The sequence below is a fragment of the Streptomyces sp. NPDC058000 genome (genome assembly GCF_042886435.1).
Classification (GTDB): Bacteria; Actinomycetota; Actinomycetes; order Streptomycetales; family Streptomycetaceae; genus Streptomyces.
This window is the reverse complement of record NZ_JBHVQS010000032.1, coordinates 57,672-102,698: the sequence shown is the minus strand read 5'-3', so window position 1 is coordinate 102,698 and position 45,027 is coordinate 57,672. Positions and strand designations below refer to the sequence as shown.

Below are 45,027 nucleotides of genomic sequence, written 5' to 3'. Positions count from 1 at the left end.
GACCAGATGATCCGCCGCGGCGCACACAAGAACGTGCAGGCCCTCGAAGCCGACATCCGCACATGGGTCAAGAACTGGAACGAGGACCCCAAGCCGTTCATCTGGACCAAGACGGCCGAGGAGATCCTCGACTCCCTCGCCCGTTTCTGCCGACGAATCTCCGGCGCAGGACACTAGCGTGAGATCCGCGGCTGCGATCGCAGCATCCGTACCGGTGCCCATCGCCAGTCCCAGGTCGGCCTGGGCCAGCGCGGCCGCGTCGTTGACGCCGTCGCCGACCATGGCCACGACCTTTCCCTGGCCCTGCAGCCGCTTGACCTCGGTGACCTTGTCCTCGGGACGGACCTCCCCTGAACTGCGTGGCCGGCACCATCGACAGCACCACCACCGGCACGGTCAGCGCCGCCGACGCCAGCAGCGTCCCGCAGCGCCCGCAGGTGGCGCTCCTCCTCGGCGGCCGGCTCCGCTCCCTCAGCCGCTGCGGCCTTCGTTTTCGCGACCTCTGGTCCCGCCGCGGCAGGTGGGGCGGGCACCGTGGCGCCGTACCCCATGTCCTTGACCACGGCGACCAGGTCCTGCGGCGTCACGTCATCGAGGTAGCCGCCACGGGCGGTGCCCGTGGCGAAGTTCACCGACGTACTCACCCCGGGCAGCTTGTTCAGCTTGCGCTCGATCCGTGCCGCGCACGAGGCACGTGTGCACGTCGACCAGTACTACCTGCGCGCCGACGCCATCGCCGCGGCGAACGCGCGGCTCATCGCCGCCCAGGCCCAGATCCCGATCGTGCAGTTCTGGGGCGACGGGCTGCTCGCCTCCGTGGACGGGCTGCGGTTCGTCGTCCCCGTGCGCACCGTGAGCGCGGCGCCGTCGCCGAAGTACCTCGGGTTCAAGCGCGGCATCACCTGGCTCAACGCCGTCAACGACCAGGTCGCCGGCATCGGGCAGATGGTCGTACCCGGCACCCCGCGCGACTCACTGCACATCCTGGACGCCCTGCTGAACCTGGACGGCGGCGTGAAGCCGGAGATGGTGGCGACCGACAACGCCTCGTACTCCGACATGGTGTTCGGCCTGTTCAAGATCCTCGGCTACAACTTCAGCCCCCGGTTCCGCGATCTGGACGACCAGCGGTTCTGGCGGGCCACGATGCCCGGCGTCGAGACCGGCAGCTACGGCGCGGTGGAGGACCTGGCCCGCAACCGCGTGAACCTGAACAAAGTGATCACGCACTGGCCGGACATGCTGAAGGTCGCCGGTTCCCTGGTCACCAACCAGGTCCGCGCCTACGACCTGCTGCGCATGTTCGGCCGCGACGGCCGCCCGACCCCGCTCGGGACGGCATTCGCGGAGTACGGGCGGATCGCCAAGACCGAGCACCTGCTGCGGGTCGTCGACCCGGTGGACGACACCTACCGCCGGCAGATGAACCGGCAGCTCACCGTGCAGGAATCCCGCCACAAGCTGGCGCGGGACGTGTGCCACGGCAAGCGCGGAACCATCCACCAGGCGTACCGCGACGGCATGGAGGACCAACTCGGCGCGCTCGGCCTGGTCCTCAACGCCATCGTGCTCTGGACAACCCGCTACATCGACGCCGCCGTCGCCCAGCTGAAAGCCGAGGGCCACGAGATCCGGGACGAGGACATCGCCCGGCTCTCCCCGCTCAAGCACCGCAACCTGAACCTGCTCGGCCGCTACGGCTTCACCGCCTCGACCCCGGCCGCCGGCGCCCTGCGCCCGCTGCGCGACCCGAATGCCCCAGAGCTGGACGAAGACGACGACGGCGGGCAGGAGCGAGTATCAGGAGCCGATCGGATCAATCCGTGACGGGCAGGCACTCGGCGAGCAGAGCGACGACGTCACGCCAGGCTCGCTGTGCGTGCCGTGGGTGGTAGCCGACGCCGGGACGCACGGTGTGGTCGACCGGTGGATGATGGAAGGCGTGCAGGGCGCCGCCGTAGACCACGAGGCGCCAGTCGACGCCCGCGGCCTGCATCTCGGCGGTGAACGCGTCCCGTTGTGCGGGCGCCATGATCGGGTCTTCCGACCCGACCCCGGCCCACACCGGGCAGCAGATGCGCGCCGCCTCGCCCGGTCGGCCCGTGATCAGCCCGTTGACTGTCGCGATCGCGCGCAGGTTGACGGCGTCGCGCCCGAGTTCCAGCGCGATGGCGCCCCCGGTGCCGTAGCCGACGGCGGCTATCCGGTCGGGGTCGGTTCGCGGTTCGGTGCGCAACACGTCGAGCGCCGCGTGGCCGATGCCTCGCATCCGGTCGGGGTCGGCGAGCAGGGGCATGCAGCGGGCCAGCATCTCCTCGGGGTTCCCCAAATAGCGCCCGCCGTGAAGGTCGAAGGCCAGCGCTACATATCCCAGCTCCGCGAGAGCATCGGCCCGGCGGCGCTCGACGTCGCTGAGCCCCGTGCCCTCTGGTCCGAGCAGCACCGCGGGCCGCCGGTCGACACCGGCCGGGAGTGCGAGGTGCCCGATCATCGTCAAACCGTCGGCCGGATACTCGACCGTGCGCGTCGTAATCGTTGTCATGAGTCTGGACGGTACTGACCGTTGCGCCCGCTCGGGGTGGTGTTCACCGATGGCAGACAGCAGTCTGTCCCGACTACAACACCCGGACGCGCCTGCTGCCTGTCGTCAAACGATTGTTTGACGACAGGCAGCCGACGCGTCCAATGAACCCGTGCAATCCGGGGGTTCACGGCGGCGCGAATCCAATCAGATCCGATGGTGATTGCTGACAGGGTTTGACGACAGATAGGGTCCGATCCTCCGTATGAAAGGGGGCCCTCGGTAGTGAACCTTGTCTACAAGCGGGTCTCGACCGACCAGCAGTCCACCGCCCGGCAGGACCTCGTCCTGGACGAGGCCGGGATCGAGGACCCGGTCGTCTTCGAGGAGGACGGCGGCACCTCCAGCCGCCTCCACCCCCTCCAGCGCCCCAAGTTCCGCGTGCTCCTCGACTACGCGCGGCCCGGGGACACCGTGCACATCTCCGAGATGTTCCGCCTCGTACGCGGCACCGGGCACATCCTCGACGTGCTCGACGTCCTCCACCGCGAACGCCTCGCCCTGCGCATCCACGACGGCGCGTTCTCCGCGATGGACCTCACCGCCCGCCACCCACGCACCGGAGAGCTGCTGTCCACGGTGAAGTTCATGGTGCAGACCCTCGCCGCCGCCGGCGAACTCCAACGCGACCTCCAGCGCGAACTGACCTACGACGGACTGCGCGCCGCCGAGTCCAAGGGCAGCAAGGGCGGACGCCGCCCCGCCGTGGCGGCCGCGAAGACCGATGACGTGCGCACCGCGTACCTGGAAGGCCGCTCGATCGCCGCCCTCGCCCGCGACCACGGCGTCAGCCGCGGGGCGATCCGCACCGCCGTCGCCGACCTCCTGCCCGACCACACCGCCAACGAGGACGACGCCCCCGCCCCGGAGGTGCCGGTCACCCTCGACATGCCAGGCAAGGTCGCCGACTTCCTCCGCACCACCGAGCTGGAGCCCGCCGAGCGCGCCGCGCTCGACCAGGGGGTGGCCGTACGGCGCGGCCAGGGCTACACCCTGCGCGTGACCGCCGTCCCCGCCGCACACCGGCGGCTCCTCGCCCGCTGCCAGCCGCTCGACGGCGGCCACGGCGTTCCGGCTGTTCCGGCCCAGCGCAAGGCCCGCCGCGAGTACGAGCACCGGGTCAGCACGCTCATGCCCTAACCATGATCGTTCTCACCGAAAACCGCTGTACCGATGTTCCCCGAGGCCGGACTACGGTTGCTCCGCATGACCCACACCGAGATCGAGATCACCGCGGAGTTGATCCGCGATCTGCTGCGCGAGCAGCACCCCGACCTGGCCGATCGCCCTTTGAAGCTCGGCGCGCGTGGCTGGGACAACCAACTGTGGCGGCTCGGCGACGACCTCGCCGTCCGGCTGCCCTGGGCGACGCAGTCCGCGGACGCGCTGCTGCGCAAGGAGCACGCCTGGCTGCCCCGCCTCGCCCCGCACCTTCCTCTGCAGATCCCCGTCCCGCAGCGCCTCGGTGAGCCCTCCGAACGGTTTCCGCGGCCCTGGCTCGTCACCACCTGGGTCCCGGGCGAGCCCGCCGACCGCGCCCCCGCGACGCGCCCTGCCGAGGCGGCCGTCGCCCTGGCTGCCTTCCTGACCGCTCTGCACCGCCCCGCCCCTGACGGGGCGCCCGCAGGCCGAGACCGCGGTGGCCCGCTGGCCGACACCGCCGAACACCTCACCCAAGGGCTCGCCTCGGCTACCGAGCTGGGGCTGATTCGCGACCCGGACGCCGTCCGCGCGGTCTGGGAAGACGCCGCCGCCGCGCCCGACTGGGCAGGCCCACGTCTCTGGCTCCACGGCGACCTGCATCCAGCCAACATCCTGACCACGAACGGCACCTTCTCCGGCGTGATCGACTTCGGCGACCTCTTCGCCGGCGACCCGGCCTTCGACCTCGCCGCCGCCTGGATCCTGCTGCCGGACGGCGCCGCCGACCTCTTCCACGAGACCTACGAGCCGGGCCCGGACACCGCGACCCTACGCCGCGCCCGCGGCTGGGCGGTGCTGCGCGCCCTCGCCGGCATCCACATCGGAGACGCCGGCGTCCAAGGCCGCCCCGGAGGCAAGCCCACCTGGGGCCCACCCGCCCACGCCGCACTGCGTCGCCTCACCGCATCAATCCACCAATGATCAAGGACCCCGGCCGGAGGCTAAATATCCAGCTGAATGTCTCAGCACCTCACCGGAGCATGGTCTGCGCGAACCCCCGCGGAGTCCGGCCTCGGGGAACATCGGTACCGCCGTTGGCGCCGAGATTGATCATGGTCGGCCAGCACACCGATCGACGCCCTCGTCGGGGTTTCGGCGAAAGGCAACCGGCGGGGTTCGACGCCCGGCTACGGTCCGGCCGTGCCGGTGGAGTTTCTGACTGATGAGCAGGCAGAACGGTCCGGGCGGCGTGGCGCCGGCCGGTGGCCGACGACTGACGGCTCACCTCTCGGGACCGAGCCAATCGAAAAGAGACCGGTACAGCTGCTGGACCGGCGCGGGGCGGTCGTCGCCATAGAGGTCGTCTGCGATCGGGTAGCCCCTGGCGTTGAGCAGATGGGTGAGCATCCGGTAGGAGGGTCGCGCCCGGGCCAGGGCGTCCGGGTCGATCTCCAGGTGCGTTCCCGGCACGCTGGGCAGCAGGTTGTCCCACTCGTAGACGGGGTCCAGGGAGACGATCACCCAGCGACCGGTACGCCGCTCGGCGCGGTACAGAAGCCGTGCGTGCGAGGTGAGGTCCGCCTGAACGCCGTTGAGCTCGCTACGCATGCGGATGGCGGCGGCCACCTCCACCAGGGCCCTCGCGCCGAGAACGTCCACGACGGGCGGGCCGAGGGTGTGGGTCGCGTTGTCGCCGCGGGCGGCCGTCTCGCGTGACGCGGCCACGAAGTCGGCGCCAGTGCCGCGAAACCAACTGAGGCGGATGGCCGCGTCGGCTGCCAGGCAATCCCGCATGTCCGACCACCAACCCCGATCACGGCTTCGGCGCTCGTGCAGGATCAGTTGTGACACCTCGGTGACGTCATCCATGAGTGGATCTTTCTACTGGACGGGTCCGCGGCGGCGCGCCCACTGCGGAGGATCGGCTCACTGGGTCCAGGGGGGCGGGAAGGTGGCGCCGCCGACAGTCGCCTTCATGCCGGCCGAAGTTACCGCCGTGACCCTCGCCGGGGCCTGCGCGGAGGCGTTGCGCAGCCGCAGGGCGGCATGGGCGGGGACGATGACGGCGTCTCCCGGCCCGGCGAGCACCTCCTCGCCCGCGATCCTGGCCGACACCTCACCGTCCAGGACGACGAAGACCTCTTCACGGTCCATCTGGTGTGGTTCGCTCTGTGCGCCCGGCGCCAACTCCAGTGACCATAGGGCTAGTTCGGTGCTACCTCGGGAGGGCACGGCAAGCGGACGGAAGGTGAAGCCGTCGCGGTCGAAGACCGGCGCACCGGCGAGGGTGGACAGGGGCATGGCGCTCCTTCAGGAGATATAGTCAACCCACTTGACCGCTTCACGGTATGTGGCACCCGGAAGCAAGTCAATCCAATTGACTAATTGAGGAGGAGCCGTGCCGACCAACCCCGATCTCACCGTTCGCCGCCCGGGGCAGGTGCCCCTGCTGCTGGCGATCGCCCACCGGGCAATGACCGACCACTTCCACAGCCGCCTGGCCGAACTCGGACGCGAACCGCTACGTCCCGCGCACGGCTACACCTTCCGCTACCTCGCCGGCCACCCGGGCGCCACCACCGTGGACCTCGCAGCCCACCTGGGCATCACCAAACAGGCCGCCTCCAAGGCCGTCGCGGAGCTCCAGAACTGGGGCTACGTGCAACGCCGGTCCCACCCCGTCGACAAGCGGGCCCAGTCACTCACCCTCACCGAGCGGGGCCACGAGTACGTGCGCCTCGCCGACCAGCTGTGGGTGGAGGCGGAACAGCGGTTCGCCGAGGTCATCGGCCCCGACCGCCTCGCCGCACTCGACCAGGACCTGCGCGCCTACATCGACCACGTCTACGGCGATCAGCCCGTCCCGTTGCGCCCGGTGTGGTGAGCTCACCGTCATGTCCCCGGCGTGGTCGGAAGCTGCGCCACAACGGTGGAGTGCTCCGGACGTAGATCGTGACCTTGCCCCCAGGGACACTGAGCCCGTCACATCTTGAACGTCACCTCTTGAACGTCGCAGGTCAACGTGGTTGGTATGACGGCGCGTTGAGGACCTCGGATCGGTCTGGGCCGTGAGCGCCGCACGGCGCCCCTCTGCCGTACCGGTTCAGCGGTGCTCTCGGCTCCCGTGCGGACGAGGAGGGCCCGCAGGAGCGCGGTTCCGCGATGTCGCCGGTGTCGTCCAGGCCGGCTCCGCAACGCTGACCCTCGCGGTCGTCACGATGCATACGGTCGAACGTCCCACGGCCGGACACGCCGGGCACGACACCGGCCGTCGGTCCGCACGGTTGAGCCCTCGCTCACGGCTGCGGCCCGGATGGCTCATCACGGCATGACGACACGCCAAGACGTGTCTGACCATGGCGGAATGACGGCACACCAGGAAGTCAGCCGGTCGGTGACGGACACCGACGGCCGCGTCATGGACTCCGCCTCTGCCTGGACGGCCGTGTGCTCCTTCTGGCGGCCGGCTTCCTTCTCCGGCGCCGGCCTGTACTCGGCCCGACGGGATTACGGCCCGGTGGCCGTCCGCCCCGCCTGCCGGCCGTGCGGACGGTGGCCCATACGGCCGCCGCCGCGCCAGAAACTCCTCCCCCGACTGTCGGTGCTGCGCGTGGAAGAACGCGCTCCGCCGTTGAGGTCCCAGGCAGTCCACGCAGCGCCCCCTCGCCGACCACGCATCACACCGACACGATCGCCACGAGGTGCTTTCCCTATGTCCACACACTCCAGACGCGCCCTGCTCGGCGCGGGTATCGCCGCCGCCGGCAGCGGACTGCTGGCCACCGGGGCCACCGCCCTGGACGCCAAAACCGGCAGGCATCGCTCCCGCGGCACTCCGCACCCCCCTGACGCGCACGACGGCCCCGGCTCGCCGGGACCCCACGGCCACAACGCCGCGTCGCACTATGTCTCTCCGCACGGTCCTGAGGTCATCAAAACGGAGAAGCACCGGGGGTCGGGCCCCGTACGCCGCTTCACGATGACCGCCAGCGCGGCCAAGTTCGACATCGGCGGCCGGATCGTCAACACCTGGGCGTATGGCGACCGGCTGCCCGGCAAGGAGATCCGGGTCGACGCGGGCGACAAGGTCGCCATGAGCTTCCACAACCGTCTCCCGCACTCCACCACCATCCACTGGCACGGGGTGCAGATCCGCAACGACATGGACGGTTCGCCCGACATCACCCAGCGCAGCGTGAAGGCCGGCCACTCCTTCGACTACACCTTCGCGGTCACCAGGCCCGGCACGCACTGGCTGCACCCGCACGTCGGCGTGCAGCTCGACCGCGGGCTGTACGCGCCCTTGATCGTCGAGGACCCCCGCGAGCCCCTCTCGTACGACCACGAATGGGTCGTCCTGATCGATGACTGGCTCGACGGGGTCGACGGAATGACTCCGGACGAGATGCTGGCCGAGCTGAACAAGAACAAGCCCGGTGGGGCCGGCGGCCACGGCGGCATGCAAAGACACGGCGGTCGGTCGGCGGCGGCCGCCGCGTCCCGGTGGCGGAGACGTGCCAGGCACCTGCTGTCCGACGACCCCTCAGACAGCGTGGATCATCCGTTCCACCTGATCAACGGCCGGGTGGCCAGGGACCGGGAGACCTTCCGCGCCAAACCCGGCGACCGCATCCGGATCCGCCTCATCAACGCGGCCGCCGCCACCGCCTACCGCGTCGCGCTCGGCGGTCACAACATGACCGTGACGCACACCGACGGCTACCCGGTGAAGCACAAGGAGACCGACAGCCTGCTCATCGCGATGGGCGAGCGCTTCGACGTCCTGGTCACCGCGAAGGACGGCGTCTTCCCGCTCACCGCGCTCTCCGCGGGCAGCAAAAACCAGACCGCGCAGGCCCTCCTGCGGACCGGTGACGGCGAGGCGCCCAACGAGAAGATCCGCCCGACGGAGCTCAGGAGCGGGGGGCTGAGCGCGGACAAGTTCAAGGCCGCGGCATCGGTACGGCTCTCGGACAGCAAGCCGGACCGCACCATCAAGATGGACCTCACCGGCTCCATGGAAGACTGGGACTGGGCGATCAACGGAAGGCCGTACACGGATACACAGCGGTACGCCGTGCACCAAGGGGAGCGGGTACGGATCACCTTCCACAACAAGACCACGATGTGGCACCCGATGCACCTGCACGGACACACCTTCGCGCTGCCCAACGGCGGCCCCCGCAAGGACACCACCATCGTCCTGCCGGACAAGAAGGTCTCCGTGGACTTCGACGCCGACAACCCTGGCCTGTGGATGCTGCACTGCCACAACGTCTACCACTCGGAGTCGGGGATGATGACCGTCATGGGCTACAAGTCGAGGCGATGACTCCGCCACTCCCGGCTGACCGGCTCCCGCGCGCCCAACCCCCGCTGCGAACGCGATCCCCGTAGCCACCCGGCCGTTCCCGGACTCGCCGCGGCCGTCTGCTGCTACCGGCGTTCCATCCACCTCACCACGAACTACAGCCGCTGGCCGGGCCTCCCCGAGGAGCCCGGCCAGCGGCCTTTCATTCCGACTGCGGGTCGAGCGGACTCCCGCGGCCTGGCCCCGATGAGGCCAACAGTGCCCCGGCCCGGACCGTGGTGCGGACGCCGGGCGACAGTGTCATTCCCCGTCGCCCCCGCCTACCGCGCGCACCGGGCCCTCCCCACCTTCCCGGCCTTCCCCGCCTGCCTTGCCTTCCTTGCCGCCGTTCCCTTCCCTGCCCTCCGAGCCTCTGCCCTTGTCCTCCGAGCCCCTGCCCTTGCCCTCGTCGTCTCCCCTGCCTTCTCTACCCTCCGAGCCCCTGCCCTTGTCCTCGTCGTCTCCCCTGCCTTCTCTACCCTCGGAGCCCCTTCCCCTGTCCTCGTCGTCTCCCTTGAGGACGACGCTGTTGTCGCAGCCCATGGACGAGCCCATCCGCGTGCTCTGAGCCCCGGGGGAACCCTCGCCGCCGAGCGCGTTACCCAGAACGCCGTTGAGGATCCCGACCTCGCCGAGGACGTCGACGTTCGTGTCGTGCGACCGGCACTGGGAGCCCTGCCTGACGTCGAACCCGATGTCGCCCCTCCCGCCATCCGCGTAGGCGGTGCCGGCGCAGAGGAAGCCAAAACCGCCGAGGGCGACGGACACGACGACGGTCTTCTGAAGCTTGCGCATTTCATCTCCGGTGGTCGAACGGATGCAATCCGTGATATGGCGACTTCGAACAGTTACGAGAGGCTAATATGAAAGACACCGCAAGCATTCGGCGACGCGCCGGATCCATCGCCGTCGCAATCGACCGGCCACCCCGGCCACGACCGGCGCGGACACTCCGCCCCAACGGCCCTACCTGGCGCCAACGAGAGCCTCAGCTGCGCATACGAGGCGGTGGACGAGCCAGTCTTGGGACACCTGGGCGACCAGCGCATATCTGGAGGCCGGACGCACTCCTGGTCCGCCACGACGCCCCGTGCCCGCCAGGGCGCTACTGACCGCCGCCGCCGACAACGGCACGACGCAGCTCGTCTCCTGCGTGCACGCCCGCGCTGGCAAGCGTCCGCCGATCTCCATCGGCGGCGTGAGCGAGGCCCAAGTCTCTGACATGCGGGCAGGGCCCGTGCCCTCAGCGACTGCCAACTGCAACCGTCGTGCGCGGCTGCGGAGAGGGGTCTTGTCGTACGTCCGCCGTATGGTGGGATGCGGCAGGATGTTTGATTACCGTCACAGGGGAAACGCGAGAGTCATGATGTCGTTCCTGAGCAAATTGAAGCGCCAGCGTGCCGAGTTGATAGAACAGCGCCGTATGGAGGCCACCATGGCAGCGGCCTCCCGGGGCGCCGGTCTTGAGGAGGCCAAGCGCGCGGGCGACCGGGCGGCGCGGGGCAACACCGACGTCGCCATCGCCTCGTCGGTCGCCTCCGCCGCGGCCTCGGGCGGCTGCTGACGCCCGGCCCCCTCACTCGCCCCGCAGTAGCGGCAGGCTCCGCCGCGTCCGCTCGTCGCCCGGCATACACACGAACAGCTTGACCCCGGGCGTGTCCAGGGCCGCCAGCTTCATGTAGTCGAAGGTCAGCCCCCGGCCTGGGGTGGTGGAAGGTGCGTCGGCTGCTGCCGAAGTCGCCAGGTGGTGGGCCTGCCACCACCTGGCGAACTCCTCGCTGCACGCGGAGAGTTCCTCGGTCAGCCGCTCCACGGCTACGACTACGCCGACACCCCGCTGTGGGCCGGCATCTACCTGCTTTTCCTCACCATCGGCAACCTCGCCACCGCTGACCTCACACAGATCACCCGTGCCGTGCCGTGCCGTGCCGTGAAGCGCAAGCTCAAGATGCTGCGGTACCGACCGGTGGTCATTGACGGCTGCCTCGCTGGCACCGACCTGGTCATGGACGCGTGAGCTGACCGGCCGAATGGCGATGGGCAGGTCGCGGTCGGAGCCCAAAGACGCTGGTCAGATACGAGGACGGGATGACGGAGAGCCTGCCTGCCGACGTAGCCGATGTGCTTGCGGCAGTCCTGAACGCGGACGATCCGGTTCATGTCGCGCTCCGAAGGCAGGTTCCACACCTCAGCGTGCGAGCGCGCTGCACATGCGGGTGCGATACCGCCTACTTCGAACTCGACACCAGCGAGGTCGAGCCCGCGCCCAGCGGCCCCAACACTGTCGTGGCGGCCGAAGCGCAGCAAATGATCTGGTCAGTGATGGAGTTGACGGGGTTCGGAGTGGCACGGGGGATTGCGTTGGGAGCTGCGCTGGCGGCGGCGCTCACGGCGTGCGGACGAGACCGACGCGTTCACCGGGCGGAACGCCGAGATCTTTATGCGCCTCGGCGGGACCCTGGTCCGCGTGGCGAGTAAGGGCCTTCCCGAAGGCGAGCCCTACGACGATTTCGCGAGGCCATTCGATCGGTAGTTGGGGCGAGGTAAGGAAAGTCATGCAGACGACTGGATCGATCTCCCTCGCTCTCTTCGTCGAGGTCATCGGCCGCCGCTAACCACCCGCACGACACACCGGTACATGCTCACCGCCCGCATCTCCGGGGACATCAACGCCGTCCTGGTCACCATCGTGTTCACACACGACGACATCTCCCTCGTCTCCAGCGTGCAGAGCCTGTGCCTGTTCACCATGGTGCTCGTCGCGCCACTGCTGATCCGCCTCGTGGGATGCTCCCGCCTCTGCTGAGAGGGGTGGATGGCTTCGCGATATTCAGCCCGGGGCTCATCGTCGCTGCCTCCGGTCATGCAGGGCACGCCAGTTCACGGCGGAGCACAAACCAGTGAGGTGCAATGCATCTCCACCAACTCGCCGACGAGATCGCCTGACGTGCCAGGGGCGCCGCCCCTAAGCTTGACGCTCGGACGAAGCGCACAGGGGGATGGTCTTGCTGTACTGCGAACGCCACGAGCTGCACAACTGCGCTGATTGTGCTCCGGAAGGCCGAACGGGACGTGTCGGCCACCGAATTGGCGGAGGCGACTCGATGTGGGCAGGTTGGCCAGAAGGCGCGATCATCATTCACGACCAGGGCAAGGCGCACCTACCTGGGTGTGCCCACCTGAGCGACAGTGTCATCCGGGCGCCGAAATTCGGTTGGGTGCCCGATCCCGCTCCGGGCGCTTGGCGACGACTGTCGGCGTCCAGCCCACTCCGGCCGACCGAAGGCAACGTACGCCTCGCCGGGGTCAGTCGTTGCGAAACGTGTGACGCTACGCAATAGGCCCTTCGCCTCGCTGGCTGAAGCGGTTCGGCGGCCCGTACCGTGGGAGTTACTTGGTCGGAGAAGTGGCGGCCTTCTTGATGTTCTGGACCGTGGTGCCGAAGGTGCGCATTCCGCTGACGATCTCGTTGAGGGATGTGGTGAAGAGGCGCTCGCGCTCCGCGTCGGTCCGGTGCGGGGCGTCCTTGGGCGGAGCGGTCGCCTCCTGGCAGTCCTGGGTCCCGTGGCGCACCTGGTTCAGGGCGTCGGACCAGTTCTTCTGGAGGCTCGGGTCCGGGACGGGGAAGTAGTCCCGGGCCTCCTCGACCCGCTGGCCCAGGGCGCCGCAGAGGCTGTGGAACGCTTTCTCGTCCAGCGCGACCGTCCCGTCCGCGTTGCGCTTACCCGAGGCGGACTTGAAGAGTTCGGAGTCCAGGGCGATCGAGGCGGCGTTGATCTGCTGTGCATGCCGGGTCCCGCCGTCGTTCAGCCAGGACGCCGCCTGCCAGGCTCGGGTCTCCGGTGCCTGCGCCGGCGGGGCGGGCCCGCGTTGTTTCCTGGCCGCATCGGCGGCGTCCTGCCACAGGCGGGAGTCGTCGGGGGCGGTTGCCTGGGTGAAGGTCACGGTGGCCAGCACCACCGCCGGTACGGCGAGCGCGAGGAGCGTGCCCGCTTTCAGGAGCATCGAGGGCGGGCGGACGGCCCCGCTCGATGCCGAGTCTGCCGCGTTGTCCGCGGTGGGCCGGCCGCGGATCCGGCGTACCGCCCACGCCAGACCCGCCCCCACCAACGCCGCGCAGGCCGATCCGAGGACGGCGTTGACGAGCGTGAGGGAGATGACCGGGCCGTCGATGATCAGGCCGTTGCGGGGGCGCCACCGGCACACGTCGGAGGCGGTGTTCAGCGGTCCCAGGCAGCCGTCGGCGGAGTAGAGCAGGAACACCTCGGCGTAGGCGAGCAGTTGGACGACCTGTGCGGCGAGCAGCGCCCGCAGCAGCCAGTGCCGGCGTGCCCGGGCGGCCACCACGGTGGCCGTCAGCAGGCAGGCCGCCAGGACCGTCACGATCACCCACCACATATGGATGAGGACGAAGGGGCCGGTCGGACCTTTCGGTGTCGCCGGCCGTGACTGGTTCATCACGAGTTGGGTCACGACCAGGCCGGCGCCGCACAGCAGGGCCCCGCCGAGGCCGGCGACGAGCGTCCGGCGCAGCCGCAGTCCGTTGCCTGTCACGCCCGTGCGCTGGAGCAGGGCGAGGGCCAGCGGTACCAGCCACATCAGCAGCGCGGCGGCCCCGACCAGGATCTCGCCGCTCAGCGGGGTGAGGACGATGAGGCCGGTGGTGAAGGCCGAGAGGTCCGGGCCGTAACTGTGCCAGTCGCCCGGGATCGTCCGGGCGTAGTACGCGGCCAGGCCCGCGCTTCGGTCGACGGCGCCGAAGGAGAGCGTCTCGCCCCCCATCTGCCACCACCGCAGCCCGGCCCACAGAACCGTCGCGGTCACCAGCGCGCAGCACCCCGTGGCCGTCCAGCGCTGTCCCCGCCGGGGCAGGGCGAGCGCCAGGCGCAGTGACTGGGACCACCACACCGCGGGCACGGCCGCGATGAGCAGGAACGCGAGCAGGTACTGGGGCCGCGGCAGCATCCAGTCGATCCGGTACTGGCCGCTGGAGACGAACTCGCCCAGCAGCAGGCCGAAGCCGAGCCAGAGGCCCGCCACGGTGGCGGACCGCCCGTCTCGGTCGGCCGTGCCCGAGGCCCGTACGAGTGGCAGGCCCAGGGCGAAGCAGAGCACCGGGGTCACCACGCCGACCGTGATCCAGAAGGTGCCCGGGCCGTCGGACAGGACCGGAAGCGTCATCAGGGACTGGTGCAGGAGTGCCGCCGAGATACCGGTGAGGAACATCGCCAGGGGGCTGACCCGGTCCAGGCGGTCGGCGTCGGCGAGTGCGCGTCGGCGCTCCTCCCACCGCGGGTGGGTCCCGAGCAGCGCGGTCAGCCGACGCAGCCACGGTGCCACGGACCCGGCGGGGTCGGGGCGCTGCCAGCCGGCGGCGTCCGCGCCCCAGGCGACTGCCCGGCGGTCGGCGAACAGTTCGCGCCGCCGCAGCAGATCGGCCCGGGCGAGGTGCACCAGCCCGGCCAGCAGCAGTCCGACCAGCACCGGGGCCACCAGCATGGCCGCGGCGCCGGGCCACCACGGGGACTTGGTGCCGGACAGTGCCAGGACGAGGATCCAGCCGGTCACGGCGAAGGTCGGGATCAGGGCGAGCAGGACGTAGGCCCGCCACAGGGCGGTACTGGCATAGGCGTAGTCCACGTCGCGGTGGTGCACATGGGCGAGTTCGTGCAGGACGACGGCGCGGAAGCCCTCGGGGTCGGTGCCGAGCCGGGGGAGCAGGCCGGAGTGCAGGGAGACGGTGTAGCTGCCGGAGCGGCCGTAGACGCTGGCGCCGGAGGTCGTCCGCGCCGGGTCGACGCGGAAGCGCAACCGCGCGCGGATGCCGGCGCGGTCGCACAGTGCGGTGAGCTCGGCCCGCAGTGTGCCGTCGGCGTCGACGGTTTCGAGCGGCACCATCCGGCGCCACCGCTCGCGGGCCGCCGGCAGCCACCAGTACAGTCCGGCCGCGAGGGCGAGCAGCACCAGGGTGGCGAGGGCGCCGCGGTACGGGACGAGGGTGTGGTCGCCGATGCACTTGTGCAGGGTGCCCGGCCGGCTCAAGGCTGTCAGGAGGTTCGCCAGATCGCTGCTGCCGGGGTCGAATCCGGCGGCGTACAGGCAGCCCGACGGGCCGTGCAGGGCCTCTCGGCCGTCGCGCAGGCCGAGGAGCGCCGGGGCGTCCTGGAGCAGCGTATCGAGCGTGGGGATGCTCGACGCCACGACGAGGACCATCAGCAGCGCGAAGCGGGGGCCGGTCCCGGTCGCGCTCCGGAGCGCGGCGAGGGCCTTCACGAGGTGGTGCCGGTGGTGCCGGTGGTGCCGGGGCGGTCCTCGTCGGCCGGCGCCGTCGCGATCCGCGCCACGACGCTGTCGGCCAGCGCCTCGGCGTCCCGGCGGTCGGCGCCCCGCTCGGTGGCCTGTTCCACGATGTGCGTTCTGACCAGCGCCAATTCGCCGGGATCCAGTGCGATCAGCGTGCGGTGCGCAGTGTCCGGTGCCCGGCGCAGCAGCTTGCGCGCGCCGGCCCGGCCGCGCGCCAACAGGCCCTCCGTGGCCCGGTCGACCGTGTGGCGGGCCGCCTGATCGAGGACGAGCCAGACCACCGGAGTGACCAGCGCGGACATTTCGGCATAGCCGAACCCGAGCGGTTCCCGCTGCTGCCCGCCCCCGGCGAGGGTGCGGACGACCCGGTCGTCGTCCAACGTCCGCAGGCTGTCGACGAGCGGTAACTCGTGGGCCGCGTGCTCTGCCACCACTTCGCGCACCAGATCGCGTACATACAGCACCGTTCAACCTCCTTACGTAGCAGTCCAGTTCCTTGCATTGCAGCACCAAAGGGGGAACGGAGGGTACCCCTGAGGGGACGCGATGACGGAACTGTGGCAACGGCGCGCGCCGGCGCGGACGAAGCCGTCACAGGACCAGCCCAGCGGCACACCGCGTACGACCGGCTGAGGCTCACTCCGGCGGAATCCCGACCGACACCGGTCCCCGGGCCTGTCACCGGCCCGGGGACCGGGGCACTCAGTAGCTACCGGAGTCGTAGCTGGAGCTGTTGTCGTAGCTCGACGTGTTGCTGCTCGAAGTGTCGTACGTGGGGGTGTGGCTGGTCGTGTCCTGGTGGTGAGTGACGTGGCGCTGTTGGCTCGTGTCGTGGTGGACGACGGCCGGTTCGGGGCTCGGGGGCTGCTCGGCGTACGTGCTCGGCGTCGTCCCGGAGTCCGTGAGCGGCGCCGCCTGGATGCTCTCGTCCGTGCGTCGCCTGGCGGCCTCGTCCTGCCGCCTCCTCTCGGCCTCGGGTCTAGTGCAACTCTTCCCGTGCCAACGGCGTCAAGTGCCGTGCGTCTCCCGCCAGTTCCCTCAAACAGCGATCAGCGAATCAGAAGCCCATCCGTTTCGTATCGATAGAAATCGATAGAAATCGACAGAAGAAGCCGAGCCTCTTCGGCGCGTACGACGCCAACAGGTTCTCGTCCACATCAACGCGCTGAGGCGCCCGGCCATGGTGCTCGGCCGGGCGCCGGGTACTACAGCCCCACGTAGGCCGTGGGTGAGTCGTGTCTCTGTGACTGCGGGGCGTTGCGATCCGCGTTGCGGCTCTACAGTCGTTCGAGGGTCAGCCGCCGAAGTTCGTGGCGTGATGGGCGACCCATTCGGCGTAGTTGCGGGCGGGGTGCCCGGTGACCTGCTCGATGGTCGGCAGGACGGGGGTCGGTTCCGTCTGGGCGGCGGCGAGTTGGTCCAGGAGGAAGTCGGCGGCAGGGGGCGGCAAGTGGTCGAGCAGCCCTCGGCGGACGTCATCGCGGGGCACCTCTTCGAAGCGGGTCGAGAGGCCGAGGGTCTCGCCGATGATGCGGACCCGGTCGATCTGGCTGAGTGCCTGCGGTCCGGTGAGTTCGTAAGCCGTTCCTGGTTGCGGGGTGAGCAGGGCGTGTGCGGCGACCGCGGCGATGTCGCGCTCGTCGACCGGGGCCATGGCGGCGCTGCCGTATACGCCTCGTACGGTTCCGCCGTGCCTGATCTGGTGGGTCCAGCCGAGGTCGTTGGCCATGAAGACGGTGGGGCGAACGAAGGTCCAGGACATCCCGGAGGCGGCGACGGCCTGTTCGCAGGCGAGGTGCCGCTCGCCGATCCAGCCGGGCTGAGAGAACGTGACGGAATCCGAGGAGAGCAGCACGATGTGTCGCGTACCGACCTCCTCGGCACTGGCGAGGAAGCCTTCGAGGGCGCCGAAGACGGGGAACAGGAATGCGCGGTCCACGTCTTGCAGGGCGGCGGGCAGGGTTTCGGGGCGGGTGAGGTCTCCGCAGACGATCTCAACGCTGTCGGGCAGGCTGGTGGTGGCGGGGTCTCGGGTGAGGGCGCGTACCTTCTCCCCTGCATTGATCAGCTCGCGCACGAGGTTGCGGCCGACGTTTCCGTTGGCACCGGTGACCAGGATCATGAGCGTTGTCTCCTTGTGTGTGTCTGTGCGTGCGGAGCTGGTAGTGGAGGCCGGATGACGACGGGCGGCGTGCGGTGCTGACGCGAGGGTGACGTGACCAGGCAGACCGACGGCACATCGAAGCTCCGGTTCGGCAAGGCGACTTGATCTCTCGCCCGTTCCAACCGGAGCTTCGGTGCGTACAGGACGGGCCGGAGCACAGGCATCGCACCACCGCTCCCTGCAACTATCCGCTACCGCCAGGACTTTGAAGCAGCCCAGTGAGGGGAACCGATGCGATGGTCACCAGCTGCTGGGACCCACCAGCTTGCGGATCCCCGGCAGCGCCGCCTCCAGCACTGTGGGGAACCACGCCGAGAACGTCGCGTTCTCCCGCAGCTCCGCCAACTCCTCCGCCGTCACGAACGCGACCTCCCCGACCTCCTCGGCATCAGGCCGCGGCACCTGCGAGACCTGACCCACGAACAGGTGGTTGTACTCCTGCTCCACAAGCCCGGACGCCGGGTCGGGATGGTTGTAGCGCACCGTTCCCGCCTCCTGGAGCAGCGAGGGGGCGACGCCCAACTCCTCCCCGGTGCGGCGGGCCGCCGCCACGAAGGGGGGTTCGCCCGGGTAGGGGTGGCCGCAGCAGGTGTTCGACCACACGCCGGGGGAGTGGTACTTACCCAGTGCCCTGCGTTGCAGCAGCATCCGACCGTCGGAGTCGAAGAGGAACACCGAGAACGCCCGGTGAAGCCGCCCTGGCGGCTGGTGCGCCGACAGTTTCTCCGCGGTGCCGATCGTGGTGCCCTCCTCGTCCACCAGCTCAAGCATGATCGAGGCTGACGCTCCGGTCGGCGAGGGGTCGGCCGGAGACTCACCGGCACGCTGAGTGAACGGGCTGATCGGCATGAGCTTCCTTCGTGTGGTCGATCCGCAGCGGAATGGCTGACTGGTTGATGGTCGGATGCACCGGTTGTGCGGAAAGCCGAATGCCCAATGCGTCTCAGCTGCCGCTGCGTCTTTCGTTGCACCCTGTTTGTCGCGGTCCGAGACGGACGCTGTTCCACGCTCCGTGACGCAGCGTCCGTCTCTTCGGCGGCATGCCCTGCCGGCTCCAGCTGGAAGGCGCAACAAGCCGAAACGGCCAGCGACTTGAACCAGCGAGCCGATATGAAATGCCGAGGCTAGGCGGAGTGCTCCTCCGGCGGGTCCGCCAAGTGCATGGCGTTCACGATCTCGGGCTTCCAGTGGTAGAACGGTTCCAGCTTGTAGTAGGTCCCGCGAGCCGACAGCGTAGTCGCGTAAATGCACTTCCGGTCAGTGCCGGCGAACGGAACCCGCTGCGCGAGCCGCGTGATGGTCGGCCCCAGGGTGGTCGGCACGAGCTCGGGTTCCGGAACGAGCACGGGGAAACACACGCGGTCGATCTTCGAAGAATCCCAGGAGAACGTGAAGTACACCGCGAAAGCCTTCGCGCACAGGTCCAGTTCGTCCTCGGTCGGCTCGGGAATTCCGAGTTCGCGCATCAACTCCCGGACCCGCTCCGGCGCAAACGTGCCGGCCGGCAAGCCGTCAAAGTAGATGTTCAGTGTGTGGGAGGTGTAGTCGACCGCGAACAGGCTGGCCGCGTGCAGTCCGTAGCGCGCCAGCACGTCGAGATTGTCCGCAACCGCACGCGGCATCGAGTCCAGCTTCGACAACTCATCAAGCGGCTGCGGCCGGCTGCTCGGGAAGAAACACCAGATCTTCTGGAAGCCGGCGGCTATCTCGAAATCTCCCCCGGTCCCCTCGATCGGAAACTGCTTCTTGACGTCCCAGAAAAGCCGCTCCGCGGGATGGTCGCCGCGCTCCACCATCCCTGCGGCCAGAGCGGTTTCCAACGGGTCCAGGTCGCCGGTGTACTTGATGTACCGGTAACCCAGCAGCTTCTCACGACGCGCGCCGGTGGCGATGCGCAAGGCAACCGAGGCGTCGGTGAACGCCGGCTCGAACGCCGCCAACGCCGCCTTGACCTTGTCGGACTCCAGCGGAAGATTCAGCAGCTGGGCGGATTGCTCGATGGCGGAATAGATCTCACTGATTTCTACGGTGTTGGTCACTTCGTCCTCTCCATGGCTTGGTGGTCAGTGCCACCCGGCTGCGGGCGGTGATGCCGAAGCGGGGTGAATTGCGTTATGTCGTAATCGCGGCGCAGGCGCTCGATTTCCTCCGGGTCCGGCGGTCCGGGCGCGGCGAAGATCTCCGCCAGCTGCTCGAAGTAGACCTCGTGGTGGGGCGACGGGCTGACGGTGAAGAGCACGCGCGCCGGCGCGTTGGTGCGATTCGCGAATGCGTGCGGGCAGCCCTGCGGGACGAACGCGACACTGCCCGCAGTGGCCCGCGCCGGGCGGTCTCCGGCGGCGGACTTCCAGTCAGTCCAGTCCGTCGCGGTGTAGCGCTCCGGCTCGAAGGCGAAGATCTCCAATTCGCCTTCGAGCACGCAGAACAGTTCCTCGGAGCGTTGGTGCAGGTGCGCACCGACATCGAAGCCTGGCGGCACGACGACTTCGAAGACCGACGCACTTGAGCCGTCTGCGCCCGTCACCTTGAAGGTGATCTCCTGCGCAGGCGTGATCAGTGTCCGCCCGCCCCCAGGACCGACGAAAATGCCATCCACTCGGTACCTCACTCGCTTCTGTGGCCTGGCTGGCCATGTCCGTTCTGGCTACACCCAGGTGCCGACTGTCATCTCCGCGGTGATGCCTGGGCCGAAGCCGGCCAGCAGCCCCTTGTGGCCGGCGGCCGCGCTCTCTTCGTCGAACAGTCGGCGCAGCGCGTCGAGCACGACCGCGCTGGCGATGTTCCCGTACTCGGTGAGCGTCGCCCAGCTGTGCCGGAAGACCGTGCGGTCGACGCCGAGGTACTTGGCGAGGTCGTCCAGGATGCGGGGGCCGCCGGCGTGGATGACGTAGAAGTCGAGGTCACCGGCGTCCCAACCGTGGCTCGCGGCGAGCTCGCGCAGCACCGGGGCGAGAGGCTCCATCGTGCCAGGGACCCGGCGGTCGAGCTGGAAGTGGAACCCGGTGTCGCGTACGGCGTAGGAGATCCAGTCCTCGGTGTTCGGAATGAGGTACGAGGCGTTGCGCTCCAACTGCACGCCGGAGATGCCGTCGGCGCCGCGGCCCCGCATCACGGCGGCCGCGACCGCGTCGCCGAACAGCCCGTCGGACAGCAGCGAGCCGACGTCGTCGGCGTCGGGCTGGTAGCACAGGGAGCACAGCTCGCAGGAGACGATCAGCACATTGCTGTCGGGGTGGGCCATGCAGAAGTCGTGGGCGCGGTTGATCGCCGCGCCGCCCGCCGCGCAGCCCAGCTGTGCGATCGGCAGCTGCCTGGTGTCGTACCGGAACCCCATGGTGTTGATCAGCCATGCGGTCAGCGAGGGCATCAGGAACCCGGTGCACGACACGTAGATGATCGCGTCGATGTCCTCGGCCTTCAACCGTGCGTTCGCCAGGGCCTCTTCGATGACTTCCGGGCAGCGCTTCTGCGATTCGATCTCGTAGATGCGGTTGCGTTCCTCGAAGCCCGGGTGGTTCAGGGTCTGCTCGATGGGCTGGACCAGGTGTCGCTTCTGCACTCCGGTGTTCTGTATCAGCCGGAGTGCGAGGGGAAGTTGGGGCTTGCCCGCATGTGCTTTCTTGGCGAACTCCAGGGTCTCTTCCATGGTGATGACGTGTTCCGGAACAGCGACGGCAGGCCGGCACAATATGGCCAATTGAATCTCCCTTGCATTGCCCCAAGAGCACCATGAGCCGATTCGCGGACGTGGGCCTGCTTCGTGAGTGACAGCCGGAGGCGAGGTTTTCGGCGATGCGGTCGCCGAGCCGGGCGGTGAGGGCGCACGCTCATGTCGTCGGTGCGCACGGCGTTGGGCGCGGCGACGCAAAGGGCGAACGAGAGTTCACGGGGGTCGCAGCACATAGTTGACTTGCCCTCAACTCGCCCGCCTAGTTTTGGACATCAGGGGACCGGTGTCAACAGTTTGTTGATCTTTGCCGTCGCGGTTGCCGCGGGCATGTGCGGCATGCCAGATATGGGTCGAACTCGCAGGTTTTTGGGCCCGGTTGACGCTGAACGGCGTCGGTCGCACGCGGTCGATCTGTTCGATCAGGGCATGCGGCAGAGCAAGGTCGCGGAGGTCCCGGGATGCCCCGGCCCCTCCAGCGGCAGGTACGGGCCAGGTCCTGGCGCTTCCACCTGGTAGGACGTGGTGACTCTGTTGCTGATCTTCAGAGGTCTGTGGCAGTGTCCCGGTTCCGGCGCCTTGCCGAACAGTGCGACGGTGCCTGGGAATTGCGCCAGGCAGTCCCCGGCGTGCCAGTCGTCCGACCGAACGGCGCTCGCTACGTCTTTCCGGACCTCGACCCGGGCGTGCATCCGGTGACAGACGTCGGCCAGCTCGCCTTGAGCTGCTACGAGAGGAGAAGGTGCCGATCATGCTCACGCACGAAACCGGTTTCAGTCGGTCCCACCCCGACCACTTCAGGCTCCTCACTCTGCCCAGCACCCACGACCTCACCACAGCCAATGCCCGGATCAGGCGTTTTCTCGCGCGTCACCACCCGTGACGGACACGACGGCGGACGCGGAAACAGGAGACATACCGACCATGGACCACCTTCAGGACCCCAGCAGGCCAACTACCCAGGCAACGGCCGAGCCTCCCACCGAGGACGTCACTGGGGCCGATCGGACGGCTCGGCTCGCAGTCACCGTCTTCCCGCTGCTGGTGCTCGCCGCCGGCGGCCTCGGCCTGGCCATGCCCTCGACGTTCGCCGAAGGCAAGCCCGCCATCCCTTATCTACTCGGCCTGATCATGTTCTGCATGGGGCTGACGATGACCTCGCAGGACTTCGACAGCGTCGCCAAGCGGCCCTGGGCCGTTGGTCTCGGCCTGGTCGCGCACTACGTCATCATGCCGGGCCTCGGCTGGGCCATCGCCCAACTGCTGGACCTGTCCCCTGAACTGGCCGTGGGAGTGATCCTCGTAGGCTGCGCTCCGAGCGGGACGGCGTCCAACGTAGTGACGTTCCTGGCGCGGGGCGACGTCGCGCTGTCGATGTCCGTCGCGACAGTCTCCACCATCCTCGCCCCATTCATCACGCCCTACCTCGCCCTCCTGCTGGCGGGACACCTTCTCGATGTCGACGCCGCCCCCATGGTCGTGGACATCCTGAAGACCGTGCTGGTTCCTGTCATCGCCGGTCTGCTCGTACGCCGCCTGGCCAGCGGATTGGTCCGTCGTTGCCTGCCCGCCCTGCCCTGGCTGTCCGCCGTTACCGTCGGGGTGATCGTCCTGATCGTCGTGGCCGCAAGCGCCTCCGCGCTCAAGGACGCGGCGGCCGTCGTCCTGCTGGCCGTAGTGCTGCACAACGGCCTTGGCCTTGCCCTTGGCTACGCAGCCGGCAGGTTCGCCAAGCTCGACCCCGCGGCGAGCCGGGCGATGGCCTTCGAGGTCGGCATGCAGAACTCCGGGCTCGCTGCCTCCCTGGCCGCAACGTACTTCTCCCCACTGACGGCGCTCCCAGCCGCAGTCTTCTCGGTCTGGCACAACCTGTCCGGCGCCTTGGTCGCGGCATGGATGAATCGCCGTTCCAGGTAGCCGTCGCAGTTCTCCCCGAGGAGTCGCTCACGGAACCCCTGAGCGAGCGTGCCGATGTCTGTATCTGCGGCAGGGCAAGGTCGGTGGATGCTCGCGGGGCCTACGAAGCACCGATGCCGGCTTCGGCAGGCACCGTGGTGTGCGTGGTGTCCGGCGGCGACAACGACGTGATCCCGCCCGCCGAGCCTCACAGGCGGTGCAGGCGGGCGAGGGTCTCCTCCAGCTCGGCCTGAAGGGTGCTGCTGGCGGCGTTGGCATCGCCGCGTTCGATGGCCCGCACCAGGGCTTCGTGGACTTTATCCCCGTGATTCGGTTCGTGGGTCCGCAGGTCGAGGATGTCCAGCAGGCCGATCAGCCCCGTGCGGAGCGCGGGGACGAATTCGACGAACAGGTCGCTCAGCACGGGGTTGTGGGCGCCGGTGACGACCGCGGCGTGCAGTGCGATGTCGGCGTCGACGAAGGCCGCGTCATCGCCGGCCGCCGCGGCACGGCGGGCCTCCAAGGCGGCCCGCATGGCGATCAGATCGACCTTCGTGCGGCGCTGCGCGGCCAGGCGCGCGGCCTGCACCTCGACGAGCATGCGGACCTCGTAGACGTCGGTGACCGCGGCGCGCCGTAGCCGGGTGGGCCAGTTCTCTTCGGGCTCGGTGGCGATGACGAAGACGCCGGCGCCCTGGCGGGCCTGGACCAGACCGGCCCCGGCCAGGGCGCGCAGCGCTTCGCGCACGGTGGAGCGGCCCACGCCGAGCGTCTTGGCCAGGGCGGTCTCGGCCGGCAGCTTGGTCCCCACCGGCCACTGTCCCCCGGCGATCTGGTCGCGCAGGTGCTGGGTGGCCTGTTCGACCAGCGGACTGGGACGGAGGGCACCGAGCGGCATGCCGTCACCACCTCTCAGGTTGTCTGACTATTCGGGCGATGATTCTACTCGGTGCGGGGCTACCGCCAGGCGAACCGGGCGAACCAGGCGAACCGGGCGACCGGCCTGGCGAGGTGTGGGGGAGGGCCTGACGACCACGACCGGCCGCATCTTCGTGTTGGAGGCGCCATCGCCCTCACCAACCATCCGACGCACCGCCGGCTTTGACCGTGATACGTCCGGCGCCACCTCGGTCCCACCTCTCCAAGTTCCTCAGGTTGTCTGAGGTGTTGGTGGCCGCTACTGTACTCGGCATGCTGCTGCACGAGCTCCTTCTTCTCGGCTGCCGCTGCGGGGCCTGACACGACCGGCACCCCGTAGCGGGGTATCAGGCTGCGCCGGTCGTCAGACGGCCGACCGAGAGAAGTTCCGCCACATGGACTCCTGCGAAACCACGAAGTTCCCCACCCTGCGCACTCCGTCCGGTGAGATCCCGGTGGATGCACCGCGGTGGAATCCGCAACGACCGGGTGCGATGCCGCACCACCGCTACCAGCCGGTGCACGACCGCGTCGCCCTGCCCCCGACGGACCGGGACTGGCCCTCCCGTCGGATCGAGCGTGCCCCCCTGTGGGTTCCGGTGGACCTGCGCGACGGCAACCAGGCACTGGCGGAACCGATGGACATCGCACGCAAGCGGCGGATGTTCGACCTCCTGGTCGCCATGGGGTTCAAGGAGATCGAGGTCGGCTACCCGTCCGCCAGCCAGACCGACTTCGATTTCGTCCGCCACCTGGCCGACAGCGGTGCGGTACCCGACGACGTGACCATCTCCGTCTTCACCGCGGCTCGCCGGGACCTCATCGACCGCACCGTCGCCTCCATCGAGGGGCTTCCGCGCACCCTCGTTCACCTCTACACGGCCACCGCGCCCACCTGGCGGGACGTGGTCCTGGGCCGGTCCCGCTCCGAGGTGCACGGACTGATCCTGGAAGCAGCCGCCCATCTGCTGCGGCGGGCCGAGGAACGGCCGGCGGCGGACATCCGGTTCGAGTTCTCCCCGGAGGTGTTCAACCTCACGGAGCCGGACTTCGTTCTGGAGGTCTGTAACAGCGTGACCGAACTGTGGGAGGCGTGCGAGGACCGTCCGGTGGTGCACAACCTGCCGGCGACGGTGGAGGTCGCGACCCCCAATGTGTACGCCGACCAGATCGCCTACATGGACCGCCACTTGGCCCGACGCGGAGCGGTGATCCTCTCCGTCCACCCGCACAACGACCGCGGTACCGGAGTTGCCTGTGCCGAGCTCGCCCTGCTGGCCGGTGCGCAGCGGGTGGAGGGCTGCTTGTTCGGCAACGGCGAACGGACTGGCAACGTCGACCTGGTCACCCTGGCCCTGAACCTGTACACCCAGGGCGTGAACCCGATGATCGACTTCTCCGACATCGACGCCGTGCGCGAGGTGGTGGAGCACTGCACCCGACTGCCGCTCCACCCGCGCCACCCCTACGGTGGCGAACTCGTCCACACGGCATTCTCCGGCACCCACCAGGACGCCATCGCCAAGGGCCTGGCGCACCACGCGAAGCAGGCCGCCAACCGGGGACTCGGCGTCGCGGACGCGCCCTGGGCGGTGCCGTACCTGCCCATCGATCCGGGCGACATCGGCCGTACGTACGAGGAAGTCATCCGCATCAATTCCCAGTCCGGCAAGGGCGGTATCGCCCACCTGCTGCACACCCGACACGGCCTGGACCTGCCCAGGGCGATGCGCCCGGACTTCTCCCGCACCGTGCAGCAGGTGTCCGACGCCAGTGGTCGGGAACTGTCGCACCAGGACCTGTGGGAACTCTTCCGCACCACGTACCTCAGCCCCGCCGAGGAAGGCCCGGTCCGGCTGGTCTCCTGGAACACCGCGGAAACCGCCCCCGGCGACCACCGGTTCGCCTGCGTCCTGCACATCGACGACCGGGAGCACCACTGCCAGGGGTCCGGAAACGGGCCGCTGTCCGCCCTCGCCGACGCCCTCGGCACCGTCGGGATCCCGATCGACATCCTGAACTACGCGGAGCACGCCGCCACTACGGGACCGGGCAGCCACGCCGTCTCCTACGCCGAGTGCCGGGTGCGGGACGCCACCTGTTGGGGAGCGGGCTGGGACACCTCCATTTTGACCGCGTCGATCCACGCCGTCATGGCTGCCGTCAACCGAGCCGTAGGGAGCTGACCGCGCCCGCGGCTGCCGCAACCCGTGCGAACAACGTGGGCCTCGTCCGCGCCGGTGCTCCGATTCTGCAAGAGGTCTGACTGGCCGTACGTCCCGGCGAGCGCTGGGAGCTGCTCGGCGCCAACCCGCAACCGGGCCGGACGTCGCAGGTCGGGAACAGGCAATACTCCTCCGAGGACCCGAGTAGCTGAGGTCCCGGATCCCTACGTAGAAAGAGAGTGGTCGTTCCAGCATGAAAAAAGGGCAACTCGGCTTCTTGGCCGGTACGCACATGGTCAACGACCTCTATCAGGGCGCGATCCCCGCGATGCTGCCGTTCCTGATGTCCCAGCGCCACTACAGCTACGCAGCGGTCTCCGGCCTGGCGTTCGCGGCGAGCGGTCTCTCCAGTCTGCTCCAGCCGGTGTTCGGTGCGCTCGCCGACCGCAAGTCGCGGCCCTGGCTGGTACCCACGGGGTTCGGCACCGCGGCCTTGGGCGTGGCGGCGGCGGGCCTGTCCGGGAACTATCTGGTCACCTGGTTGTGCGTCGCGCTTGCCGGAATCGGCATCGCGGTCTACCACCCGCCCGCGACCAGCCAGGCACGTGCCGCCGGTGGATCGTCGCAGAAGGCCATGAGCGTCTTCTCCGTCGGCGGAACCATCGGCGGTGCCCTCGCTCCGACGCTGGTCACTCTCGTCATCGGGGGAGTGGGGTTCGCCGGAAGTTATCTGCTGGCGGTCCCTTCCCTGGTCATGGTCATCCTGTGGGCTCTCAAGGGCCCCTGGATGCGAGCGCGGGGCCACGTGGCGGCCAGTCCGCTGGTCACCGGCGCATCGGCCAAGGCAGGGGCAGGGGCAGGGGCAGGGGCAGGCGGTACGGGACGGACGGATGACTGGCGTTCCTTCGCCCGCCTGGTGGCCGTCATTATCGGATGGTCCATTCCGTACGTCACGGTCACGTCGATGGTGTCGCTGCACGCGCAGCGCGATCTGGGGGAGTCCGCGGCGGCGGGCGCCGCTGTGCTCAGTACCTTCACCGCGGCCGGGGCGGTCGGCACGTTGCTGGGCGGCTGGCTGGGTGACCGGCACGGCCGGATGGCCTCGGTGCGGTTCGGCTACCTCGTCGCGCTTCCCGCCCTGTTGGGTATTGCCTGGGCTCCCGCGTTCCCGGTCCTGGTGCTGAGTGCGGCAGTGTTCGGGGTGGCGATGTTCCTGCCGTTCGCCGCGCAAGTCACCCTCGGCCAGGACTACTTGCCCAATCGCCCAGGCACCGCCAGTGGGCTCACCCTGGGACTGGCGATGGCGGCGGGCGGACTGTGCTCGCCCGCGTTCGGATGGCTCGCCGACGCGCGCGGCCTGCCCGCCGTCTTCTACGCACTCCTCGCGGTCTTCGTCATTCCTGTCGTCATGGCGACCCGTCTGCCCGACCGCACCTTGCCCGCGCCTGACCCGCCCTCTCCGTCGCTGGTCGACCCCGTACACACGCAGTAAGGCAGTAAAGGCAGTAACGCAGTAAACGCAGCAGACCATGGTGGGTGGTCGGAACGCCGTTCTCGCCACCGGTACGGCGCGGCCGTACCGCTCAGCGTGCCTGCCGACGTCACACCGCAGTTGTTGGCCAAGGAGCTGGCTGCGGTGCTCGCCGAACGGACCTCCTGGACAACACAGTTCCGCCGTAACCCTACGGCGACGACCCGGTCCTGTCGGCACCGCAGTATCGGCTGAGGGCACGAACGTCTCTGGCCAACAGGTGCGTTGGGGACCTGGGATCACGAAGACCATCGCCCTCTGACGCAGACCGAGCGGCGGCTCAGCTGGGACCAGTCCGAGATCGACTCCCGCTTCTTCGCCATAATCACCGATCTCGTCGGTACCCCCACGGACCTCGTCGACGAGACCGGACACGTTGCCTGGTACTCCCGGAGAACGCTCTGGGGCACTACTGCACGGAATCGCGACGCCACCGCCCACACACCGCTGCGGTTTCCTGGCCAATACGACGACGAGGAAACCGCCCTCCACTACAACTTCCACCGCCACTACGACCCCGATACGGCGCGCTACGCAACGCCCGATCCACTCGGCCTTGAGCCCGCACCGAATCCCGCCACCTACCCGCATAACCCCCACAGCTGGTCTGACCCTCTGGGGTTGTCCCCCGAGAGCTGCCCGAAGAAGAAGGCCCAGCGCAGCGACCCTGAGCAGGTGTGCACCGTCGGGGATTACGCTCAGGAGTCCATCCCAGCGCAGAGCAAGTCCCAGAAGTTCACCGCTGAGGAGCGGCGGCAGGTCAACGACCTTGGTGAGCAATTCGGTTGCCACACCTGCGGTTCCACGGACCCGATGTCGAAGGGTGGGAACTTTGTGCCCGACCATCAACCCATCAGCTCATGGGTCCCGGACGGGACACCGCAGCGCCTCTACCCGCAATGCCTGCCGTGCAGCCGACAGCAAGCGGGCTGGGCACGGCAGCTCGCGCCTATCATGAGGCCCTTGTACGAGAGCAAGGGGAAGTGACGGAGGGTATGGAAACTCCCGCTGAATCGGTACACAACCCGACGAAATGGATTGAGTCCACCGGAGGCCCGTTCGTCATCGTCCCCGCCACTCATGCCGCCGTCTGGCAGGGAATCGAGGGGGATGACTACGACGACGCATGTCTCGTGGATGACTGTCTCGGGCTAGTGGAATTCGGCCCCGCAGCCCAGAGAGCGCCTGGCATCGTCGTGGCGGACGAACCGTTGCCGGCTACGTTCCTGCCAGATCTCCAGTGCTTGCTCCAATGGAGCTATGCCCCGTCCGAGCAGGCGCTGATCGACGGCGCACGCAGGTCGTTCGATGGTATCGACAACTGGCATGAAGGCCCCGTGCTTGATGTCCATGACCAATTGATCATGTTCGACGCAACGGTTCCGGGCGATTCTCTGGAGCAAGTCGAGACGCTGTCCGTCTCGTTGCCGACGGGTCGATACCAGTTCCACACCGCGGACTTTGAAATCGGCGACGATGTCGCGGGACGCCTGCACGCCATCAGGCCGCTCAACCCGCATCGCTCATGAACCCCTGGCGGGACGGCACATGGGGCGGTCGGGAATGCCATGGCAAAGCTGGGAATCGGCGCATGGTGCGCCCGGCTATCCCCGATCCCTGTACTGCGGCTGATGCCAACCCGCGAGGCGCCACCGAGAGCGCGGGTTATCCGATAAGCGGGGTGGATCCAGTTCGTGGCAGTCGTGAAATTCCGCGTGTCACAGAGGAGTTGGGACGCATTTACGCATTAGTTTCCATAGCCGTACGAAGTCGATCAACTTCTGATCGCTTCCGTTCGACCTACCGGAGATGAAATGCGCAAGCTTCGTAAGGCCGCCGTTGTTATCGCCGTACTGGGCAGCGTTGGCCTCCTCGGTGCCGGCACCGCAAACGCCCATGGTGGTAGCCAAGGCGGGATGAACTCCTTCTCCAGCGACGAGGAGGGCGGCGGAAGGGGAGGCGGCAAGGATGGACTGTTCAACGTCTCCCAGGGCACCCAGTGCCGGTCCCACGACCTGAACATCGACGTCCTCGGCGCGGTCGGCGTCCTCGACGGCGTGCTGGGGAACGCCCTCAACGGTGAGGGCGCCGCGGGTGCCCAGCAAAGCAAGCTGGGCTCCACCATGGGTTGCAACAACGGCGCCTTCCAGAAGTAAAGGCAGTCAGTCCCGGTGCCGAGCCGCCGTCTGGGCACCGGGACTTGTTCTTGACCGGCGACAGTTCCTCAACGGTTCTTGAGAGCATCGGCGAGGAGTGCACCGCCGCCCTTTGGGGAGTCCGTCACCTCTGTGGCGAAAGTTGGATGGGCTGTGGCCACGTGGAAGGGCGGGAGTTGGCGAATTGCCGCCCTTCCACGTGCTTCACCGTGTAACTGCTGCCGCGTTGGTCCTGCCGGCTTCCCAGGGCCTCGAAGACGCCCGCGTCACGCCACTGCCTCAAGCGGTTGTGGACGGTTGGCCAGGCACCGAACTCCCGCGGCATCTCCCGCCACTGCCCGCCCGCCCTGAACCGCCAGATCTCACCCTCGAACTGCTGCCGCAGCAGTTCGGGGTAGAGACCGTACTCACCGATCGGCAGGCACGGCCTGATGAACTCCCACTCCTCGTCGGTCAACTGCACCTGAGTCGTGCACGACGGTCTACCGGAAAGGGGCCGCCGCGAGGGTGAATCCCTGTGGTTGAGCAGTGCGGTTGGTCAGTCTGAGCGTCGTAGTTGGCCGATTGGCCTTCCTGGCTTGAGGCTGGGACCGCCTCAAAGTCACTGCTCGCCGACCGGTGGCTGTCGGGCCAGGAACTCTTCGAACGCCGCTGCCTGCTTGGGGTCCATGAATCCCTGGCGCGTCTGCGTGGCTTTGTCCTCAAGCCACGCTGCCTCGTCGGCGGTCAGCTGCACGGCCACCACCATCCCGCCCCGGGCAAAGCTCACGCGCCTGCCATCGGCGCGTACATACCGGGTGTAGGGCCCGTACTCCTGCGGTCTGGCCAACGGCTCGATCCGAAGCCGACCGACGTCCCACGTCGTCTCGTTCGCGTCTTCCTCTTCCTCTTCTTCTTCCTCGCCCTGCGACATCGGTGTGGGTGTGGGGTAGTCGACGCGGACCCAGTGCTCCAGCGCGACCACCACCCCCGTCGGGAACAGCACACTCACCGGCATGCCGCCGTCAGTGAGCACGACGGGTTCGCCGGTGGACTCGACCAGCGAGACCAGGCGCTCATAGTCGATCGGGTCCGGGGCGTACCGACGCTCAATGACGATCTTCACGACATCATCCATAGAGCCGCACGCTACCGGGCGGGGTTGGGCAGGTCTCTGCTGCTGTCGCGGTGCCGGGCTTCGCCCTGATGGCCGCCGGGGTTTCCTGGTCGGGGCAGGAGGGTTCTGGACGAGCACTATCGCCTGGGGCGTGCTGGGGAAGTGGCCAACTGAGGTGCTCGCTGGCCGACTGAAGCGCACAGTCACCATCCCGCAGATTGATCACCACTCGATGCGCGCCCCAGTTGGGGCACTCCGACGGCGGTCCACGACGGATAGCGGGAGGGGAGGTATCTGTCCTTGAACCGGACGAACTCCTCTATGCCGTGCCAGGGGCTGCGGGTGCCGTGTCCGCCGGCTTTGAGGAAGATCTCCTCGGCGAAGTACCAGACATGCTCCGACCCCCGTGGTTCGGCGAAGGGCCGGCCGAATGGCATCGACGGCACCATGGTGTCCAGCCGGTCCTTGGCGAGCGGATTGGTGTTTTCGACTTGTGACCGGTGCTCGGTCCCGCCGAATATCGACGATGCATTCGGGCCAGGGTTGGGTTCGCGACGGCTCAGTCGAACGCCTCGCGATAAGCCCGTTCGGATGCGCTCGGATCGGGGAGGGGCATCCCCCGTCTGGACCTCAATGCAGCCCGGAAAATGGCAGCGGCAAGTGGATTGGCGAGCGGGAAGCGGAATGGCGGGCGGTACGCGGGATTCGTCAGTCGTCCCTGATGGGGAGAGTCGTAACGGCTGTTGCTGACGTTGCCGAGTCAGGACGCAGCGAAGGCCCGGTGGAATCCACCGGGCCTTCACTTTCGAGTAGCGGGGACAGGATTTGAACCTGCGACCTCTGGGTTATGAGCCCAGCGAGCTACCGAGCTGCTCCACCCCGCGACGACGTGGTGAACTCTACGGCAATAGCGGGGATCGGTCGAATCGACGTTCGGGCTCGGTCGGACGGGCTCGCCGTGCTCAGCTGCTCGGTCCGTCTCGCCTACGGCGTCCCGTGCGCCGGCTGGGAGCCTGAGCTGCCGCCAGTCCTGGAGCGGGTCGCCCTACCCTCCGGGGCAGGAGCGTCAGCGGCTTCGGTGGGGCTGATGCGAAGCGTCGTCCCCCGCCCTCGTGGCCTGGAGCGTCCCGTTCCCGCGTTCCAGGCGGCTTGCGTTTCTCCTGGTCAGAGCCCCTTTTCGCGTTCCAGCGTCCCGAACTGCTCGGAATTCGTTGCGGCCCGGACGGATCACCCCGCACGCTCGGGTCTTCCCGACCCCGCACCTACCGCACCGTCGAAGGGGCTCACCCACGTGTCCAGCGTTCGCAACTGCCGCCCCCGCAGGCCGTCGCCGGCCCGCCCCCGGCTGCCGGGCGGGCAGCCGCCCGTCGAGAGTTGGGTAGCGCGACGTATGTTCAGCCTCCAGATCAACGGCCAGGACGCCGAGAACATCAGCACCATGGACGCTCCGTATGGGAACCACATCACCGTGACACGCGGCTCGGTACACAGCGATCTTTTCGACGACTGGATCAACGCCGCGATCAGCAATGGCCCGAATGCCGGGAGGAACTTCGCCGTCACGACGTTCGACGGCAACAATCAGCAAATGAATCGGTGGGAGTTCACCGACGCCTGGATCTACAAAGTGGTGGGCGAGTCGATCAGCATCATCTTCAGCAGGATGGAGATCGTCTGAGGTCGTCCCGCAACTGGTGGCGGCGCGTTGTGCGGCGACGGCGATCTTTTCCGGCCGGGCGGAGCGGATCGCGCGTCCCCGTCGTTCTCAGGTATCCCGCGGGGTAGGTATCTGCGCGTGACGCCATGGGGCTTCGCACCTGTGACCAAAAGGGGAAGGCCAGCCACTATGAGCTCTCCGAGCATCCTCATTTCCGGCGCCAGCATTGCGGGACCGGCCCTTGCCTCCTGGCTCGCCCAGGCGGGCTGGGACGCCACCGTCGTCGAACGCTTCGACCGGCTGCGCGACGAGGGCCAGAACATCGACATCCGCGGTAGCGGCCGCGAAGTGCTGCGCCGGATGGGTCTCGAAGACGCCGTGCGCGCCGCTCACACGCGCGAGACCGGCCTGGACTTCGTCGACGAGCGAGGCCGGCCGCTCGCACGTTTCGCCGCCGGCACCGACGACACCTCGGGTGGCACCGCCGAGCTGGAGATCCTGCGCGGGCGACTCGGGCAGATCCTCTACGACCACTCGTCGACCAAAGCCGCATACGTCTTCGGCGACCAGATCACCGCGCTGCACGACGACGGGCACGGCGTGGACGTCGAGTTCCTCCACGGATCGGCCCGCCGGTTCGATGCGGTGGTCGTCGCCGAGGGGCTCCGCTCGCGCACCCGCTCGATGGTGATACCGGATGTCCGCCTGCGCGAACTCGGCCTCTACAGCGCCTACCTCACGATTCCGCGCACCGACGCCGACGACAACCGGTGGCGGTGGCTGATCTGCGACCGTGGCCGCGGCGTGACCCTGCGGCCGGACGATGTCGGAACCATTCGGGCCGGGCTGAACATGTTCGGCTCCGTGCGCGGTCTCGATCGCCTCGACCGCGACGAGGTCGTCACGATCCTGCGCGCGACATTCGACGACGTGGGCTGGGAAACCCCGCGGATCCTCGACGCCCTCGACGAAGCCCCCCTGTACTTCGAAGCGCTCGGTCAGGCCCGGCTCCCGCGCTGGAGCCGCGGCCGGGTCGTGCTCCTCGGGGACGCCGCCTACTGCGCCTCGCCGATCAGCGGTATGAGCACGACCTTGGCCCTCACCGGCGCGTACGTTCTGGCCGGTGAGCTCGCCCACCACACCGATACGCACACCGCGTTCGCCCGGTACGAGGCGATCATGCGCCCGTTCGTCGGGAGGGCCCAGCAACTCCGTCCGGGGCTCCCGCGGATCCTCTTTCCCCGCACCCGACGGCAGCGATCGTTGCTCTGGACCGGCCTGCGGACGGCCACCAGTCCGCTGGTCAATCGGCTCGGAGATGTCTCGGGTGGACTGTTCAGCCCGCCCGCGGACGCGCTCCGCCTGCCTGACTTCGCGATGACGGCACGGCACGGCGGGTGACCTGAGCGGATGAGGTCGGGGGTGGTGGGCGAGCCCGCCGCTCCTGCCGGTACCGCGTCGGGTCCTTCCACGAGGACCCGCGCGGCGCCGGCGTTCGGCCGTTGCCCCGCCGGTAGGCCGCGGATCACAGGACTTGCGCACCGGCTGCTTCGCACAGCGTTGCCCCGTCGAGCTACTCGACGGGGCAACGCAACGGGGGCGGAATTGCTCAACAGCGTCGTTTCGAACGGTAGATCCTTCTCTGGGGGGCTTCGTGGCGGGCGGGGGCAGGGCCCCGGGCCACGGGAGTGGTCAGCGGAACCGGTTGATCGCGTCGATGTGCTTCGCCCGCAGTTCCTCGTCGCGCACGCCCAGGCCCTCCGTCGGGGCCAGGCACAGCACGCCGACCTTGCCCTGGTGGACGTTGCTGTGCACGTCGTGGACGGCGAGCGCGGTGTCGGCCAGCGGGTAGGTGCAGGAGAGGGTGGGGTGGATCTTCCCCTTGGAGACGAGGCGGTTCGCCTCCCATGCCTCGCGGTAGTTGGCGAAGTGGGTGCCGACGATGCGCTTGAGGTGCATCCACAGATAGCGGTTGTCGAACTCGTGGCGGTAGCCGGAGGTCGAGGCGCAGGTGACGATGGTGCCGCCCCTGCGGGTGACGTAGACGGACGCCCCGAAGGTCTCCCGGCCGGGGTGCTCGAAGACGATGTCCACGTCCTCGCCGCCGGTCAACTCCCGGATGCGGGCGCCGAACCGCTTCCACTCCCGCGGATTCTGGGTGTGCTCGTCGCTCCAGAAACGGTAGTCCTCGGCCGAACGGTCGATGATCGCCTCCGCGCCCATGGCCCGGCACACCTCGGCCTTGCGCGGGTTGGAGACCACACAGACGGGGTTGGCTCCGCCGGCGAGGGCGAGCTGGGTGGCGTACGAGCCCAGACCGCCGCTGGCGCCCCAGATCAGCACGTTGTCGCCCTGCTTCATGCCGGCGCCGTTGCGGGAGACCAGCTGACGGTAGGCGGTGGAGTTCACCAGACCCGGGGCAGCGGCCTCCTCCCAGGTGAGGTGGGCGGCCTTGGGCATCAGCTGGTTGGACTTGACCAGGGCTATCTCGGCCAGGCCGCCGAAGTTGGTCTCGAAGCCCCAGATCCGCTGGGCCGGGTCGAGCATCGTGTCGTCGTGCCCGTCCGGGCTCTCCAGCTCCACCGACAGGCAGTGCGCCACGACCTCGTCGCCGGGCTTCCAGACGTTCACTCCCGGGCCGGTGCGCAGCACCACGCCGGACAGGTCGGAGCCGAGGATGTGGTACGGCAGGTCGTGGCGGGCGGCCAGCGGCGAGGTGCGCCCGTAGCGCTCCAGGAAGCCGAAGGTCGGCAGCGGCTCGAAGAGGGACGACCACACGGTGTTGTAGTTGACCGAGCTGGCCATCACCGCGATGAGGGCCTCGCCGGGCCCCAGTTCGGGCACCGGTACCTCGTCGACCCGCAGTGACTTGCGCGGGTCCTTGTCCGCGCTGGGCATGCCGCGGAACATCTCGGTGTCCTCTTTGTGGACGGTCACGGCCCGGAAGGACTCGGGCAGGGGGAGCGCGGCGATGTCCTCGGGGGTGCGGTCGGGTGTGCTGATCGCGGCGAGCAACTCGCTCCGGGCATGACTGTCGGGCATGGTGGATCGGCTCCTTTTGGGCGTTTCGTCGCATTGTGAGGTGTGGGGCGGTGGGGCGCCCCAGCGTGGGGACGAGGACGTCGGGTGGGGGAGTCGCGGGTCTCGTCTTCTTCGCAGGTCCGTAGCCCCTGGAGGCCACCGTCGGCTCAGCAACGCGAACGACGGCTCGGGGGCGGACCGGTTCAACGTGGTGTGGCGTCCTCCAGCCCGGCACCGCGCCCTGCGGCCGAGTGCAGGCGGGCGTAGGGCCCTGCGGCGGCCAGGAGTTGGTCGTGGGTGCCCTGCTCGACGATGCGGCCGCTCTCCATGACGAGGATCAGGTCCGCGTCGCGGATGGTGGAGAGGCGGTGGGCGATCACGAAGCTGGTGCGGCCCGCGCGCAGCGAGTGCATCGCCTGCTGGATGAGGGTCTCCGTGCGGGTGTCGACGGAGCTGGTTGCCTCGTCCAGGAGCAGGATCGAGGGCCGTGCCAGGAAGGCCCGCGCGATGGTGATGAGCTGTTTCTCGCCCGCGCTGACACTGGTCGACTCCTCGTCCAGGACGGTGTCGTAGCCGTCCGGCAGAGTGCGGATGAAGCGGTCGGCGCAGGTGGCGCGGGCGGCGGCCACGATCTCCTCGCGGGTGGCGTCGGGGCGTCCGTAGGCGATGTTCTCCGCGATGGTGCCGGAGAAGAGCCAGGCGTCCTGGAGCACCAGGCCGATGTGGGAGCGCAGGTCCTCGCGGGTCAGGGTGGTGATGTCGGTGCCGTCGAGGAGGATGCGCCCCTCGTCGGTCTCGTAGAAGCGCATGAGGAGGCTGCCCAGCGTGGTCTTGCCCGCGCCGGTCGGACCGACGACCGCCACGGTCTGGCCGGGTTCGACGGTGAGGGAGAGGTCCTCGATGAGCGGGGTGCCGGGGGAGTAGCGGAAGTGGACCTTGTCGAACCGGACGTGTCCGCCGACCTTGTGGAGACGCGCGGGACGGTCGGAGTCGGGTCGCTGCTCGTCCTCGTCCAGGAGGTCGTGGATCCGCTCCGCGGAGGCGAGGGCGGACTGTAGGCGGGCGGCGATGCCGGCGACCTCGACGATCGGCTGGCTGAACTGCCGGGAGTAGAGGACGAACGCCTGGACGTCGCCGATGGACAGGGCCCCGGCGACCACGCGCAGCGCGCCGACGACCGCCACGACGACATAGCCGAGGTTGGAGACGAACATCATCGACGGCTCGATGGCGCCGGAGACGAACTGGGCTCGTGCGCCGGCGCGGTAGAGGGCTTCGTTGTGCTCGTCGAAGGCGCGCTCGGCCTGTTCGCGCCGGCCGAAGCCCTTGACCAGCGCGTGACCGGTGTAGACCTCCTCGACGTGGGCGTTGAGCGCTCCGGTGACGGACCACTGGTGGGCGAACCGCGGCTGTGCGCGCTTGCTGATCCGGGCGGCGAGCACGACGGACACCGGGAGGCAGGCCAGCATGATCAGTGCCAGCAGCGGCGAGATGACGAGCATCAGCACCAGCATGCTCAGCACCGAGAAGACCGCTGTGATCAGCTGGCTGAGGGTCTGCTGGAGGGTCTGCTGGAGGTTGTCGACGTCATTGGTCACCCGGCTGAGCACGTCGCCCGCCGGGTGGCGGTCGAAGTACCGCAGCGGCAGGCGGGCGAGCTTGGCCTCCACGGACTGGCGCAGCGCGAAGACCACGCGCTGCACGACGGTCGAGACCAGCCGGCCCTGGAGGAGGGTGAGGAAGGAGGCGGTGACGAAGAGCACGAGCGCGATCAGCAGCACCCGGGCGATCGCGTCGAAGTCGACTCCTCGGGATCCATGGGCGTGCCGGATGCCGTCGAAGAGGAGGTCCGTGGCCCGACCGAGGAGTATCGGGCCTGCCGCGTTGAGCACGACGCCGCCGATACCGAGGGCGACGGCCACGGCAACCAGGGCACGGTGCGGTCGCAGCAGTCCCAGCATGTGGCGGGCGGGGCTGCGCCGCCCGCGGTCAGAGCTGTCCGCCGAGACCATGGACAGCCTCCTGAGGGGTCGTGGCGGCTTCGGCGTCCGAGTCGGAGCCGCCGTAGTGGCCGGTGAGTGCGGTGAGTTGGGACCGGGCGATTTCCCGATACGCCGTACTGGTGCGCAGCAGTTCCTGGTGGGTACCGGTGGCGGCCACCCGACCCGCGTCCAGGACCACGATGCGCTGTGCGTGCTGGACGGTGCTGACGCGCTGGGCGACGGTGAGCACCGTCGCCCGGGAGATCTCCGGTTCCAGGGCGGCCCGCAGCGCGGCGTCCGTGGCGTAGTCCAGCGCGGAGAAGCAGTCGTCGAAGAGATAGACATCCGGTCTGCGCAGCAGGGTGCGGGCGATCGCCAGCCGCTGCCGCTGTCCGCCGGACACATTGGTGCCGCCCTGCGTGATCGGCGAGTTGAGCCCCTCGGGCAGGCGCTGAACGAAATCCCGGGCCTGCGCGATCTCCAGCGCGTGCCAGAGGTCGGCGTCGGTGGCGTCGGGGTTGCCGAACCGCAGATTGCTGGCGACGGTGCCGGAGAAGAGGTACGCCCGCTGCGGGACGAAGCCGACGGTGCGGCGCAATGTCTCCGCGTCCAGGGCGCGTACGTCGACGCCGCCCACGTGGACCGAGCCCTCGGTGGCGTCGAAGTGCCGCAGGACGAGGTTGAGCAGGGTGGTCTTGCCGCTTCCGGTGCTGCCGAGGATCGCCACCGTCTCGCCGGGGCCGGCGCTCAGGTCGATCCCGCTCAGTACCGGCTCGTTGGCTCCCGGGTACCGGAACCCGGCGTCACGCAGGGCCAGTTGGCCGGTGGCGGGCGCGGTGCGCACGGGCCGGGCCGGCGTGGTCACGCTCGGCTCGGTCGCCAGTACCTGCTGGATGCGCTCGGCCGAGACCCTCGCCCGCGGCATCGCCAGGCACACGAAGGTCACCATCACCACCGACATCAGGATCAGCGTCAGGTAGCTCAGGAACGCGCTGAGCGCACCGAACCGCATCGCCCCGGCGTCGATGCGGTGCGCACCGAACCACACCACCGCCGCCATGAAGCCGTTCAGGACCAGCAGTACGACGGGAACGATGGTGGCCAGCAGCCGGCCGACGCGCAACGAGATGTCACACAATTCGGAATTGGTTCGGCCGAATCTCTCGCCTTCGTGTCCGTCGCGCACAAAAGCCCGTACGACGCGGACTCCCGTGATGCGTTCGCGCAGCAGGCCGTTGACGCGGTCCAAGTATTTCTGCATACGGTCGTAGAACGGGTCGGTGCGGCCGAGAATGAGACCGAAGGACATTCCGAGGGCCACCATCAGTGCCACCAGCAGCAGCGAAAGTGGAATGTCCTGCTGGAGTGCGAGCACGATGCTGCCCAGACACATCAGGGGCGCCGACACGGCGACGCCGAACGCGGACAGCGCCAGCATCTGCACCTGTTGGACATCGTTGACGGTACGCGTCATCAGCGACGGAGTGCCGAACTGGCCGACCTCGCGGGCCGAGAAGTCCAGCACCCGGCGGAAGACGGCCGAGCGCAGGTCGCGGCCCATCGCCATGGCCGTCCGCGCGCTCAGGGACACCGCGCCCACGGATGCCGCGACCTGTACGAGCGCAACGGCCAGCATGCCCAGGCCGGTCCGGGCGATGTAGTTGCTGTCCGCCTTGATCACGCCGTTGTCGATGACTGCGGCGCCCAGCGTCGGCAGGGCCAGGGTGGCCAGGATCTGGGCCAATTGGAGCAGCCCCAGCAGGGCGACGGCGCGCCGGTGGGGACGCAGTCGGGTTCGCAGGATTTTGAGCAGCACCGGGCGACGCTCCAAGAGGCGGGCAGGTCCGGTCGGTGGCGCGGGTGAGGCGCCCACCGGGCCTGGACGGGGCACGTCCGGACAGTGCACCGCACCGCACACCGGAAAATCCGTAGTGTCCTGAGGGCTGCCGTTGCCGCGAGGGCCGCACGGGAGCCGGTGATCCCGGTCTCGAACAGGCCACAAGCACACGAGGGTTGGGACTCCGGAATTCCGTAGTGTTACCGGAATTTCTTGACACCACGACCGGCCGCTTGGAAGCGTGCGTTTACCCGGCGTCCGGACCGCGGCGTTTTCGATGCCCATCGACGCCATTCGACGCCAAGAGGTCAAGTAGCAGACTCGGCTCTGCGTTTGGGCGGTCTGTTCTATGCGGATGAAAGGAATGCGATGTCCAAGCGTGCGCTGATCACCGGAATTACCGGTCAGGACGGCTCTTACCTGGCCGAGTACCTGCTCTCACAGGGTTACGAAGTGACGGGCCTGATACGGGGTCAGGCAAATCCCCGAAAGTCGCGGGTCAGCCGGCTCGTCTCCGACCTGAACTTCGTCGACGGTGACCTGATGGACCAGGCCAGCCTGGTGTCGGCGGTCGACCAGGTGCAGCCCGACGAGATCTACAACCTCGGCGCGATCTCGTTCGTGCCGATGTCCTGGCAGCAGGCCGAACTGGTCACCGAGGTCAACGGCATGGGCGTGCTGCGCATGCTGGAGGCGATCCGCATGGTCAGCGGCCTGAACGGCTCGCGGAGCAGCGACGGCGGCCAGATCCGCTTCTACCAGGCGTCCTCGTCGGAGATGTTCGGCAAGGTCGCCGAGACCCCGCAGTGCGAGACCACCATCTTCCGCCCGCGCAGCCCGTACGGCGTGGCGAAGACCTACGGGCACTTCATCACCCGCAACTACCGCGAGTCCTTCGGCATGTACGCGGTCTCCGGCATGCTGTTCAACCATGAATCGCCGCGCCGTGGAGCGGAGTTCGTGACCCGGAAGATCTCCCTCGCGGTGGCCCGCATCAAGCTCGGCTACCAGGACAAGATGTCCCTGGGCAACCTCGACGCCGTGCGCGACTGGGGCTTCGCCGGTGACTACGTTCGCGCCATGCACCTGATGCTCCAGCAGGACGAGCCGGGCGACTACGTGATCGGGACCGGCCAGATGCACTCGGTCCGCGACGCCGTCCGCATCGCCTTCGACCACGTGAACCTGAACTGGGAGGACTACGTCAGCATCGACCCGTCGCTGGTGCGCCCGGCCGAGGTGGAGATCCTGTGCGCGGACGCCGAGCGCGCCCGCACCCAGCTGGGCTGGGAGCCCAGCGTCGACTTCCCGGAGCTGATGCGCATGATGGTCGACTCCGACCTGCGCCAGGCGTCCCGCGAGCGGGAGTACGGGGATCTGCTGCTGGCCGGTAGCTGGTAATCCGGCCGGGGCGCACGGGATACCTCGGTACGCGGCGTGTGCCCGGGGGTATCCCGTACCGCTTCGGCACGGCGACCGCGTCGTCACACGGAGTCAAGGACACTACGGAATTTCCCGTGATCCTCCCGGTGGAATGAGGGCGTGAACACCGGGCCGGCGATCGGCCGCCGTATCCCGGTGGACCGGTCCGGCGCCATCGCCAGGAGGAGGGGCCAGTGCCATGACGACGATCGCCGTGTAAGGGCTCCGGCCCGGTGCCACGGCCCGGCGCGGGACCGCCCGCGCCAGTTCGTCCGCCTTCCGCATCGGGGCGGACGCTTCTTCCCCGGCCGTCAGACCCCCGCCGTGGTGACGCTGCTGCGGGAACATCCATTACCAGAAGCGGAGTCGGCGCGCCGAGGAGTGTTGCTGGCTACGTGTTCTGTGGATCATGTACTCTAACGCACACGAGACATCACTCTTTAGGGTGATTTACAGTTCGATGTGGTGACGCCCCGTCACATCCGTTGTGTCTCCGAAGTGCGAGGAGCCCTATGGTGCGGAGCCGGAGCTTAGATCCTGATATAGGCAGCGCCTTAGTCGGCCGAGCCGATGTCGTGAAAGAGCTCAACCGCTTCGCCCACAACGCGTGTTCCGGGCGCGCGTGCTCGGTGGTCGTGACCGGCCCGGCCGGAATCGGCAAGTCCGCTCTGCTGCGCGCCTTCCTCAGTGGAGACGCCAGCCGGCCCGCGACGGTTCTACAGGGCGCCTGCGAGGAGGGCGCGTCGGAAGAACCCTTCAGCGGGTTACGCGCCTTGCTCGGCCCGCTCGCGCCGGGCGCCGTCCTTGAAGAGGCCACCCGCCACGCGTTACCCGCACTCGATCCCGGCGAGCTGACCGGTGAGCCGCAGTACGCTCCCGCCGTCCAGCACGCGTTCCACGACCTGCACCGCCGCACGGCACACGAGCTGAGCCGCAGCCCGCTCGTCCTGGCCCTGGACGACGTCCAGCACTGCGACGAACTCTCCCTGCGCTGGTTGGACTTCCTGCTGCGCCGGTCCGACGACCTCCCCCTGCTCGTCGTCCTCACCCAGCAGTCCGAGGCCGCCGCCCTCACCCACCGCCTCCCGGCCCACCACGCCCTGGCGGCCCTGGCCGCCCACTGCCGCACGACGACACTGCGCCTGAGGCCGCTGACCGAGACGGATGTCGCCGAGGTCGTGCGGGAGTTCTTCCCGGTACCCGCCGCCCCCGTCTTCGTCGCCCGCGCTAGGGCCGCGTCCGGCGGTAACCCCCGCCTCCTGGGTCGGCTGCTGCGCGAACTGCGGGCCGAGGGCGCCGGTCCGGGGGTGGGCGGCGCCGACCGGATCGCCGAGACCAGCGGTCGCGTCCTGGCGCGCTGGGCACGCGAACTCCTGGACCGCCAGCCTCCTTGGGTAGGCGAGGTCGCGCGGGCGGTGGCAGTCCTCGGTGAGCGGGATGCCGACCGCGTCGGCGCCCTGGCCGCCGTCCCCGCCGATGTCGTCGAGGACGCCCTGACGGTGCTGAGCGAGGCCGGGTTGGTGCCCGGCGGCAAGTACTTGGCGGACGCCGCGGTGCGAGCGGCGGTGCTGGCGCCCCTGGACACCCAGGCACTGTCGGGCCTGCGGGCGCGGACCGCCCTGCTCCTGAGCGACGCGGGCCGGCCCGCCGAAGAGATCGCCGATCACCTCCTGCGGCTGTCCTCGATCTGTGAACCATGGATGCCCGGCGTCCTGCTGGAAGCCGCGGCCCGCGCCGAGCAGCGCGGTGCCCCGGAGACCGCGGCCCGTTACCTGTACCGGGTACTGGAAGTGGACCCCGACAGCGTGGAGGTCCGCGTCCGACTGGCCAGGGCACTGGTCGAGACCGACCCGCCCGAGGCCGTTGGCCTGCTCCGCGAAGCGCTCGCGCCGAGCGTCGACGTACGCACCCGGGCGCGGATCGCCGCGCAGTTCGGCACGACCGGCCTGGCCGCACGCGAGTGCTCCGTCTCCCTGGACCTCCTCGAAGACGTCCTGGACGCGCTCGACGCCGAAATCGGCCCCGACCCCGTGCCGGCCGACCGGGAACTGCGCACGCTCGTCGAGTCGGTGTTCCTGATCGTCGGCTCGCACTGCCGCAGGACCATCGCCACGACCCGGAAGCGGGCCGCGGCGATGACCCTGCCCGAGGGCGACACCCCCGCCCAGTGCCAGAAGCTGGCGGCCATGGCCGTACTGACGGCACTCGACGGCCAGCCCCCCGAACCGGCCGTCAAGCAGGCTTTGCGCGCCACCTCCAGCTCCCAACTGCGCCTGAAGAGCTGGACCCTGATCAACTCGGCATTCGTCCTCGGCCTCGCCGACCGCACCGAGGACGCGCTGCACGTGCTGGACCGCCTCCTGCGCCACGGCCGGGAGAACTCCGCCGTATGGACCTATGCCCTGGCCCTGTCCACCCGCGCCGGGCTCCAGCACGGCCTGGGCGCCCTCCCGGACGCGCTCGCCGACGCCAGAACGGCGGTCCAGATCAGCGGCGCGGAACGGTGGGGCGAGACCATGGTCCTGCCGCGCCTGGCCCTGGCGAGCGTACTGGTGGACCGGGGCGAGGCCGCGTCCGCCGATCGGCTGCTGACCAGCACCGAGCCCGCCTGGCGCGAGCAGTACGTGTGGACCTACCACCGTTACCTGATGGCCCACGGCCGGGCCCGCCACGCCTTGGGGGACACGGAGGGCGCACTGGCGCTGTTCCGTGAGTGCGGCAGGTCACTGGAGGAGGCCGAGGTGCGCCACGCGGCATACCTGCCCTGGTGGGTGGAGGCGGCCTGCATCCTCGCGGAACTGGGCCGTGCGGAGGAGGCTCAGGAGCCCGCCGCACACGGCACCCGGCTCGCACGGGAGTGGGGCACGCCGCGGGTCCTCGGCCTGGCCGCCCTGGCCCGCGGCGTGGCCACCCCCGGCGAGGACGGGGTGGAACTGCTGGGCGAGGCGGTGCGCGAACTCGCCGCCTCACCGGCCCGCGTAGAGCACGCCCGTGCCGAACTCATCCTGGGCAAGGCCCTGTTGGCGGACGGCAACCGACCCGTCGCCCGCGAGCATCTGCGCACCGCGGCCAGCCTCGCCCAGCGCTGCGGCGCCCTCGCGCTCGGCCAGGACGCCCGCGGGGCCCTGGTGGCCGCCGGCGGCCGCATGCGGAAGATGACCGGCTCGCCCCTGGACCTGCTCACCAGCATGGAACGCAGGGTCGCCAGCCTTGCCGCCGGCGGCGCCGGGAACCGCTCCATCGCGCAGTCGCTGTACGTCAGCGTCCGCATGGTCGAGATGCATCTGACGAGTGTGTACCGCAAGTTGGGCATCGCCGAGCGTGCCCAACTTGCCGCGGTCCTCCGCTTTTCGGGCGTCCGCGAAGTACGGGCGCCACGGTCGGCGCCGCGGTCAGACAGACAGGGCTGAGGGCGAGCGGACCGGGATGGTGTCTGTGTCGGGGCTGAATGGTGAACAGCTATACGCTGGGTTTATATGGGCGGGGCGTCGAGGAACCGACCCGCCCTTGCTCGAACGCGAGTCGGAGCAGGCGCAGTTGAAGCAGGCGATAGCCGCGCTCGGAGAGGGCCGCCCCGCCGTCGTCTCGGTGACCGGCCGCCCCGGCTTCGGCCACAACGCCCTGCTGCGCTGGACCGCCCGGCTCGCCGAGGAGCGCTCGATACGCGTCCTGCGCGCCTGCGGCTCCCTGACCGAACGCGACCTGCGACACGGAGCCGTGATCCAACTCCTCACCCAGCTGGGAGAGGCGACCGAACGGCCGCTCCAGGTGCTGCGCGGGCACCACGAGCCGGACGGCCTGCCGGGCCTGCCCGAACTCCTGCACACGATCCGCCGCACACCCACTCTCGTGACGGTGGAGGACGCGCAGTGGCTGGACCCGGCCTCCCTGCACTGGCTACAGGCTCTGGCGCGTCGCCTGTCCACGGGCCTCCCCCTCGCACTGCTCATCGGCCGCACCGGCGTGGACCCGCACGGCCCCGACTGGCTGGCCAACACCGCCCCCGCCCGGCTGACCCGCCATCTCACCGTCCGCGGACTGAGCCCCCGCGCGGTCGGCACCCTCGCTGAAATGATCTTCGGCGCCCCCTGCGACGAGTCGTTCGCCGCCGCGGCCGCCCAGGCGTGCCACGGCAACC

At 69.0% G+C, this 45,027-nt stretch carries 35 protein-coding genes, 1 tRNA gene and 4 pseudogenes (1 of these 40 cut by a window edge); 19 read left to right on the top strand and 21 right to left on the bottom strand.

Annotation, left to right across the window (positions count from 1 at the left end; all coding sequences use genetic code 11):
* Window positions 1-171 precede the first annotated feature (171 nt).
* A pseudogene (locus ACFVT2_RS26885) lies at window positions 172-348 on the bottom strand (HAD family hydrolase); the annotation flags it as partial.
* A 351-nt stretch (window positions 349-699) separates the two neighbouring features.
* On the opposite strand from ACFVT2_RS26885, the pseudogene ACFVT2_RS26880 reads away from it, so the two are divergent.
* Window positions 700-1,827, top strand: a pseudogene (locus ACFVT2_RS26880) (transposase); the annotation flags it as partial.
* On the opposite strand, the gene ACFVT2_RS26875 reads toward ACFVT2_RS26880, so the two are convergent.
* Window positions 1,817-2,542 carry a dienelactone hydrolase family protein gene (locus tag ACFVT2_RS26875; protein ID WP_390021983.1) on the bottom strand — a complete coding sequence of 242 codons (726 nt, stop codon included), beginning with the start codon at window positions 2,540-2,542 and terminating at the stop codon, window positions 1,817-1,819. The pseudogene ACFVT2_RS26880 and the gene ACFVT2_RS26875 sit on opposite strands and share 11 nt — an antisense overlap.
* A gap of 264 nt (window positions 2,543-2,806) precedes the next feature.
* On the opposite strand from ACFVT2_RS26875, the gene ACFVT2_RS26870 reads away from it, so the two are divergent.
* Together ACFVT2_RS26870 and ACFVT2_RS26865 are read left to right on the top strand one after the other, a co-directional pair.
* Window positions 2,807-3,721, top strand: a complete 915-nt coding sequence (locus ACFVT2_RS26870; protein WP_390021982.1) for a recombinase family protein — start codon at window positions 2,807-2,809, stop codon at window positions 3,719-3,721.
* A 66-nt stretch (window positions 3,722-3,787) separates the two neighbouring features.
* Entirely contained in the window at window positions 3,788-4,705 is a 918-nt protein-coding gene (locus tag ACFVT2_RS26865; protein ID WP_390021980.1) for an aminoglycoside phosphotransferase family protein, read from the top strand.
* Between the two features lie 300 nt (window positions 4,706-5,005).
* Here ACFVT2_RS26865 and ACFVT2_RS26860 read toward each other — a convergent pair whose 3' ends face one another.
* Both ACFVT2_RS26860 and ACFVT2_RS26855 read right to left on the bottom strand, forming a co-directional pair.
* Window positions 5,006-5,593 carry a nuclear transport factor 2 family protein gene (locus tag ACFVT2_RS26860; protein ID WP_390021979.1) on the bottom strand — a complete coding sequence of 196 codons (588 nt, stop codon included), beginning with the start codon at window positions 5,591-5,593 and terminating at the stop codon, window positions 5,006-5,008.
* A gap of 57 nt (window positions 5,594-5,650) precedes the next feature.
* Window positions 5,651-6,025, bottom strand: a complete 375-nt coding sequence (locus ACFVT2_RS26855; RefSeq protein ID WP_390021978.1) for a cupin domain-containing protein — start codon at window positions 6,023-6,025, stop codon at window positions 5,651-5,653.
* 97 nt (window positions 6,026-6,122) lie between these two features.
* Here ACFVT2_RS26855 and ACFVT2_RS26850 point away from each other — a divergent pair, with 97 nt between their 5' ends.
* Window positions 6,123-6,608 carry a MarR family winged helix-turn-helix transcriptional regulator gene (locus ACFVT2_RS26850; protein ID WP_390021976.1) on the top strand — a complete coding sequence of 162 codons (486 nt, stop codon included), beginning with the start codon at window positions 6,123-6,125 and terminating at the stop codon, window positions 6,606-6,608.
* Window positions 6,609-7,436: 828 nt separating this feature from the next.
* Window positions 7,437-9,056, top strand: a complete 1,620-nt coding sequence (locus ACFVT2_RS26845; protein WP_390021975.1) for a multicopper oxidase family protein — start codon at window positions 7,437-7,439, stop codon at window positions 9,054-9,056.
* Between the two features lie 279 nt (window positions 9,057-9,335).
* Here ACFVT2_RS26845 and ACFVT2_RS26840 read toward each other — a convergent pair whose 3' ends face one another.
* Complete coding sequence (locus tag ACFVT2_RS26840; protein WP_390021974.1) at window positions 9,336-9,869, bottom strand: hypothetical protein; 534 nt, start codon at window positions 9,867-9,869, stop codon at window positions 9,336-9,338.
* 640 nt (window positions 9,870-10,509) lie between these two features.
* On the opposite strand from ACFVT2_RS26840, the gene ACFVT2_RS26835 reads away from it, so the two are divergent.
* Window positions 10,510-10,638: a hypothetical protein gene (locus tag ACFVT2_RS26835; protein ID WP_390021973.1), complete on the top strand. Its 129-nt coding sequence runs from the start codon at window positions 10,510-10,512 to the stop codon at window positions 10,636-10,638.
* Between the two features lie 12 nt (window positions 10,639-10,650).
* On the opposite strand, the gene ACFVT2_RS26830 is transcribed toward ACFVT2_RS26835, so the two are convergent.
* Window positions 10,651-10,887: a hypothetical protein gene (locus ACFVT2_RS26830; RefSeq protein ID WP_390021971.1), complete on the bottom strand. Its 237-nt coding sequence runs from the start codon at window positions 10,885-10,887 to the stop codon at window positions 10,651-10,653.
* On the opposite strand from ACFVT2_RS26830, the gene ACFVT2_RS26825 reads away from it, so the two are divergent.
* Together ACFVT2_RS26825 and ACFVT2_RS26820 are read left to right on the top strand one after the other, a co-directional pair.
* The gene (locus tag ACFVT2_RS26825) at window positions 10,819-11,091 is read left to right on the top strand and encodes a hypothetical protein (RefSeq protein WP_390021986.1); all 273 of its coding nucleotides are present in this window, start codon (window positions 10,819-10,821) and stop codon (window positions 11,089-11,091) included. The two genes, ACFVT2_RS26830 and ACFVT2_RS26825, sit on opposite strands and share 69 nt — an antisense overlap.
* Window positions 11,092-11,712: 621 nt before the next feature.
* Complete coding sequence (locus ACFVT2_RS26820) at window positions 11,713-11,880, top strand: hypothetical protein (protein WP_390021970.1); 168 nt, start codon at window positions 11,713-11,715, stop codon at window positions 11,878-11,880.
* Window positions 11,881-12,464: 584 nt separating this feature from the next.
* On the opposite strand, the gene ACFVT2_RS26815 is transcribed toward ACFVT2_RS26820, so the two are convergent.
* The 7 genes from ACFVT2_RS26815 to ACFVT2_RS26785 form a co-directional block, all read right to left on the bottom strand.
* Entirely contained in the window at window positions 12,465-15,347 is a 2,883-nt protein-coding gene (locus tag ACFVT2_RS26815; protein WP_390021969.1) for a M48 family metalloprotease, read from the bottom strand.
* Window positions 15,344-15,841, bottom strand: a complete 498-nt coding sequence (locus ACFVT2_RS26810; RefSeq protein ID WP_390021967.1) for a hypothetical protein — start codon at window positions 15,839-15,841, stop codon at window positions 15,344-15,346. The genes ACFVT2_RS26815 and ACFVT2_RS26810 overlap by 4 nt, the downstream gene beginning before the upstream one ends.
* A gap of 830 nt (window positions 15,842-16,671) precedes the next feature.
* Window positions 16,672-17,499: an NAD(P)H-binding protein gene (locus ACFVT2_RS26805; protein WP_390021966.1), complete on the bottom strand. Its 828-nt coding sequence runs from the start codon at window positions 17,497-17,499 to the stop codon at window positions 16,672-16,674.
* Window positions 17,500-17,781: 282 nt separating this feature from the next.
* Entirely contained in the window at window positions 17,782-18,390 is a 609-nt protein-coding gene (gene idi / locus ACFVT2_RS26800; protein WP_390021965.1) for an isopentenyl-diphosphate Delta-isomerase, read from the bottom strand.
* Between the two features lie 275 nt (window positions 18,391-18,665).
* Window positions 18,666-19,580 carry an aromatic prenyltransferase gene (locus tag ACFVT2_RS26795; protein ID WP_390021963.1) on the bottom strand — a complete coding sequence of 305 codons (915 nt, stop codon included), beginning with the start codon at window positions 19,578-19,580 and terminating at the stop codon, window positions 18,666-18,668.
* On the bottom strand, window positions 19,577-20,137 hold the full coding sequence (locus tag ACFVT2_RS26790) for a cupin domain-containing protein (protein WP_390021962.1): 561 nt from the start codon (window positions 20,135-20,137) through the stop codon (window positions 19,577-19,579). The genes ACFVT2_RS26795 and ACFVT2_RS26790 overlap by 4 nt, the downstream gene beginning before the upstream one ends.
* Window positions 20,138-20,185: 48 nt before the next feature.
* Window positions 20,186-21,238 carry a type III polyketide synthase gene (locus ACFVT2_RS26785; RefSeq protein WP_390021961.1) on the bottom strand — a complete coding sequence of 351 codons (1,053 nt, stop codon included), beginning with the start codon at window positions 21,236-21,238 and terminating at the stop codon, window positions 20,186-20,188.
* A gap of 894 nt (window positions 21,239-22,132) precedes the next feature.
* Between ACFVT2_RS26785 and ACFVT2_RS26780 the strand changes: the two genes are divergently transcribed.
* Complete coding sequence (locus ACFVT2_RS26780) at window positions 22,133-23,125, top strand: bile acid:sodium symporter family protein (RefSeq protein ID WP_390021959.1); 993 nt, start codon at window positions 22,133-22,135, stop codon at window positions 23,123-23,125.
* A 187-nt stretch (window positions 23,126-23,312) separates the two neighbouring features.
* On the opposite strand, the gene ACFVT2_RS26775 is transcribed toward ACFVT2_RS26780, so the two are convergent.
* Complete coding sequence (locus ACFVT2_RS26775; protein ID WP_390021958.1) at window positions 23,313-24,002, bottom strand: FadR/GntR family transcriptional regulator; 690 nt, start codon at window positions 24,000-24,002, stop codon at window positions 23,313-23,315.
* A 415-nt stretch (window positions 24,003-24,417) separates the two neighbouring features.
* On the opposite strand from ACFVT2_RS26775, the gene leuA reads away from it, so the two are divergent.
* From leuA to ACFVT2_RS26750, 5 genes and pseudogenes are all read left to right on the top strand, one after another.
* Entirely contained in the window at window positions 24,418-26,208 is a 1,791-nt protein-coding gene (gene leuA, locus ACFVT2_RS26770) for a 2-isopropylmalate synthase (protein WP_390021956.1), read from the top strand.
* A 232-nt stretch (window positions 26,209-26,440) separates the two neighbouring features.
* Window positions 26,441-27,679, top strand: a complete 1,239-nt coding sequence (locus ACFVT2_RS26765) for an MFS transporter (RefSeq protein ID WP_390021954.1) — start codon at window positions 26,441-26,443, stop codon at window positions 27,677-27,679.
* 270 nt (window positions 27,680-27,949) lie between these two features.
* Window positions 27,950-28,360 (top strand): annotated as a pseudogene (locus tag ACFVT2_RS26760) (RHS repeat-associated core domain-containing protein); the annotation flags it as partial.
* A gap of 353 nt (window positions 28,361-28,713) precedes the next feature.
* A complete protein-coding gene (locus ACFVT2_RS26755; RefSeq protein WP_390021953.1) occupies window positions 28,714-29,247 on the top strand; it encodes an Imm21 family immunity protein in 534 nt (177 codons plus the stop codon).
* Window positions 29,248-29,532: 285 nt separating this feature from the next.
* The gene (locus ACFVT2_RS26750) at window positions 29,533-29,874 is read left to right on the top strand and encodes a hypothetical protein (protein ID WP_390021951.1); all 342 of its coding nucleotides are present in this window, start codon (window positions 29,533-29,535) and stop codon (window positions 29,872-29,874) included.
* 244 nt (window positions 29,875-30,118) lie between these two features.
* On the opposite strand, the pseudogene ACFVT2_RS26745 reads toward ACFVT2_RS26750, so the two are convergent.
* From ACFVT2_RS26745 to ACFVT2_RS26730, 4 genes and pseudogenes are all read right to left on the bottom strand, one after another.
* Window positions 30,119-30,403, bottom strand: a pseudogene (locus ACFVT2_RS26745) (transposase); the annotation flags it as partial.
* A gap of 72 nt (window positions 30,404-30,475) precedes the next feature.
* A complete protein-coding gene (locus ACFVT2_RS26740) occupies window positions 30,476-30,991 on the bottom strand; it encodes a type II toxin-antitoxin system Phd/YefM family antitoxin (RefSeq protein WP_390021949.1) in 516 nt (171 codons plus the stop codon).
* Between the two features lie 182 nt (window positions 30,992-31,173).
* On the bottom strand, window positions 31,174-31,407 hold the full coding sequence (locus ACFVT2_RS26735) for a hypothetical protein (RefSeq protein WP_390021948.1): 234 nt from the start codon (window positions 31,405-31,407) through the stop codon (window positions 31,174-31,176).
* Between the two features lie 373 nt (window positions 31,408-31,780).
* Window positions 31,781-31,854, bottom strand: a tRNA-Met gene (locus tag ACFVT2_RS26730).
* A 407-nt stretch (window positions 31,855-32,261) separates the two neighbouring features.
* On the opposite strand from ACFVT2_RS26730, the gene ACFVT2_RS26725 reads away from it, so the two are divergent.
* Together ACFVT2_RS26725 and ACFVT2_RS26720 are read left to right on the top strand one after the other, a co-directional pair.
* Window positions 32,262-32,648 carry a phage tail protein gene (locus ACFVT2_RS26725; RefSeq protein WP_390021947.1) on the top strand — a complete coding sequence of 129 codons (387 nt, stop codon included), beginning with the start codon at window positions 32,262-32,264 and terminating at the stop codon, window positions 32,646-32,648.
* A gap of 168 nt (window positions 32,649-32,816) precedes the next feature.
* Window positions 32,817-34,028: an FAD-dependent monooxygenase gene (locus tag ACFVT2_RS26720; RefSeq protein WP_390021946.1), complete on the top strand. Its 1,212-nt coding sequence runs from the start codon at window positions 32,817-32,819 to the stop codon at window positions 34,026-34,028.
* A gap of 291 nt (window positions 34,029-34,319) precedes the next feature.
* Here the strand turns inward: ACFVT2_RS26720 and ccrA are convergent, their stop codons facing one another.
* The 3 genes from ccrA to ACFVT2_RS26705 all read right to left on the bottom strand — a co-directional run bounded on the left by ccrA (window position 34,320) and on the right by ACFVT2_RS26705 (window position 39,446).
* Window positions 34,320-35,669 carry a crotonyl-CoA carboxylase/reductase gene (gene ccrA / locus ACFVT2_RS26715; protein WP_390021944.1) on the bottom strand — a complete coding sequence of 450 codons (1,350 nt, stop codon included), beginning with the start codon at window positions 35,667-35,669 and terminating at the stop codon, window positions 34,320-34,322.
* Between the two features lie 182 nt (window positions 35,670-35,851).
* Window positions 35,852-37,660 (bottom strand): ABC transporter ATP-binding protein, encoded by a 1,809-nt coding sequence (locus ACFVT2_RS26710; protein WP_390021943.1) that lies wholly within the window; start codon window positions 37,658-37,660, stop codon window positions 35,852-35,854.
* Window positions 37,638-39,446, bottom strand: a complete 1,809-nt coding sequence (locus tag ACFVT2_RS26705) for an ABC transporter ATP-binding protein (RefSeq protein WP_390021941.1) — start codon at window positions 39,444-39,446, stop codon at window positions 37,638-37,640. Before ACFVT2_RS26705 ends, ACFVT2_RS26710 begins: the two co-directional genes overlap by 23 nt.
* A gap of 390 nt (window positions 39,447-39,836) precedes the next feature.
* Between ACFVT2_RS26705 and ACFVT2_RS26700 the strand changes: the two genes are divergently transcribed.
* From ACFVT2_RS26700 to ACFVT2_RS26690, 3 genes are all read left to right on the top strand, one after another.
* Window positions 39,837-40,868: a GDP-mannose 4,6-dehydratase gene (locus ACFVT2_RS26700; RefSeq protein WP_390021940.1), complete on the top strand. Its 1,032-nt coding sequence runs from the start codon at window positions 39,837-39,839 to the stop codon at window positions 40,866-40,868.
* 533 nt (window positions 40,869-41,401) lie between these two features.
* Window positions 41,402-44,299 (top strand): AAA family ATPase, encoded by a 2,898-nt coding sequence (locus tag ACFVT2_RS26695; protein WP_390021938.1) that lies wholly within the window; start codon window positions 41,402-41,404, stop codon window positions 44,297-44,299.
* Window positions 44,300-44,396: 97 nt separating this feature from the next.
* Window positions 44,397-45,027 carry the 5' end (the start) of an AAA family ATPase gene (locus tag ACFVT2_RS26690; protein ID WP_390021936.1) on the top strand. Its footprint extends 2,189 nt past the window's final position, so 631 of the gene's 2,820 nt are visible here — the first part of the coding sequence; the start codon lies at window positions 44,397-44,399; its stop codon lies off the right edge, out of view.

Bases quoted from the DNA above. Each gene is read 5' to 3' on its own strand.
- ACFVT2_RS26875 (WP_390021983.1), bottom strand. From the start codon at position 2,542: ATGACAACGATTACGACGCGCACGGTCGAGTATCCGGCCGACGGTTTG.
- ACFVT2_RS26860 (WP_390021979.1), bottom strand. From the start codon at position 5,593: ATGGATGACGTCACCGAGGTGTCACAACTGATCCTGCACGAGCGCCGA.
- ACFVT2_RS26735 (WP_390021948.1), bottom strand. From the start codon at position 31,407: ATGCCATTCGGCCGGCCCTTCGCCGAACCACGGGGGTCGGAGCATGTC.
- ACFVT2_RS26750 (WP_390021951.1), top strand. From the start codon at position 29,533: ATGCGCAAGCTTCGTAAGGCCGCCGTTGTTATCGCCGTACTGGGCAGC.
- ACFVT2_RS26740 (WP_390021949.1), bottom strand. From the start codon at position 30,991: ATGGATGATGTCGTGAAGATCGTCATTGAGCGTCGGTACGCCCCGGAC.
- ACFVT2_RS26840 (WP_390021974.1), bottom strand. From the start codon at position 9,869: ATGCGCAAGCTTCAGAAGACCGTCGTCGTGTCCGTCGCCCTCGGCGGT.
- ACFVT2_RS26805 (WP_390021966.1), bottom strand. From the start codon at position 17,499: ATGATCCTGGTCACCGGTGCCAACGGAAACGTCGGCCGCAACCTCGTG.
- ACFVT2_RS26695 (WP_390021938.1), top strand. From the start codon at position 41,402: ATGGTGCGGAGCCGGAGCTTAGATCCTGATATAGGCAGCGCCTTAGTC.
- idi (WP_390021965.1), bottom strand. From the start codon at position 18,390: ATGCCGATCAGCCCGTTCACTCAGCGTGCCGGTGAGTCTCCGGCCGAC.
- ACFVT2_RS26865 (WP_390021980.1), top strand. From the start codon at position 3,788: ATGACCCACACCGAGATCGAGATCACCGCGGAGTTGATCCGCGATCTG.
- ACFVT2_RS26775 (WP_390021958.1), bottom strand. From the start codon at position 24,002: ATGCCGCTCGGTGCCCTCCGTCCCAGTCCGCTGGTCGAACAGGCCACC.
- ACFVT2_RS26855 (WP_390021978.1), bottom strand. From the start codon at position 6,025: ATGCCCCTGTCCACCCTCGCCGGTGCGCCGGTCTTCGACCGCGACGGC.
- ACFVT2_RS26710 (WP_390021943.1), bottom strand. From the start codon at position 37,660: ATGGTCTCGGCGGACAGCTCTGACCGCGGGCGGCGCAGCCCCGCCCGC.
- ACFVT2_RS26765 (WP_390021954.1), top strand. From the start codon at position 26,441: ATGAAAAAAGGGCAACTCGGCTTCTTGGCCGGTACGCACATGGTCAAC.
- ACFVT2_RS26720 (WP_390021946.1), top strand. From the start codon at position 32,817: ATGAGCTCTCCGAGCATCCTCATTTCCGGCGCCAGCATTGCGGGACCG.
- ACFVT2_RS26755 (WP_390021953.1), top strand. From the start codon at position 28,714: ATGGAAACTCCCGCTGAATCGGTACACAACCCGACGAAATGGATTGAG.
- leuA (WP_390021956.1), top strand. From the start codon at position 24,418: ATGGACTCCTGCGAAACCACGAAGTTCCCCACCCTGCGCACTCCGTCC.
- ACFVT2_RS26835 (WP_390021973.1), top strand. From the start codon at position 10,510: ATGGCAGCGGCCTCCCGGGGCGCCGGTCTTGAGGAGGCCAAGCGCGCG.
- ACFVT2_RS26780 (WP_390021959.1), top strand. From the start codon at position 22,133: ATGGACCACCTTCAGGACCCCAGCAGGCCAACTACCCAGGCAACGGCC.
- ACFVT2_RS26845 (WP_390021975.1), top strand. From the start codon at position 7,437: ATGTCCACACACTCCAGACGCGCCCTGCTCGGCGCGGGTATCGCCGCC.
- ACFVT2_RS26700 (WP_390021940.1), top strand. From the start codon at position 39,837: ATGTCCAAGCGTGCGCTGATCACCGGAATTACCGGTCAGGACGGCTCT.
- ACFVT2_RS26820 (WP_390021970.1), top strand. From the start codon at position 11,713: ATGCTCACCGCCCGCATCTCCGGGGACATCAACGCCGTCCTGGTCACC.
- ccrA (WP_390021944.1), bottom strand. From the start codon at position 35,669: ATGCCCGACAGTCATGCCCGGAGCGAGTTGCTCGCCGCGATCAGCACA.